Origin of the sequence: Zwartia panacis, from assembly GCF_030410395.1 — a bacterium.
In the GTDB taxonomy this organism is placed as follows: domain Bacteria; phylum Pseudomonadota; class Gammaproteobacteria; order Burkholderiales; family Burkholderiaceae_B; genus Zwartia; species Zwartia panacis.
On the sequence record NZ_JAUHHF010000005.1, the window covers coordinates 113,612 to 170,373 of the forward strand.

Genomic DNA, 56,762 nt, shown 5'->3' on the forward strand with positions numbered 1-56,762 from the left:
CGCCTGAACAAGCCAGAAATGCGCTTGCGCCGATGATCTGGGTGATTGATCCTTTGGGTAATCTTATTTTGCAATATCCCTCTATCGCAGATCCAGAGATGTTCCGCAAGGATATACGCAAGCTCCTTCAGAATTCCAGGATTGGCTAAATGTCTCAGGAAACCCCCTCCAAAAAACGTTATCGGAAACTCGTCTTTCTGACTTGGTTTCTGACGCTTGATCTCATTATGTTTGGCGCATTTGTCAGGCTGACAGACTCTGGGCTGGGTTGTCCGGACTGGCCTGGTTGCTATGGTAGCGTCACACCTATTGGAGCACTTGACTCTATTCGTCAGGCTGTGCAGGTCATGCCTGATGGACCTGTCACTTTGCCGAAAGCCTGGATCGAAATGATCCACCGTTATGTTGGTGCTCTGTTGGGCTTTTTGATTATTTTAATTACCTGGATGTCCTGGCGTTGCCGCAACAAATTCGAATATTCCCCAAGATTAGCTGTAGTGACATTGCTTGCAGTGTGTTTGCAGGGTGCGTTCGGAGCCTGGACGGTCACGATGAAGTTGATGCCTCTCATTGTGACGGCGCATTTGCTGGGCGGAATGTCGCTTTTGGCTTTGATGACATGGCTTGCGGCGCGCGAGAGACACTATCCATCTGTCAGAGCCGAGACGCTGCGATACACCCCATGGGTTGCTGTAGGCCTCGCGCTATTGTTCATGCAGATTGGGTTGGGCGGATGGGTGAGTACTAACTATGCAGCGCTGGCGTGCATGGATTTTCCAACATGCAATGGGAGCTGGTTGCCGCCCATGGACTTAAAAAATGGATTTTCACTGGTGCGTGGGCTTGGAGAAATGCCCGGGGGTGAAATGATTTCCCAAACTGCGCTGACAGGGATTCACTGGGTTCACCGAAATTTTGCTTTTGTGATCTTTGCCTTCATGGGGTTTTTGAGCGTGCGGCTAATGAAGGATCCGGGCTTAAGAGGTCCCGCGCATTTGGTATTGGCCTTGCTGGTTGCTCAGCTTTTTACTGGCTTAACCACCATCTTCTTCCAGTGGCCCTTGCTGATTGCTGTTTTGCATAACGGCGGCGCGGCAGGTCTTGTTTTGGCGACGGTCACGTTGCTTTTCCGCCTTGGACATACAGCCAGAACGTCCGCCACCTCTCAGCTTTAGCTGATCGGATCGGCGGACAGTCCCGCCGCTTGGGGACGCTTGCCATTACAATGGCGTACGTTTCATTTAAATAGTGACCATGTCTAGCTTGACTGCCACATCTCCGAACCTGTTGCGTCAGTACCTTGTGCTGACAAAACCGCGCGTGACCCAACTGGCGGTCTTTTGCGCCGTGATCGGCATGTTTCTGGCTACACCAACGTTGCCCGACATGCAAAAGGTGGTCGCCGGTACGATCGGTATTTGGTTGTTGGCCGCCGCAGCATTTGCAGTGAATTGCCTGATCGAGCAGCGTATCGACGCGCGCATGTTGCGAACCGCGCGCCGGGCGACTGCCGCGGGCACTATTTCCTCCGCGCAAGTATTGATATTTTCCGGCGTGCTGGGTGGCCTGGGGATGTTTATCCTCTACCGCTGGGTCAATCCCCTGACAATGTGGCTGACGTTCGCGACATTTGTGGGTTATGCGGTGATCTATACCGTGATTCTCAAGCCACGCACGCCGCAGAATATCGTGATCGGTGGCCTGTCGGGAGCGATGCCTCCAGCCCTGGGCTGGGCTGCCGTGGCAGACGCAGTACCCGCCGAGGCGTGGTTGCTGGTGTTGATCATTTTCATCTGGACCCCACCTCATTTCTGGGCGCTGGCGTTGTACCGGACGAGAGATTACGAAAACTCGGGCTTGCCGATGCTGCCTGTCACGCATGGTCAGCAGTTTACGCGTCTGCACATACTGCTCTATAGCATTGCGCTGATGGCCACAACCGCGTTGCCTTACGTGATCGGTATGAGTGGCTGGCTGTACTTGTTGTGCGCCATGGTGCTCGGCGCCATGTTTGTCTGGTACGCATGGAAACTGTATCGTCAATATAGTGATGAGTTGTCTCGCAAGCTTTTCCGCTTTTCCATTTTGTACCTTTCACTTTTGTTCGCTGCCTTGTTGGCCGATCACTGGCTGATCGTGGTGGCACGCTAGATGAGAGTCGCTATTTTTTCCTTGTGTTTGTGGTTGCTTGCGGCCTGTGGCGATGGCGGCTCCGTCACGTTCAAGGGTAGCGATATTTCAGGTACCAAGCTTGGTCAAAACTGGAGCTTGGTCGGAATGGACGGAAAAACCTATACCCCGGCAAGTTTTCAAGGCAAGGTGACACTTGTTTTTTTTGGTTTTACCCAATGTCCTGATGTGTGTCCGACCGCCTTGGCTGAGCTCACACAAGTGATGAAATTACTCGGTGATCGCGCGGCGCAAGTTCAGGTGCTGATGATTTCGGTCGATCCCGAGCGTGATACGCCAGAGGTGTTACGCGCGTATATTTCAGGATTTAATCCTAAATTTCTGGGGTTGACAGGTACGCCCGAGCAGATCAAAGCTGCAGCTGGCTCATTTAAAGCGTATTACGCCAAAGTTCCCGCCGCAAAAGGCGCGTATTCGATGGATCACAGCTCTTCTTTTTACTTGCTGGATAAAAAAGGCGAGGCGCGCGTGATGCTTAACAGCACAATTGGGGCAGCAGCTGTTGCCCAAGACATTGAGGCGCTATTGCGCTAAGGCCCTTATTTTTGCTGTGCCGCCAAAGTGGCCTCGCGCCATGTGCGCAGTGCTGTCTGTGCACGATCGGATAACTGAGAGATCTCGAGCTGAGACCGTCGTTCGATAATCATCAATGCGTAAGGCGTCGCCAAGCTCGAGGCTTCGGGACATAAACGTAGCTCCTCCCCAATGGAAGGACTGCGCTGGCGCCAAAAATTAATGGCGGCTTCAATTTCGGGGAGAGTAATAGAACTTTGCATCCCGCTATTGTCCCAGAATATCGACTGGACTTCCAAAGAAAGCCGCACTTTAATGGGTCTTGGCGCGCGTCGCCCAGAGTGGCAGGATACGAGTAATATGTAAGGGTTCACCCCATGGAAGACGCATGATGACAACGAATCCAAACAATCCCTTTGTGCTGCCCGGGCTCGGTCAGAGCGGAGAAATGGCGTCCAATCCTTTGTTTGCGAGTCTTGAAATGATGCGTCAGACCTTTGGCGCGCTTTCTGGTGCGAACGGTATGGCCAAGGGGTTGTCCATGCAACCCACCCTTGATCCAGCCGAGCTCGAAAAGAAAATCAGTGAGCTTAAGTCGGTGGAAAGTTGGCTCAAACTCAATCTGTCCATGCTGAGCAGCACAATTCAGGGTATGGAGGTTCAGCTTGCGACGATTACAACGTTGCAGCAGTTTATGGCTGCGAACACAGGCTCAGCTCAGTCCGAATCCAAGCCTAAAAAGGCGAATGTTTCCTCCAAGACAGATCCGGGCGCGACTGATCCACCAAGCTCAGATGCTGCGCAGGCTTGGTGGAACATGCTGACGCAGCAATTTGGTCAAATCGCTGCGGCGACTTCTGCGAGTTTGAACAAAGATCATGGGAAGGAGCCCGTGTCTGCGCAAACCCGGACGTCTGCAAAAAAATCTACCGCTCGTTCAGCTCCGAAAAAATAAGAAGCATTATTCAATCTATCGTTCAATCAAAACCGCTATTTAAAAACCGCTTTCGATTCAAAAATAAAATATGCTAAACATCGTGATACTTGCGGCCGGTCAAGGCAAGCGCATGCAGTCCAGTCTTCCCAAGGTTCTTCATCCAATTGCCGGTCGTGCCATGTTGTCGCATGTGCTGGACGCGGCAGAGTCACTCGGCGCACAAGGCATTGTGGTGGTGGTCGGTCACGGTGCTGAGCAAGTTCAGAAAGCGTATGCCAAGCACCCAGGTTTGCAGTTTGCCTTGCAGCAACCTCAGCTTGGTACGGGTCACGCTGTATTGCAAGCTGTCCCTCTATTACAAGAAGATGGTCATGAGGATGTGACCATCGTTCTTTATGGCGATGTTCCACTGGTGCAGCCTGAAACGCTCAGAGCGCTGCTGGCGGCGCGCGGACAAGGCTTGGCTGTGTTGACTGAGATTTTGGCGGACCCGACAGGCTATGGACGGATTGTGCGCGATGCTAGAGGTCAAGTATGTGCGATTGTCGAGCACAAAGATGCGGATGCCACACAGAAAGAGATTAAAGAGGTCAACACAGGCATTGTCGCGGCGCCCACGCGCATGTTGAAAGCATGGCTCTCTCGCTTGACGAACAACAACGCACAAGGCGAGTATTACCTCACGGATATTATTGGCATGGCGGTCGCTGACGGATTAACGGTCAGTGTGGCGCATCCTGTTGCGGCCTTTGAAACGCTTGGTGTCAACAGCCGTGCTCAGCAAGCGCAGCTCGAGCGACTTTGGCAGAACGAACTTGCCCGACGGCAGCTCGAGGCTGGCGTGACGCTGGCTGATCCTGCGCGGTTTGATGTGCGAGGAACGTTGACGTGCGGTCAGGACGTTTTTATCGATGTCGGATGTGTCTTCGAGGGCAGTGTGACTTTGGGTGATGGGGTCCGCATTGGTCCTCACTGTGTGCTGAGAAATGTTGTGCTCGGCGCGCGTACCCGTATCGAGGCATACAGTCATTTAGAGCAGGCTCAAGTAGGCGCCGATGCGCAGATCGGACCTTATGCGCGCTTGCGTCCCGGCGCAGTGCTGTCGGATCAAACGCACGTGGGTAATTTTGTAGAAATCAAGAATTCAGTGATGGGCAAAGACAGCAAAGCGAATCACCTCGCTTATGTCGGGGATGCGGATGTGGGTGAGCGCGTCAATATTGGTGCGGGAACGATTACCTGTAATTACGATGGAGCGAACAAGCATCGCACCATCATCGAGGACGATGCTTTTATCGGATCAGACACGCAGCTGGTGGCGCCAGTGCGCGTGGGCAAGGGCGCGACGCTCGGTGCGGGTACTACCCTCACGCGTGATGCACCTGCCAATCAGTTGACTGTCACACGTGCCAAGCAGACGTCGATTGATGGCTGGAAGCGCCCGGTTAAAAAAGAAAAAGCATGAGCGAAAAAGAAGTAAATCAACCAAAAGAAGTAATCGAAGGTTTACCGCCTGGGCGGCGGGGCATGGCGGCCTTGGCCTTGGCGTTGGGGCTGATGCTGGCGGTGCTGGACGCCACCATGATCAATGTGGGTTTGCCTTCAATCGCTGAAAGTCTCAATGAGTCCGCTTCGACGGTCGTTTGGGTTGTCAACGCCTACAGTCTGACTGTAGCGATGACTTTGCTCCCAATGGCCGCGATTGGCGAGCGCATTGGGTTCAAGCGGTTATTTCGTTACGGGTTGATCACTTTCGTTTTGGCAGCGCTGGCAAGTGCGCTGGCACCTAATTTGCCCGCGCTTCTTGTCAGCCGAATTTTTCAAGGTTTAGGCGGGTCGGCGATCATGTGCTTGTTTGGCGCACTGGTGCGTCATATTTATCCGCCCAGTTTGATCGGACGCGGTATCGGATTAAACGCATTGACAGTCGCAGTGTCTTCGGTGATGGGACCTTCGATTGGTTCGTTTATTCTTTCCGTCGCGACATGGCACTGGATTTTCTTTTTTAGCGTGCCAATGGGTTTGCTGACTCTGTTGGGTGTGCGATATCTGCCCGATGTAGCACCTTTGAAGTCCCGCTTCGATTGGCAGGCAGCAATGCTGAGCATGTCAACGATCGGCTTGTTTATTATCGGTATTGATTATTTGATGGGCGCAACCTGGCATGGCATTGCACTGATTGCAATCGCCGGTTTGATCGGCGTAGCGCTTGTCCGTCGGTCAAACAAGCAATCCGCGCCACTTGTTCCGGTCGATTTGTTTCGTATCCCAGCGATGCGTTATGCACTGGCAGCCTCGGCAAGCACTTTTGCGGGCCAGATGGCTACGCTGGTGTCACTTCCATTTTATTTGCAGATCACACTTGAGCGTTCACAGCTTTCGGTGGGTTTCTTGATGGCGGGCTGGCCTGCTGGCGCAGCTGTGATTGCTTTGATTGCAGGCCGTTTGTCAGATCGTTTTTCCGTGGCTTTACTGTGTGCGCTGGGAGCAGGGACGATGGCGCTTGGTTTATTGTGTGTCGTCTTGATGCCAAAATCGATTGCCGATGTTTGGTTGTTTATCGCGATGCTGGTTTCAGGTGTGGGGTTTGGTTTTTTTCAGACGCCCAATAACCGTGTCCTGATTGGATCGGCACCACGTCATCGCGCTGGCGCCTTAGGTGGACTACAGGCGACAACGCGGGTATTCAGTCAAACCTTTGGTGCTGCAGTTGTTTCGCTTGTGTTTGGGCTCGGGCTGAATTCCGGACCGATGCTGGGACTTTTTGTCGCGATCTTTTTTTCCACGATCGCATTGGTGGTGAATATTGTTCGCCATCGCCTGGTACCCAATAGCAAGCTTGGTTGATGAGTGGGTGTTTATCCTGGACAAGCGATCGCTAGCCCAGATGACTCAGCACAATATGTGTATCGAACTTACTTCGGTACACTGAAAAGAATGTACGAACATTTCGCACATTCGCTTCGGCCGTGAGTGCGCGATGCACTAGCGCATGATAGGCAGGCATGTCTGGCACTTGAGCAATCAACACGAAGTCCGGTCCGGTCGACACGCGATAGCATTGAAGAATAGCCGACTCTTCTTGCACCGCCTCTTCAAATGTTTGCAGTTTTTCAGCGGATTGAATATCGAGGGTGACTTCGATGATCGCTGTGAGTGTCGTCCCGACTTTTGAGGCGTCGATGATGGCAACTTCTTTGGCAATGACGCCTAATTTTTTGAGTCTGCGTACGCGACGCAGACATGTCGGAGGTGAGGCGTGCACCCGTTCTGCAAGGGCATGGTTCGTGAGACTCGAGTCACGTTGAAGCTGTTCGAGAATGCGTCGATCGAGGTCGTCCAGGGTATCGAGTGTCATTGATAGTAGATCAGTCCTAATTTATGTCTCAAATATTGAAATAATATTTCATTAAAAACAATCATAAATCAATTATTTCATTCGTAATCAATTTATGAAATAATATTTCTTTCCCAAATGGGCACAATTAGACATTCTTAGGAGAAAGTCTATGTGCGGCATCGTTGGCGCCGTCGCTTCGCGCGACATCACCCCCATTTTGGTTGAAGGCCTCAAGCGTCTCGAATACCGCGGGTACGACTCCTGTGGCGTAGCGGTGTATGACAATGGTGGTCTGCGCCGAGCTCGCAGCACAGAGCGTGTCGCTGAATTGGCCTCTGACATCGAGAGTAACCATATTGCTGGTTTCACCGGTATCGCGCACACGCGATGGGCCACGCACGGTGCCCCTGTCACGCGTAATGCGCACCCACACTTTTCCGCAGTCGGAAAAGAAGCCGCGAGCATTGCCCTCGTACATAACGGGATTATTGAAAATCACGAAGAGTTGCGTGCGGAGCTCCAAGCAGCGGGTTATGTTTTTGAAAGCCAGACGGATACCGAAGTGATCGCGCATTTGGTGCGTCATCTCTATGCGGGTGATTTACTCGAGGCAGTACAACAGACAGTAAGACGGCTGCATGGTGCCTATGCGATCGCAGTGTTTTGTCGTGATGAGCCGCATCGCATTGTCGCAGCACGTCAAGGCTCGCCTTTGGTAATCGGACGTGGCAAAGGTGAAAACTTTTTGGCTTCAGATGCCCTGGCGCTCGCGGGCACGACGGATCAAATCATTTATCTTGAAGACGGTGACGTAGCAGACTTGCAATTGGGCAATGTCTGGATCATGGATCAATCAGGCAAGTCGGTTGAGCGCAAGGTCAACACTGTGCATGTGCATACGGGTGCAGCCGAGCTTGGTCCCTATCGCCACTACATGCAAAAGGAAATATTCGAGCAGCCTCGCGCCGTTGCGGATACGCTCGAGGATGTTGAGTCCATTACGCCAGAAATGTTTGGTGATCAGGCCTATAAAGTTTTCAAAGATATTGATCGTGTCTTGATACTTGCCTGCGGCACCAGTTATTACGCAGGCTCGACCGCTAAATACTGGATCGAGTCGGTTGCGAAAATCCCTGTCTCGGTAGAGATCGCAAGTGAATATCGCTATCGGGATAGTGTGCCCCATCCTAAAACGCTGGTCGTGACGATTTCGCAGTCGGGAGAGACCGCGGATACGCTAGCAGCGCTAAAGCACGCCCGCAGCCTTGGGATGGAACAGACGCTGACAATCTGCAATGTGTCGACGAGTGCGATGGTGCGTGAATGCAAGCTTGCGTACATTACACGCGCGGGTGTTGAAATTGGTGTGGCTTCCACCAAAGCATTTACGACCCAGCTTACCGCATTGTTCATGCTGACTCTGGCATTGGCGCAAGTGCACGGGCAGCTGACCGAGGAGCAGGAATCTCAGCACATCAAAGCGTTGAGACATTTGCCGGTTGCGATTGGCGCCGTACTTGCGCTCGAGCCGCAAATCATGGCGTGGGCAGATCGCTTTGCCACCAAAGAGAACGCGCTTTTTCTCGGGCGCGGGATGCACTATCCGATCGCACTCGAAGGTGCACTCAAACTTAAAGAAATTAGCTACATCCATGCTGAGGCCTATCCTGCTGGAGAGCTCAAGCATGGTCCCTTGGCACTTGTCACGGATCAGATGCCCGTTGTCACGATCGCGCCTAACGATGCCTTGCTTGAAAAACTCAAATCAAATATCCAGGAAGTTCGTGCGCGTGGGGGTGAGCTTTATGTGTTTGCCGATGCGGATACCAAGCTTGTCAGCAGCGAAGGTTTGTATGTGATCCGCATGCCCGAGCATTATGGGTTGTTGTCGCCGATACTGCATACGGTGCCACTACAGTTGCTGGCCTATCACACGGCATGCTCGCGAGGAACGGATGTGGACAAGCCGCGGAACTTGGCTAAGAGTGTGACGGTGGAGTAGTTTCGTTAGGGGGTAATAATTCAGAAGGTTTTCTCGTCCGTTTCAGACTGACGCTAAGGACGAGAGGCTTGATGATTGGGGCGTATTCTGGTTATCAGGTCGAGCTTTCAGACAAGATTATTACCCTTCGCGATGAGCAGAAATTTACATATAAACAGATTGCAGACCAACTGATTGCTGAAGGGTATCGCTCACCAAGAGGGTTCGATTTAGGAGCAGAAAGTGTCTTTTCTATTTATAAGAAGCGCAAGATTCGAGATGTACGTCTTAATGCAATGTCAGACCCGATTCTCTCTGGTGTAGAAGTGATTAGGCTTAGAGATAAATGAGGCAGATGAGTCATAAAAACCGACGGAACTTATAAAACTTATGGCGTACCTTCTAGACACAAATATTTTTAATCAATTGGTGGATAATCGAATTTCAATCGATGAACTCCCACAAGATGATTCATTGCTTGCTACATATCTTCAAATTGAAGAGATAAACAAAACAAATAATCAAAATCGTAAAGACGAACTTCTTAAAAAGTTTCACGAAGTGAACCCCAAAAGAGTACCAGTAGAAACAGCATTGTTTGATGCTACCCCTTGGAATGAGGGTAAGTATGGGGGCGATAGTGAACTATATAAAGAACTTCTGATAGAACTTGACGCAATGAATAACAAAAAAGCGAATAACTATGCGGATGTTTTGATAGCAGAAGTTATCATTCAAAATGGACACACACTTATTACAGCAGATCAAGACTTAGCTGATCTAGTGGAAAATAGAAACGGAAAATTGATACGTTTTCCTGCTTAGACGTTATGGAAACATATACAAAATTAGAAGTTGCTGTAAGGGCTCTTCTTCAAGCAAAAGAGCGATACCTTCAAGCCGATTATGTATCAGCAACCATACTTGCTGGTGCTGGACAAAAAATAGTAAGAGATATTTGCAAAAGCCGGGGAATCGAGCCGACAATTAAAACACTCAGCAATCAAAGTGGATTCACTGTGCAAGAAATTCATAACTTGGTTGTGGATTCATATAACAAGATGAAACACGCTGACACTGATCCTGATGGGTTCGTGAATGTGTCAGAAGAAGAGCCTCGAGCACTAATGACTCTAGCTGCAACAGATTTAATGCGTTTAAAAGAAATTAAGTCGAAAGAAATTGCAGATTTCACCGATTTTGTCAGGATGATTAAAGGCCAACCACAACAGTCATAATCTTTGCGTTTGTAGACTGCGAATACGAAAACTGCTTGTTTGGAGATTTGCGTATCGCCTCTAACTATTTTTCCTTGTTGATTGAGCGTGTTTAAAATTCTCTGAATTGTTAAAGTACTCATTAAAAAATGCTTTCAGCAATGACAAATCACTCCAGATTTGTTATGGCCGAGCCGTTTAGATAATCCGTCGAATTGATTACAAAGTCTCAAGTAGTTTTAAAGCAACTGTTTGATTTCCGGTAAGTTACTCAGATACTACGAAAATGCACAATAAGACATTGGGCAGCTCGAACAATAGCTAAATTAACCCTTTACCACTTAGAAAAATCAAATGGCAGTTGTACACAAGAAATTCTCCTTCACGCTAGAAGGTCTGCCTGAGATTGGCGAATATTTTGGGTATGAAGACTATCGGCTCGCACAACCCGAAAGAGGGCTGTTTTATGTTGGCATCGGCGATCGAAGAAGGGTCAAATTGCCCGAGCGTCATCACAACCGTGGGCATTCGAATATTGCCAATGTTCACGGAGTATTGAGGAAGGTGGTCAAAGTATTTGACTCAGTTGATGAGATGAATGCTTGGGAAATTTCCCGAATAAAGCAGGTCCGCAATGCAGGATTAACCTTGGTTAATAAGGCTGACGGAGGTGAGGGAACCAGAGGCTTGATGCCTTGCAGAAATTTATTAACGGGCGAAACCCAAGTTTTCCGTATTGATGAAATACCCGAAGGATGGGCTCATTCCTCTACGGGGATGGTTCCTTGTAGAAACATATTGACAGGTGAATCAACCAATTTCGCTAAAGGCGCAATTCCTGAGGGTTGGGAAACTGTTGGCAAACGTCTTGTTTTAACTAGACATATCAGCACTGGTGAAATGAAACGCTTCTTCCCTGAGAGTGTTCCCGAGGGATGGACTGCTGCTAACACAGGTAGAGCAACTTTTAAGAATCCCTTAACGGGCGAGACTGCTATGTTCGACACAGCACAAGTTCCAGAGGGATGGGTACACATTTTTACTGGAATGGTTTCGTGTCGAAATATGGAGACAGGTGAAAACGCTGCGTTTCCTGTAGATGCGATACCAAAGGGCTGGTCAGGTGTAACCAAAGGCTGGATGGCGATGAAGAATCCTGTCACTGGTGAAACTGGTTCATTTCTCAAAGGAACAGCACCTGCAGGTTGGGTTGGAGTGAACTCAGGTAATAAAAAGAAAAACTCCAACTTTGAAAAGGTCGAACAAATTGCAATTGCTAATCCTAATGCAACCAGAGCAGAACTTGTGGAGCTTTGTGTTGCGGCAGGAATCAACAAAAGCACCAGTAATGTCTATTGCAACAAACTAGGGTTGGGTAAAGAAGATCCTACATTTGCAATTAATCTTGAATTGTTAAAAAACTATGTCAAACTTCATAAGCGAATTCCAGGCAGAAACTTTGATTTCGAGGGAGTTCGACTGGGTCTCTGGTGCGACGGTTTAAGGAAAAAATTCGCCCGAGGAACTTTGTCAGAAATTCGTCAAGCAGAGCTAGAGAAGATTAACTGTTGGCGTTGGTGAAATTAAAGCGTCACGACCACAGTCACTACTTTAGAGTTCGCAGCCTGCGAATACGCAAACTGCTTATTAGGCGATTTACGAATCGCTTCCAGCAGTTTTTCCTTGCTAATTGAAGTGCCAGCCTTTTCCGTGAGTTTGATCGCTTCTTGACTCATCTCATTTTCCCTTTCGTTTATTTGCTAAAGCCTGCATCAGAACAAGTCTGACCGAGCACGTTTAAAGTTCTCTGAATTGTTGAAGTGCTCATTGAAAAACCGCTTTAAGCAGTAACGAATCACCTCGGATCGGTTGTAGCCGAGTCGTTCACATAACGAATCAAATTTAGTGATGAATTCTTGGTTTGTTCTGATACACAGAATCTGATTACGGCGTAGCTTGGTGTTCACGTAAAACTCCTTTTTTAGTAGTTTTACTATTTAGTCAATTTTTTACTTTGGTATTACCAAGGTCTTAAACCGTCAATTCAGAAAGCGACTTTTCCTTTCTTATGTAATTCATCCAATCATCAGCTTCCGACCTGATCAGTGGTTCGATCAGAAAGCTTGAGACGGTATCTAGGCTGTATAGATCCTTCTTCAGACGAACATCGAGCTCTTGCAGGTCGTAATTGAAAATTCTAGGAGCTAGTTCGGTCTTAACAAATAAAACTCCGTGGATGTGATGTGGAGCGTTACTTTTAGGCACTGGTTTAAAAAAGCTACCTTGTTCATACTCATATTGAAAGAAAGGATCCATTGGTAATACTAGGTTCCATTTAGAACTGGATCGACTGAGTCTTTTCTTAATTTTGTTTAGAACTCGATTTTCGAACTGATATTCGACTGCTCTTTTCATCCCGTCTGAGGTTTCCAGTGGAACTAGGTTCTTAAAGGTAATTGTTATTGCAAAAGGAACACATTCATCACTTTCAAGTATCCAGTCGAGTATCTGAGTGGACTGGTTTATAGGATTAGACAGGGACTTTTGGAGGATCTCGGTTCCATACCGTCTATTGAATTCTGTAGGTTCTAGGTCGTTAATAGACTTGATCATTTGTTTTCGCTTTATTCTGGGTGTGAAAGGATTATCGACTCGATGCCGACAAGGTGGGTAGGGTGGATGCAAACAGGGCAGCCTCTACGGAAGCGATACGGGCTTAACTGGCGGCGTATTCGGTTCGTATAACTATTTAGTAAAAAAAAGACCGCTCAGAGGCGGTCAGGATGAAATATTTACAAATTTATTTACTTTCAGTATCAATTGAGAAGTCATTTGCTGCGATGTAATAGGTTAGGCATTTGGACTTGCCAACAAAGCGAACTACTGTCGCTTTTGCAATTTCAACAGAATAATCATCTTCAAGAAATTTAAGATTGTCGATGAAAATTCTAAGATTAAATTTACGATCACTTTGAGCTAAAGTTATCGTTAAACATTCGTCATCAATTTTTTTAGAATTTTGTACCCGAGCGACAATAAGCTCACCGTTGCCTTCAATTGTTAGGTTTTGAACGCTAAGTGCATTTGAAGATTTAGGCTTCATCAGATTTGCGTATTTCATTATGTCTTTGATCACGATCCAGCTTAAGTCAAACCTGATCCCAGAAGGATCAAATTTAATATCCTTAGTAATTGATGTCAGTTTGTTTTCATCAGCTAAAGCAAATACAGCCTCGGATTGATGATTGGAAATTTTTATCGAATTGTCGTTAAAAAATATTTCTGAATCATTTAAAAATGAAAGGCAAGACATAATTTTGCTTAATTCATATGTGGCCGCCTTTACGGGTATTACTTCTGAGATATTTGCTTCAACAGCGACCGATTTATTTTGAGAATAGCTGCTTACTTTTGTACCTTCGCGGAAAATGAACTGGTTATTGATTGCGGAGAAATTGTTCAAAATTTCAACGGTTTCTTTCGATAATTTCATTTAATGTTCCTTAGTTAATTTCAAATTGAAGGGTCTTAATCATCCGTCTAACATCTGGAAATGTGTTTTCTAAGATTTGATCCAGAAGCTTGACGCTTGGGGGCGGGTGACCTTCGAGTAAAGCGATTTGACTTAGATGTGCCTTGAGCTGAGTAGACAATTCATCGGATTGCTCAAGGTTAAAATTCACAGGTAAAAACCGAGACCTAACTGCATTAGTTAGCTTATTTGGATCGTTAGCCGTTAAAACAAAATCGTTATGTAACGCTAACTCTTCCGACACCGCTCTAATAGCTGCTTGGGCGTCTGAAGTTAAGTTGTCGGCTTCATCCAGCAAAAGTAAACGGCGACCACCAGTAACGACACCCGAAGCAAACTCACTTTCGAGCCAACGGATGGTATCGATTGAATTATTTGTAGAACAATTAATGAAGACCGTGTTTTCAGGATTAATTAATTTGGCTACGGTGGTTTTCCCACATCCTGCATTTCCATAGAAAAGAAGAGATAGCCCCCCCTTCTTATTCACAATCCCTTGAAGTTTTCCCCTTAAGTCGTTTGACAGCAATACATCGTCAAGTTTTTTTGGTCGATATTTCAGACCCCAGTCAAGGTGTTCCATATCTCACCTCAAGCCGCTTTACGGATTAAAGGTTGAAGCGCTGACTTTAGTTTGGGAGCGACGGTTACCTTGACCTTAAGGTCTTTAAGAGTTTTGATGATCATTTGAATTTGTGATTTCAACTGCACATCAGTGGCGTCTTCTAATTCACACGTAAACGAGTAACCGACAGGAGTTCCATTTGGAACCTCTTCAGTTGTGGTGGATGTGGATACCGCTTCATCCTTGCCTGCGTTTTCTGAATGAGTGCCGTTAATAGACTTAATGACAGACCCTAAAACATTCTGGTGAATAACTCCTTCGGCGATGTATTTCTTAAGCTCCGCGCTGGTCAACCGAGAAATCTCATAGAGAGTTGTCCAGTTGTTTGGTAGGTTTTGAGCCTGAGACTTCAGCTCTGTATACCCCTTGCCAATTTGAGACAGTTTTTTGATTGAGCTTGATGTAGATTTGAAGCCGATTTTTGTACAGAAAATTTCAAATTCAGCTTTATTACCCTTGAGTTTGCTTTTAGTCTCAAAAACGACACGACCCATTTCCAGGATGTTTTCAGCAGTTTTCCGAGCGTAGCCTTTGAACTCAGTCGCTGATTCCTGAATAAAATTGATTCCGTTATTTGATAATTTAGTGTTAACAGATGAGTTACTCATTTTTATATTCCTTTAGATAAATTTAAGTACATTTAATGAAAGATTTAGAAGATTTTTTACTTCCTGAATCGATATAAACAGTTTAAAGAAAAGCTGATTTTTGCAACACTTTCAAAATAAATTGAGTATTTAATCTGTTAACATTTTTGAATGAAAAAAACACACCAACGTCACTTTCCTTACCAACATCCAACATTTGGAACCGAAAAGCGTCCGAAACAACCTTGGTATTGGGAGGACACGATTTACTTCTTATGGTGGAGCTACTTAAAGCGGAACGATGAGTACCTACAAACCTGTGAAGCATCGGGGGCGACAGGCTTAAAAAGTCTCTACGCGGACTTTGGCGATGTTCGAGGGGGGAGTTTTAAGGAATGGTGGTCTTACGAGAGTCGTGGAATGAGACTGTTTGCTGAACCATTGGTCGCTAATACCCTTCAAGTCGTTTCCAAGGAAGAGATAGGCGACTTTGAAGGCGATCTACTTTTCTTGAGCGTTCCCCTTAACTTACCAAAAAAATTTCTTCTTGAGCGATTTAGAAAGGTTTTGGCAGAGCATCACAAAGGAGAAGTGGGGAGGCAGTACGCCAAAAAAAGTAAGGCGAAATATCAATTCAAGGGACAGCCAAATATTAGAGGGATGAGAATAGCCTTAGACGTTTACGATTACATCAAGGCTAATCCGAACAAAAAGCTATGGGAAGTGGGAAAGACCTTGCCCCAATTCCAAATGGAATTAAATGAGTGCGAAAAAAAGGGAATTGTCCCTTCCTATGATTTGAAGAGAACGATTGAAGCTACTGTAAGTCGTTACAAGCGCAAAGCTACCCAAACCATAAAGAATGTATCTCTAGGACTCTTCCCTTAACGGACTGGAGCGACTTGTTCGATCACCCAAGTAAACCTTGCCGCTGCTTCATTGAAATCAGTAAACTCCTCGCCCCCTGTGGCTACTCCGATTTTTTCGTCATCTAATAAGTAGGCTCGAAGTTCACTAAGTGGTTTGAAGTCAGTAAGGATAGATGCTGGACCAAGCACCTGATAACGAATACCGGCAGTGTCCTCTTCGCTCAAAAGAATACCTACTAATGCAAACGTATCGCCATTAAGTCGATATGAAATGTATTGATCAAAAACTACACGCCCAGCTTTTTGCGCCCCACCAGTCTTAGATTTACCCTTCGAATCGAGTAATTTATGAGGAGTAAATCTTTTATGTCCAACAGACAAAGCACGTGCTTTTTCAACACTGAAATCAAAACGTAAAGACAGCAGATTTGCCAATTCCGCTAATCGGCGCGACACATCTGCTTCCTTCACTTTTGATCGACTGCTACGAACTACTCGAACAAACCCATCTGGCAGATGTAAAGCGGGTTTACGTTTTGGCTTACGAGATTCAAGTTCAAGCTCGCACATAGACGCAACTTCTTGGTTGCCTCTAACAGCGGCATTCGCAGCGAGGTTCTTAAGTTCTTCGGCCGTTAGTTTGGAAATTCGTTCAGAAGTCCAGATCATATAAAAGTCTCTCCGAAACTCTCGGACAAATTGCTAACCACGGACTTATATCGCTCAGCAACTGTTTGAGAATTTTAAAATTAGTAGTTGACCGCGTCCTTGTCCAGACCGTTTGATTATTGATAACCCGAACGTCTTGCCGCGATAACAATCGCCGCGTCGTTAGCTAATTTCGCTTCTGACAACAATTTCTGTATTTGTTCAGCAGACATACCTTTAGTTGCGATTGGACTGGACTTCTGAACTGCTCTCCTTCGAGCAAGCTCAACTTTATCCCAAATTTCACCAATGTTGACCTTAAGAATTTTGCAAGCGTCATCAAGGGCTAGTTGTGGTAATGGTTGCGACTTTATAGAGATTGTCACTTTAGGGGTGAGTGGAGCTACTTCTTTTGGATCGTCCAAGACTTTAGGGTCAGCACCTAGAAGGTCTGGTTGCATTGTATGTGGCAATGAAGTGTGAGGTAGCTCTATGGAAGGCTTCGCTGTGCTAGTAGTAACAGTCGTAACTTTAGGGTCTAGAATATTCTTCTGACTCGATTCGACTTTATTAATTCGCTCTCGCAATGCCAAAGATCTTGGAACTTGCCTAAAACTAAGTTCGTGTTTGAGACGGGAGAGGATTGTTAAATCCTCTCCTTGCTTCTGAAAAATCTCTTCTAAGTCTGCGATACCAAGTCGCGCCATTGGTCGGTCTGTAGTCATTAGACATCCTCTCTCTCTTCAACCACTTCAACCTCAAAGGGATCAACCTCTTTGTACTCAACCCAAACAGTGCTATCAACGGTTTCAGATCCAATAGGTTCGATTCCTAATTTTTCTAAGGTTTGCAGAAGGTCTGAAATCACTTCTTCGCGTCGACGCACGAAACTGGAAGCAAAGCACCTCCAAAAAGTCCAGCCGGCACGTTCTAACACTCGTTGACGCGCCATATCGTCGCTCCATTGACCCGGACCGTGGAATCGATCGCCATCGCATTCAATGGCTAGACGCCGCCCTTCGTTACCTTCTACAACAAAGTCTATGAAATAACCTCCACTTGGGACCTGTGGAGTAACCCGATATCCGCGTTTTACTAGTTCATCAAAAACCTCTAACTCGAAGCCTGACTCACATTTTTCTCTAAGGCTTTCCACCTTTTTAACGTCTTGTCGGAATGGCTGCTTGAAATGCTGAATAACACGACTTGTAAGAGAGTCATCCTTTGATTCGTTTTCAGTAACAGAGCGGAACAAATACATTCGATCACGAGCACGCGAGAGGGCCACGTTAAAACGTTGGTGCATATCAGCTCTGTTCGCAGCTCCCCGATCACCCGGACCAATCACCATCGATACCATCATTACATCTCGCTCCCGTCCCTGAAATACAGGAGGTGGCCCGACACTGATCTTTCGGGCAACAATTTCCGAGGGTGAAATTTCTTCGGAAATTAGCTTATGGATATGGCTTGCCTGTTCGGTGCCCATTAGCGTGACGACACCGATTGTTCGACCATCAAATTGGGGATCTGAAATTAGTTTTGAAATCTCTTCGACGATGGCTTTAGCTTCTGCTTTATTGATGTCGTTTCGTCGATTACCACCTTTTACGAACACATCGACCAAAGGAGGGTCAAGACGTTCGTTCGCTTTGGGAACTCGAAGCGGACGAATATCCCCCTCGTAGAACTCACGATTTGAAAACTCGATGATGGCTGGAACACTTCGGAAATGTTCTTTAAGCATCACCGAATTTCCGGCGAACACTACGCGTGCTAAATCATAAATTGACTTGTCAGGAGTCATTTCAGAACCGTGCGGTTGCTCCCCTAAGAAGCGGCTAACCAGCTCTTTAACTCTTTCTTCTGCTGCCCCAACTGCTGACGGGGAAACCTGTTTATGGTCTCCAACGATAAGCAATTTCTTTCCTCTCAGCAAAGCTGGTAATGCCATAATATCGGACTGCGAAGCTTCGTCAACTATTACGAGATCAAATAAACCAACCTCTGCTGGAATTGTTTCAGAAACACGCCATTGCGGAAGCACCCAGCACGGGACGGCCTTGTAAGCACGGACCATTGCTTCCCGAGCATTCTTTCTATGACGGACGGCACGAACACCTGTACCAGAACCCATCGCCTGTACGGCATTTAAGTAGGCTTGCAATGCTTGTCGAACGCTGTCTGGCGAGTTGTTAAAGACACCAAGCCAAGTTTTTTCCGCAACAAGCTCTTGGTATGTTTTCGCTAGAGTGGCAGTTAGTTGTCTTCGCTCTTCAATCAAATCACGAATTTTGTGATGGCTGTCGAGTCGATCTAAGAACCCCACGGCTAAACGCCAATCCCACGCTTCACGCCAAGTAAATGGCACAACACTGTCGATCTCGCTATCAACTACCAGTGCTCTAGTTCGGCTCGCCCACTTGGGGGCACCAGAGTGTTCAATTTTGTTGGCCACTTCTACGATGGTGGAAATATGAATCCAAAGGCTTTGTAGTTTTTCTAGCTCTGCCAATTTGGCTAGCCAAGTTGCTTGCAAGGTATCTTCGTTCGAATTCAGCTGACCTATTTGGTACGTCAAGAAATCCCGAAGCTCGCTTACGATGTTGCCGGAATGCCCGTCTAGTTTTTTCAGAATCTCCTCTAGTCGACGCATTGCATATCCGAGGCGCCCCTTATCAAGATGAGACTGCAAGCTCTCGCTTATATTTTTGATGGCGCTTACATCGTTCGCTTTCAGTTGCGTAGAAACGTTCTTACCAAACACCTCACCGACTTTATTTGCCAGATGAGCATCAAATTCGAACTGAAGCTGATCTGCGTCTTTAATCGCTGTGATTGAAGTCACTAAGCCTCTAAAGGCTTGTTCTGGTGCTTCATTAATGGCCTCAAAGTCAAACTCTCCATACAATGATGTCCATCGAGCCAAAGCCTTTCTTGCTTTTAATCTCCATTCGACTAACTCCCGTACGTTCAGCCAATCTTCAACCGCTTTGGGTTTGATTCCAGCGACTGTAACCAAACTCACGAGTCCTCGCGGAACGGCACTACCTATTGGCAATTTAAATGCGCTCTTACCAGCAACTAAGCGCTTGAGCGCCTCATTGAATTCCTCATTGAGTTCGGAGTTCTCTGGTAGCTGAACAGCTTTTGAAACTAGTGCTGCTCTTTCTGTTTCCAACTCAAGTAATAAATCGCAAACCAGCCTCAGCGTAACGATCAACGGATCGGTAGTTTCCTTATTTGCCATCCGGCCTCTGAAGGAGGTGATCCAAGGTAAGTTAACTGCAGACAATCGATCCGCAACTTGTTGCCGGTTTTCTAAAAACTCTGAAAGCTGATTTGCCTTGGTAAATGTCTCTGATGTTGCATCAATCAGAGGGAGTACGGAACCCTTCTCGACAGCAGCCTCAATCTTTTTCGCTCTAACAAGGTCTCGGTGCAGCGCCAGCAGATCAACCCACGCAGGAAAATCATTTGCTTTGGGTATGCTGCAGCCTACGTAGCTAAGATTGCTACCCACCGCCTTTCGGGACTGTCTTAACGCTGCGACCTCTTCGTCAGTAGCTGATATTTCTGAATTTTCAGGAAGCTCATCATCAAACCATTGATGAGAGTCAGCTTGTTCAAGAACCTCTCTCGCCATCTCTTCGGGGCTAACGGACTTTCCTCTAAATTCATACGTTCGCATTTGACGTTGCGCGTAATCCTCAACGGTCTTATCTACGTTTGAAATCTTTGCGTGCAGTTGATCTATTAACGACTCCCCAGCAATGATAGCTTTTTCAGATTGAGTAGGATTTAATTGCGACACCCGAGCAGCAATTGTTTGAATTGAGTGTTCAAACTGCTTTTTACCGTCTCGCTCGTCAGAGAGAAGTGATACACAAAGCGGGCGAATTCTTTCTGGAAGTTTTTCCTGAACAACTGCCAATGCAGATTCACCTTTTGCAGTAACCAACACTCGTTTGCCTTGAGCGAGGTAATGGCAAATGACGTTTGCAATCGTGTGTGTCTTACCCGTTCCTGGAGGTCCTTGAACGACTACACCGTCGTTACTCTCTAGCTTACGGATTATTGAGACTTGCTCTTCGTTATAGGGCATCGGAAAAAAAAGTTCACGCGCTCCGCTTGGATTGTTGCTGGTAGATAATCCCCGAAAAGGTATTTCTGGTTGTCTGCGTACAGTATCGTCACCCGAGGTTACAAAGCTTTGAATAACCCCCGGAAGTGTTTCGATAGTTTCAAGTTTTTGCCTAAGACGTCTGACATCTTCAAGTAGGATATCTCCTGATCGTTTTCGTCCAAAAATCACCCACCCGTTTGTTACAAGCATCTTATTGGAGGGGGTAGGTAGTGAAGCCCATCCTTCAGAGGTCACATAACTACCAGTCGGGTCAAGGTGACCGACCGCGGCGCGTAAGGTCGGCTCAAACGTACTTTCCTCGAACGGAGTAATCCGATTTGTCCCCGTTGCTTGAACGTTCTTCCAAAATGTTTCAAGCTGACTGATGCCGGAAATTTCCAGTTCGGCATAACAGTCAATTTCCAATTTGGCTTCAACATCCCTAGGACGGATTTCCAAATCAAGCGTAATTTCATTAAGCGTTACGTTGCACGTCTGTAAAAGCAACGGGTGTTTGATTGGGGTCGGATAGCCCTCTTTTTTCCAAACTGCATAGCCGATGCCCCAAACCAGCTCCAAAGGAGTCTCTGCACCTTCTGAAGAAATTGCCTGTTGAAGCGCAAACAACTTGTTATAGAAGGAAATAGATTTACGGCGAGGACGCTCCGTTTGCGACCAAGGCTTCCAAAGGAACTCCACATACCAATCAAACTGGGCTTTTACCTCTTGGTTGTTACTCAATAGCTCGCGACGTGTTTCACCGCTTCCTTGGGTTATCGTGATCTCTTGTTTAATCTCTGGGGGCTTTTCCGGAGATTTTGATATCGTCACCCAAGGCTTAAGCAGATCATCTAATTCGGGCGGCGCAACTTCTTGTAATCGAGGCATTTTCAGCCAAACGTCATCTCCACCTAGCTGAAGATTAAATTGCAGTTCAGGCAGATTGAGCAGGTCGTGACGGTGAGCAACAAAATAATCATCCGGCAAGCTAAAAGTCGGCTTTCGCTTTAGTTTTTCTATTTGTTCGATGTAGTTCAGCAGGCTAATAACCTTGGCAGCAGACTCAATCACGACAGCTCACTTTGTTGATTTCGATTTACTTGCTCATATGAATAGTAAATCACGTTACAGCGAGCCGAACAAACGTAAAGGTCGCCTCGAAGCGATTCTTACGAAATCAGACTTAACTCATTGATTTCATTTACTTTAATTCATAAGAAAAATATAATATCCATATAAATCAATGAGTTAGAGGTTTTTTATGGCAGCTTATGGTTATGTTCGAGTAAGTACTCTTCAGCAGGCGAACGAAGGCGAGAGTTTGGAAACACAGCTTCGTCAGATCAAATCGTATTCAGAGCTTAAGGGATACAGCCTTTCTCAAGAGAATCTCATCACCGAAAGAGGGGTGAGTGGTAGCCTTGAATTTGAAAAGCGACCCGAGGGCGCCAAGCTATTCGACAGCCTTCAGACAGGCGATATTCTTATTTTTTCTAAACTTGATCGAGCTTTCCGCAATACAAGAAATGCATTGAACACCCTTCACGAATTAAAAGAACGAGGTGTATCTGTCCACTTCATCGACCTTGGGGGCGATGTAACTAACGACGGCATTGGTTCAGTGATCTTTACGATTCTTTCGGCGTTTGCAACTTTTGAGCGTGAGCGTATAGCAACCCGAATTCGTGAAGTGAAACAAGTTCAGAAATCAGAAGGGAAGTTTCTTGGAGGCTTTACTCGTTTTGGTTACTCTGTAGATGATGAGAAACTAGTACCAAATCCAGAGCAACAGGCAATTATTAAAGAAATGCGGGTTATGAGGCGACGAGGGATGAGCTTACGCCGAATTGCAAAATGGCTTGATAGGTCGTACGGCGTTGAAATGTCACATTCAACTGTTTCAACTTTTGTATAAAAAGGTTCCAAATGGAACTGAGGCACAGGATAAAAAACCGTGGGTGTTTTAATAACTAAGCCAAGCAACCCTGATAAAACCCTTCATATCTACACAAGGGTTTCAACAGTTGCTCAAGCTGACCAAGGAACCTCACTTACTACTCAACACCAGTTAGGTGTGAAAAGAGCAAAGGCTCTTAAGTTTGAACCAAAGCATTGGAATGAGGGTGGTAAAAGCTCGCACCACGAGGATATGGCTGATCGTCCTAAGTTGTTAGCCCTATTCGAAGCGGTTAAGCGTGGAGAGGTTAAGCACCTTTGGGTTTACGACCAGTCTAGGCTTTCAAGAAATGACCAAGTAGCTTCGATCTTCCGTTACGAGTGTAATAAGCAGGGCGTAACACTCTATACAAAGGATGGTCAGTTCGACTTATCTAATCCCCAAGATAAATTTTTAAAACTGATATTGGATGGTATCGGAGAGTTTGAAAACTCAGTTAGATCTGAAAAAACACGGCTAGGTAAGGTTAATAGAGCTCGTCAAGGTTTTTGGTATGGAGGACCGCCCCCATTCGGGTACCAAATTATTGAAAAGAAGCTCGCACTAAACAAAGCTGAATCGGTGTGGGTAAAAAAGATATTCACGTTAACGCAAAAGGGAGAAACTACATTAGGAATTAAAAAATTACTTGATTCGAACGGGGTACTTCCGAGACGCAAGAAGGGAACGTGGTCTATAGGATCAGTACAGTCTCTCATCAAAAACACTCACTACAAAGGCGAGTACCACTATCACGATAAGAAGAGTGATGAAAAGATTGTTCTCAGTTGCCCAGCGATAGTTGACGTGACAACTTGGAAAGCAGTTCAGCAACTTAAAACTAGGGACACGAGTCGAGTGTCGCAACAAAATAGAACGAAGCAGTTTTACTTGTTGAGGGACATAATGGTTTGCGGGCATTGTGGAAGACATATGTCTGCCAGACGAAAGGTAAGTAAAAACGAACAGCTTTACTATTGCCCAAACAAAGAAAGAGATTGGGTAAATAACGGGGGCTCAGCCACTCCGTGGAAACGGGGTGAGGGATGTGGAATGACACGTTCACTAAACATACCTGAAACTGATCAGCTCGTCTGGGATGCGGTCATTGAGGCACACAGAAATTCGAGTCTGCTCAAGGAAGAAGTGAAGTGGAAGATACTTGAGGAGAGTGGGGCTCCTCTATCTAAAAACGAAACTGACTTGAAAGCGTTAGAGCGTCAGCTTAAACAAATTCAAAAGAGCTTACATTCGGCTAAAGAATCTCAGGCCAGTTTGTTAGTGGGTAAGTCATCGGGGGCGATCAAGGCTGATATCTACGCGATGGCTCTTCAACAGTCCAATGATGAAATCCATAATCTTGAAGTAAAGCTAGCTAACATTCAGCTACAGCTTCGGGGCGAGAACGAGTCAAAAAAATGGGTGAGTTGGCTCAAAATATTTGGTAAGAGTTTGGATGAAAAAAAGCTGCTTCCAGATGAGCAAAAAAAGCTGTATTTAATGGGTCTTTTGGAGCAAATAAAGGTTAGATATGACCTTAAGAAGAACGAACACGAACTCACTTTGCAGTTTCGGTTGCCAATTATCGGAGATGGTCTAATTTGGACCAATCCTGACAACATTAAAGATGGTTATAAGATCAAACGAGGTAAAAAAGCTACTAAAGTGACTGTCAAAAAAAAAGATGCTCGATGGTCAAATTTAAAGACCAAAATGACCCCCGAACGGAACCAGTCCGTTACGGTGGAGTGAACGAAGAAAGTTATTGAAAGAATTATTTTTAATAATTCCATAGTATGTGGATGAGATTGATCTAAACACCACATACTTATGGAATGATGATGAAAATAAAAACCCTCAGTGGAGCCTTGCTTTCTCTAGTACTTCTTGCCTCTTCGGTGGGAAACAGCGTGGCCTGTACAGTTTTGGCAATCAGAGACGCCAATGGGAACGTTTACCAAGCTCGCAGTAATGAGTTTGTCGGACAGCAGCCTGATGCACTCACTTACTACCCGCCTGGCACCAGAATCGAATCTGTTACACCGGATGGCAAACAAGGCAAAACATTTAATACAAAGTATGCAATTTTTGGTGCGACCCTTAAGGGGATGACGCCCAATGCAAAGCAAGAAACAATTCATGAGGCCGTTAATGATCAGGGCATGTCTCTGACGACTAACGCATTTATGGGCAATACAAGTCCCAATATTACTCAGCCACCTGAAAAAGTATTGTCAGTGATGGATTTTGGAACATGGGCGCTAGGAAGTTTTCAAAATGTTGAAGAGGTTAAGAAAGCTTTAAAAAATAAAGAGGTCGATCTTTGGTTACCTAAAATCGCCTCGATGGGAGATTTTATTGCGCCTCTTCATTTTGCACTGTATGACAAAAAGGGCGGCAGTATTGTGATCGAATTTGATAATGGAATACACATCTACGATAACCCTTCTTATGTGATGACGAATGACCCGCCGCTGCCATGGCATCTTCAAAATTTAAATGACTATGCTGATCTGACTAACATTGATAAAAACAAGCAACAATTCAATGGTTTTGAGGCAAAAGCCGGATCTGGTGGTATTGCATTGAGGGGATTGCCTTCTAACCAGCTGTCATCAGGAAGGTTTGTGAAAGCAGCGTTCTATTCAAACTTCGCTCGCAAAGCTAAAACGCCCGAGCAAGCGATATTTACGCTCGGTCATGTGATGAATAACTTTGACAGACCACTGGATATCTCGGTGGATGAGCCAGTCAAGGGAACGTTCTCTACAGTTTTTTCAATGACTGCTGGCGTTGGATCTGAGTCAACTTTCTTCACGGTTTTGAATGACTTGTCACAGAACCATTTTTATATCCGTACGATCAACAGTTTGAATTTTTCCAAATTTGATATCAAAAAAATGAGTGGCCTGAAAGAAATTACTGTCGTCAAGTTTCAGACAATTAATGATTACAAGAGTCTGGATGCGACGGGCTTATTTTTGAAAAAATCATAGCTATTAGATGTCTTGCGAAGCATTCGACTATTAATGGATGGTGGAGTAATCTTGCTCCATCATGATTTCTAGATATTTTCTATCGCTGATTATTTTGCTCTGCGCATTCACTGCGCAGAGCAATGATTTAGTCTCTGAGCGCGGCTGGGTGGAGGATCCCTCCGGTCTGATGACGGTTTCAGAGGTCAAGCAGGCAAAGGAATCTGCGTTAACGACCAAACTATTTTCGAAGGGCTATAGTTCGTCTGCCTTTTGGATTCGCTTGCGGATTGATCCAGCTCGCCTGGATGATCCTGCCATTCAAAATCTGGTTGTGCGTATACGACCACCGTATCAGGATCAGATATGGATCTACGATCCTCTCGCTGCAACAGATAAAGTCCGAGTAACAGGTGATTATTATGATTGGGCGGATGATGAATACCGCTCATTAAATTTGAATTTTGTCATTCCAGTTGGAACTGAGCCTCGAGACATCTGGTTCAGAATCAAAGCGAGTGTGAGTACTTTGACCTTCATCGAGGTGATGACGCCAGACCAGGTACGAGCAGCCGATCGCAAGCAAGAAATCATCACAATGCTTTATTTGTCAGCACTCTTTGTGTGCTTTGGGTGGGCGATACTGACACGCATCAATAGAAAGGATAAGTTGTTATCGTTTTATTTAATTCGAGAGTTTGTCGTGATTCTCTATGCGCTCGCGATACTGGGGTATTTGCGCATTTTTGGATCGGGCTGGCTTACGCCAAGCTGGATTGATCAGTCAACTAATCTCATCGCCTTTATTTTTATTACAACGCTCATTTGGTTTGATTGGCAGTTGATAAGAGAGTTCAAGCCAAATAAATGGATCGCTCTCTTGCACGGAGGGTTAGTTTTCTTTCTTCCGATCGCAGTGATACTGATGATCATGGGAAAAACAAGAGAGGCGGCGCAGTTAAGCTCGCTTGTGGTCATGGCATACATGCTTCTTACGGTGCTAAGTGTTTTGTCCACACAGGCTTGGAAACAAGCACGCCTGGTTCCCCTTGAGGAGAAGCCGATATGCTCCAAAAGTTTTCTCGTATTCATTTATTTGATTGCGATTTCGGTTGCTCTATTACATCGCCTACCAATTATGGGTTCCTCATCAGGTAGCGACTTATTCTTCTATTTCAATCTAGTCTATCCCCTGTTGACCAGTATTACGCTGATGATATTCGTTCAAAAACGTTTGTATCGTTTGTCCAAAAATCAGCAGGAGAGACAACGCCGCTTGGAACTCGCTGAAATAGAAGTGAATAAAGAGCGCGCTCAACGCAAAGAGCAATCTAATTTCCTGAAAATGCTCGCGCACGAAATGAAGACACCGCTTTCTGTTGTCCGGATGGCAGTGGGGGGTAAAGGTCTGCCGGCTAAAACGCATGAGGTGGTTGAGCGCGCGGTGACTGACATGGACGGGATTATCGAGAGGCTTTTACAGGTTGAGCGCCTTGAGGATGGTCGCATAGACATCAAGCATCAAAATATCGATTTACAAGAAATGGTGAATAGTTTATGTGTGTCATTACCTGAGGGAGAGCGCATTCATACACATATCAATGGTGAATTGATTCTTCACTCAGACCTGCAGCTTGTGCGCGTGATCATCTCTAATTTGCTCGAAAATGCGTTGAAATATAGTCCGCAAGACAGTCCTGTAGAAATTGATGTGAACGAGCATGCCGGACAAATATCCATCACAGTTGAAAACAAAGTCGGCATGACCGGCTTTCCAGATCCTGAGCGGGTGTTCAACAAATATTACCGCTCACCATTGGCACATCAAAAGACCGGCTCAGGTCTGGGTCTGTACTTGGTGAAATCACTTGTCACCCTGCTGGGTGGGAGTGTCCAATACACACATGCCAACGATAGCGTACGCTTTATAGCCTACATCCCTACCAGGGGCTGAAGTTTTAAGAAAGTTTAAGAAAGTTTTCTCTGTAACGTTTGACTACAGTTCATTCATTATTCAATGAATGAATTCAAAGGTGGCATAGAAAATGAAAAATATGATCGGCTTTCTAACGGCGATTTCTCTAACCTTTGCTTCGGTCGGTCAGGCTGTCGCCTGTACGTCGATTTTGATCACGGATACGGAAGGACGAGCCTATCATGGGAGAACCCTGGAATACAGCGCCTTGTTGCCAATGGATATGACGTATTTGCCAGCGGGTATGCGAGTGATTTCACTGACTCCCTCCGGGAATCAAGGTGTGACCTTTGATACCAAGTATCCGATTCTGGGAATGAGCGCGAAAGTCGTGACAGCATCCAAACAAGTGACAGTTGCAGAGGGAATCAATGACCAGGGGCTTAGCTTTTCTGCGAACTGGCTGAATGGGACACGATCCCCTGCCGTCGGTAAGGATCACTCAAAGGTGATGTCGGTCAGTGATTTGGGTATCTGGATTTTGGGAAATTTCAGAAATGCGCAAGATGTGAAAGAAGCCATCAAAAGCGGCAAACTCGAGTTTTGGGTACCAGAGAAGAATACGATCGCCCCTGATACACCGCTACCATTACATTATTCAATTAATGATAAAAAAGGTGGCTCAATCGTTGTTGAGTTCTTAGATGGAAAAACCCAGGTCTATGACAATCCAGTTGGGGTCATGACAAACGGTCCTGCTTTTCCCTGGCACCTGGAAAATTTGAACAACTACACTTTTAACAACGTCAATAAAAATACAGGGCAGCTGGGCAAACTTAAGCTGCAGACGCAAGACTCGGGTATTGCATTAACGAGTTTGCCTTCAGCCGAAACGACACAAGGAAGATTCGTCAAGGCCGCCTTCTATGCCAATTACGTGCGCAAAGCAAAAGAACCCAATGAGGCCATTACGACGCTTGCTCATATTATGAATAATTTCGATCGTCCCTATGATTTGACAGTGGACATGGCTGGAGGCATGGGCGATGGGGTGACGCGCAATAACTCGAGTGAAGTCACGGTATGGACGACTTTACAAGATTTATCGCGCAACCTGCTGTACTTTAGAAGCATCAATGCGATGAACTGGTCTGTCATTGATATGAATAAGCTCAAAGATGTGAAGCAAATTAAATCCATCTCGACCTTCGATGTGGATCAAGCAGGTGCGGATGCTTTCAAATTGTTCTATGCAAACTAATTCCCTTTTACAGACTGACAGATCAATATGAAAGTCGTTGTGGTCGAGGATCATCTGGATTTGCGCCAACTGTTTGTGGATGCACTTGTTCACGAAGGCATGGATGCGATCGCAGTTTCCTGTGCGGAAGAGTTAGACGAGTGCATGTCAGAGGGCATGATCCACTTACTGATTCTGGATGTGAACCTTCCTGGCGAGTCTGGTTTTGATATCGCCAAAAGAGTTCGCGCTGCTGATCCAAAAATCAACATCATCATGCTTTCAGCGAGGACAGGAGAGCTTGATCGTATCCAGGGGTATGAATGTGGTGCAGACTTTTATCTCTGCAAGCCAGTTTCGCCCGCTGAGCTTGCTGCTGCTGTGCGTGCTGTCAAGAGGCGTGTGCAGGATGAAATATCAAGAGGCATTGATCTTGCGCTGAGTGTGACAGGCATGCGCTTAACTTCTGAAAAAGGCGTGGCGAACATCAGTAAAGTCGACGTCGCCTTACTCAAAGCATTAGCCATGGCGCCTGATAAGCGGCTGCCTTATTGGCGGCTGTATGAAGTCACAGAACGAAATTCAAATGAACAGGCTAAAAGCCAACTGGAACTTCAGGTCTTCAGATTACGTAAAAAGTTGGTGGAAATTGGGATATCAGAAAATTTAATTAGATCGATGCGATCTGAGGGGTATCAATTGACACAAGCGATTCGCATCGATCCTTAGGTGCGGGTTGCTCAGCCTATATCAAACTGTATTGAAATCAGCCGAAAGGAGAGGGAAATGAAATTAAAAATAGTTTCGAAAATTTTACTGTCGACATGTCTTGCATTATCAACGGTTGCAAATACCTTCGCTTGCACTGTGCTGAGTATCAGAGATGCGAAGGGTAATGTTTACCAAGGCCGCACCAATGAATTTGCTGGGCAACAACCAGACTCGCTGATGTACTACCCAGCCGGCACACGCATTGAGTCAATGACTCCCGAGGGCAAGCCCGGCAAAACCTTTAATACCAAGTATGGCATCTTGAGCGTCACGCTTGTGGGCTTGGTCGCGAATGCCAAACAGGGGACCCTGCACGAGGCGGTGAATGATCAAGGCCTGACCATCACAACGAATGCGCTGATTGAAAATAATCCACCTGTCGCGACAGGACCGGCCGATAAGATTTTATCCGCACTGGATGTGGGCACTTGGGCATTAGGTAACTTCCAGAATGTCCAGCAGGTTAAACAGGCTTTGCAAAACAAAGAAGTTGAAGTTTGGTTGCCTCGGGTGCCCAGTATGGCGAATTTGTACGCACCATTGCATTTCGCGCTGTACGACAAGGCAGGAGGTTCGATTGTGATTGAATTTACCGACGGAAAAACCTCGGTATACGATAATCCTGTCGCTGTCATGACGAACGATCCTCCGTTTCCATGGCACCTCAAGAATATGAATAACTATGCCTATCTGACTAATATTGATAAGAACACAGGTCAGTTCAATAATCTGAAAGTCGCTTCGACGGACAGTGGTGGAAATATGGCATCGCTACCATCGGTTGAAACTTCAGTGGGACGCTTCGTCAAGGCAGCCTTTTATTCAAATTTTGTACATAAGGCTGAAACGCCCGATCAAGCGATCAAGACACTGTCGCATGTGATGAATAATTTTGATCGACCCAAAGATGTCTCGGCTGATTTGCCAGGAACCGCGAGCAAGGCCGAGGCGTTTGCCGCCAATAAAATATCTTCTGAGTCTACTTACTTTACAACGATGAATGACTTGAACCGTGGGTATTTCTATCTGCGTACGATTAATGGCATTAACTTTTCAAGATTCGATGTTAAAAAGCTTGCTGTGCTGAAACAAACCAAAGAAGTGAAGTTCAGCACAATCGATGCTTTTGGAAATCTTGATGCGACCGAATTGTTTTTAAAATAAGAAAATCACCGAGGGTACGAGAGGAGAGATGAATCGCGTTAAATTTCGTTGCGGATACATCATTCTCTCGATACTCCTCGGTACCCACGGCGTTGGGATTGCTCAAGAAAAAAGCAGCAAGATGAGCGAAGAGGCACGTGCCGGGCAGAGGATGCAAAACAAACTCTACCCTCAGATGCAACTTCCCTTTTCCTATAACTACAACCAAAAAATCGGAAACGACAACGCCTCACAACAAAGTCAATTCGCATTGCAGCCAATCATCCCTGTCTCTCTGGGTTCAAACCTGCAATTACTGTTGAATCCGATGTTGACCTTCAACCGCAACATCCACTATCCACAGGCGGTCAATCAGTTTCAGCCAGTACAGCTCGCAACTTTTTTTGCACCGAAATTCGCGGGAGATTGGTATGCTGGGATCGGCCCTTATTATCAGGCACCGGCTTCAAGTGCGGTGAATGGTTCCAGGCAAACGGGAGTTGGTTTTTCAGCGGGTGCTTTCTATACCCCCGACAATTGGGTAGTCGGCGTAGCGATGTACAACTCATGGGGAGTGGGAAGTGATTTGTCTGGAGGCTCTGCGAGTATCTTGAATGCTCAGCCGACGGTTTCATATACCACCAATGATGGCTGGACGTTCAATTTATCAAGTCAGATTAACTATGACTATCGGGCTCGAAATACGACCAATCAACTGACGCTGAGCGCAGGGCAGACTGTCAAGATCCTGGGCATGCATTGGCAGTACCAAATTGGCCCAACCTATATGGTCTCCGCCATTCCCTCAAGTTCGAAGGGATGGGGTGCCTATTTGAATGTATCGACCAGTATTGCTGATTGAAGTCATGCATAAACTTTGACCCGAGCACATAAATCTACGAAAATCGCGTTGCTTAGGTTCATACACAGGCTTCAGGGAAGAGATCATTTATGCCAAGCGCAGAAGACATCAAACGCATTCATGCTGAAGAAATGCTTCGGCAAGAGATTCGAGAAGAAATAGAAGCTTCAAAAAAATCAGAGACCCGCAAAGGATCAGGATCGGAGCTTTCTCAAAAACTCATGGATTTTTTGAACAGCTCAGTGGGCATGTGGTTGCTTTCTTCTGTGGTGTTGACGACCGGCGCGGCATTGATCCAGCAGTTTCAGCACGATTACCAGATTCGTGAACAAAATCATAAACAGCTGGTGACGCACCTCTTTGAGATACAAAACCGTCTAGACAATATGGAGTACATCCTGCGCCGGGCTCAAACAGTGGGCGAAGCGAAAGAAGGACTCAAGGGTCTATTCAAAAGTATCTTTCCCCTGACTCCCGAGCTTGAAAACCGCAGCCTTGTCTCGCTTTATTTCGCTGTATACAGCCTGATACCGGGAGATCGTCAGGTCAAGGCTAAGGACGCCATTGAGTTTGTTCGGGAAATGGAGCAGTCTGAGTTCACGTTTCAGTCGCGCCCTGATACTGAAAAATTGAATGACGAAGACCGAGAGCAATTACGCAAGCTCATACAGGCCTGCAAGGCTGTTCATGACAGTATTGCGATTCAGAGAGCTAAATAATTGATGAGCACACCAGATCTCAATCTATTTTCAGAGCAGGTATTCAGAGATGCCGCGTTCGGTTTGGGTCTTCTGGCAATCGTGCTGGTTCTCAATACGATTCTTTTTATCAGAATTTTTTTATGGTTCTTGAAGGGTAGCGCAAAGCTCGTCAAGCCGCGTGCTTTGGATTTGATCATTCTCTTTGTTTCATCAGTCTTGCTGATGTCTCTTGTACAGATCGGTTCAATCATGATCTGGACTGTTGCTTTATATGCAACGGGCCTGATCGCAGACATACGTCTCGCGATGCTTTTTTCGGGTAGCAGCTATACGACTCTGGGTATATTTTCAGATGTGCTCCCACAGGGCTGGAAATCCGTCGCTTTTTATATCGCGTTCTCAGGTTTATTTTCTTTTGCGATTGCGACTTCATCCATGATGTCGATGCTGACAATTGTGACAAAACGGCTTTACAAGTCTACTCCACGTCCCTAGTTTCAAGAAGGTTTGGTACAGACAGAGTGATATGTCATATGTCGCTGAGCAGATTGCATCTCTGCATCAAAATGTCATTTTGTACACTTGATGTCAAGGTTCTCAATATTTTAGAGAATCTTCACTCATTCTCGGTGGTGTGAGTATCTGGAATGGAAATTTCTGCACCGAGTCCACCGAGGGCTGAGGTATATAAAATGAGCTTTCCCCCGTAGACAGAACAAAGCTCCGTGACGATGGATAATCCCAGACCACTTCCAGGCGTGCGCTCATCTGCACGTACGCCTCTTTGTCTAATTTTGTTGAGTTGAGCAATAGGCACCCCTTTGCCATCGTCTTCAACTGCAATATGCAGTTTTTGGTGATGCCTGAAAATTTTGATTTGAACTTTTGATTTTGCCCATTTGCTTGCATTGTCCAACAGGTTTCCCAGAATTTCCTGAAGGGTATTAGCATCCGCAGGAAAATAAAGTGTTCGATCGTTTTGTTCAATCGAGTAGGACAGATTTTTATCCGCGTAGATTTTTTTCATGACCCGTATGAGTTGATCTACAACGGGCTCGATGATTGTTTGGGAATGGGATTTTACGGATACTGCTTCTGAGCGAGCACGTAATAATTGCTCGTCCACATGACTTTTGAGGAGTGCGATTTGCTCTGTCATGAGCATGGCGAGACCTGACTGAGAGGAGTGACTTTTAAGTTCTGTCTCTGCGGCATTGGACAAAACTGTCAGAGGTGTCTTCATTGCATGAGCGAAATCACCGGCTCGATTTTGAGCCCGGACGAGCATGGCTTCATTTTGGCTCAGGACTTGATTAAGCTCCTGAACCAGGGGTCGGATCTCAACAGGGAAATCGCCCTCTAAACGCTTTGTGTGTCCAGCCCCAAGCTTGATGAGTGCTTGTTGCAAGTTGCGCAGAGGTGAGAGTGCCAGAAATACTTGGGCAACGGCAGCAATGATTAGTGTGAGTAAAAGAATACCTAAAAAGAGCACTAGCAATTTAACCCAGTCCTCGATTGCATGATCCAGACTATTTGTTTCAGAGGCCACGCTGATACGCCAAAGATCATCGGGTGCCTCCGAAATTTTGACGACTTGTTCGAGCAAGCGTACGTTTTCTCCTTTTGGGCCTATCACTTCGCGGATGGATTGTTTTCCATCGCGGGTGACCTTCGGAGAAAAATCCAGTTTTGCATCCCAAAGTGAGCGTGAGCGAAGGATATCGCGTTGTGCCTCGTCACTGATTTGCCAATACAGGCCTGAGAGCGGCTGCATGAAGCGGGCGTCTGCAGGCTGAGTGCGAAGGAGCGGTTTGCCCTCGTCGGATACATTCAAGTTGGCGACAAGTTGAGTGAGATGGGTGCGTAGTTCTTGATCAAACTGCTGGGTCGCATGATTTTTAAAGAGAATCGCGAGCGCGGTACCCGTGATAAATAGCGCAATAGAAATCCACAGTAAGGTGCCAATTAATAAGCGCGTGCGTAGTGACTGACTCGCGCGTGTCCATAGTGATTCTGTTTGATTCATGCGCATCTTCACGCCGGTGTGACCAGCCGATAGCCCCCACCACGGACTGTCTCGATGTAGTCCTTGGGCAGTTTCTTTCGGAGGCGCCCAATAAAAACTTCGATCGTATTAGAGTCTCTGTCAAAGTCTTGCGCGTAAATATGTTCGGTGAGTTCTGCTTTGCTGACTAATTCATTTTGATGATGCATTAAATATGAAAGGACTTTGAATTCATGACTCGTCAAGTTGAGGACAAGACCATCGATCGCAACCTTTCCTGTTTTGGTGTTGAGTTCGATGACGCCACAATGCAAGATAGATGTCGAGTGTCCCGCGGCGCGTCTGATAATCGCACGCAAGCGTGCAAGTAACTCTTCCATCCGGAAGGGTTTGGCAAGGTAGTCATCCGCGCCTGCATCAATGCCGATCACCTTCTCGCTCCAATTGTCTCGCGCGGTCAAAATAATCACCGGTGTGGTGATGCCAGCTTCGCGCCAATTTTTCAGGATGCTGATGCCATCCATTTGTGGCAGACCGAGATCAAGGATGATTGCGTCATATGGCTCGGTTAATCCCAAAAATAAAGCTTGCCTGCCATCAGTTGCGATATCGACAACATAACTTTCTTCTTTGAGCGAAGACGCGAGTTGATCGCTGATGTTGGGCTCATCCTCGACAATTAGTATGCGCATCAATCGTTGTCCGGGATCAATCTATTTAATTTTCTTGGAAATAACAGCTGCATTTTTTGCGTCGACTTTCAGTTTTTGACGATAACCGTCTTTCTGAAGCAATTTGATTTCATAAATCCATTGGCCGTGTTCTCGTTCAAGTTCAACTTCAACAATCTGACCGGAAAAATCCTTTTCGAGTTTGAGAAGGATGGCGCTGAGGGGAAGTATCTCCCCAGACTCTAGCGCAGCGCGAGCCTGGTCGTGGTCGCCAGAGCTGGCAATTGCTGGCGCGCTTGTGCCCGCATTGATCCCGAACGCCAGGGCAAGCGCGAGTACAAGGTTCCGTAATAAAGATATGTGTCTGACTTTCATGAATGAATCGGAACACTCAAGACAATATTTGATTAAAAAGCATCCGTTCATTATCACCTGATCAATATGAACACAAGCTGAACAAACTGTTCAGAGTCTGTACAGGATGAGATAGGCAATATAGCGACATCTTCACTAAAAATGTATATACCGCCATGAAAAAGACGTCTTCGAAACAGCTTTTATTACAAACCATCACAGTTTTATCAGCTGGGGTCATGTGCTTTCATGCGAGCGCCGCAGACACTTCGCCTCAAGCGCAGCTCGAAAAATGGGCCGTGACTGCGGGTCAGCCCGGTAATGCCACGAAAGGTGAGAAGCTTTTTAATCAAAAGCATGGGGATGTATGGTCATGCGCTTCTTGTCATAACAGCCCTCCCACGACTACTGGAAAGCATGCCTCCACATCCAAGCCCATCAAACCACTCGCACCTGCTTTTAACGCGGAGGCTTTTACAGATACAGCCAAGGTTGATAAGTGGTTTAAAAGAAACTGCCGCGATGTGATGAAGCGAGAATGCACTCCAACCGAAAAAGCCGATGTGCTCGCTTACTTGCTGAGCCTTAAATGATAATGAGGATCAGGGTCATGCAAATCGGTCAGTTTTTAATCTATTTTTTGGGTCTGACGTTTGGATCAGTCACGCTGAACCCCGTGATGGCGGGGAGTGAAAATCTATTCCCTGCAAAGATCTCACCCCAGTACCAACAAGAATGTGCGGCATGTCATCTGGCGTATCCTCCTGCGCTTTTGCCGCGTCAATCCTGGATCAGACTGATGAACAATCTCGAGCATCATTTTGGTTCGGATGCATCGATCGACATTGAGGCGGTCAAAGAAGTCAGCGTCTGGCTCAACGACAACGCGGGTACATTTAAACGTGTGCGTGCACAGCCCAAGGACGACAGAATTACCGAGTCAGATTGGTTTGTTCGAAAACATCGAAAAATTGATGAGGCTGTTTGGTTGCGTGATGCGATCAAAAGCCGCGCGAACTGCGCGGCCTGTCACACGCAGGCTGAGCGTGGAAATTATGACGACGATCATGTCGTGATTCCCAAATAATGGAGTTTTAAATGAGAAAAGTGGTTGATTTAGCGACACGCACCTATCACTGGCTTTTCGCTGCCAGCTTCCTTGGCGCCTATCTTTCAGCTGATAGCGAAAAATTCAGGCTTTTGCACGTGACGCTTGGCTACACGATGATCGGCTTGCTAGGTTTTCGATTGGTCTGGGGGATGTTCGGTCCCCGTCATATGCGCCTGAGCGCGATGTTTAGAAAGCTTAAAGGCTTAAAGCCCTTGCGTGAGGCATTTCGGTCAGGCCAGTTGTTGCAAGCTTCGCATCTTAAACAGAGTGCCAATTTACTCATGTCGTGGGTCATTGTGGCATTGCTGATCTCGGTGATTCCGTTGACGCTGAGCGGGTACGCGGTCTATCACGAACTGGCGGGAAAGTGGCTGGAGGAAATCCACGAGTTTTTTGGAGAATTGATGTTATGGATGGTAGTCATCCACTTGATCATGATTGCAGTCGTGAGCCTGCTTAGACGCACGAATTTAGCTCAATCGATGATCACAGGATCAGTTTCGGGGACAGGACCTGATTTAATCAAATCTGAATATTCAGTCGTGTCGGTCGTTATTTTGATGAGTGTCTTGGCCTGGATCATTGGTTACATGTTTTTTATAAGCTGACGGTTTATGATCGGGCTCTCCCTTTCATCATATCTATCGACCATGAGCACAGACGATCAAAGGCTTGAAGAGGCTCAGGCCTTATTCAAGGCGGGTAAATTCGAGGAAGCAAAATTAATCTTTGCGGAGCTGGTCGAGCGTCACCCCATGCATGGGGTTGCATGGCAGGGCTTGGGATATGTTGCGGGAAAGCAGAGGCAATACGAGCGAGCTGTCCAGTACCTGGCGCAAGCTCAGCAATATCTGCCACCTTCTCTTGAGATATATGTCCAGCTGACTTATTTATCTAAGCTTGCTCGACTCAACGAGCAGGCGCTTTCTTGGGTTGAGCAAGGGTTACGACTAGCCCCCAGGGATTATGAGGCCTTATCTTACAAAACAGGGATCTTGATTGAGCTGGGCCGATACGAGGAGGCGGTCGCGCACATCAGACAGGTGCTTGAAATATATCCCAACGATGCACAGCTGTATTTTCAGTTCGGTCAAATCAGTGGTGTGATGGGGCGTCTGCAAGATGAAGAGGATGCTTACCGACGGGCTCTTCAGATCAAGCCCGATGCATTGCAGGTGCGCGTGAATCTGGGTGTGGCGCTCCGAGATCAGTTTAAATTTGACGAAGCGTTAAGTCAGTTTAATCATGTTCTCAAAGTGGATCCCAATCATGCAGGTGCGCGAACGAACCGGGCACAATTGAATTTATTACTGGGAAATTTACCTCAAGGATGGAAGGATTATGAATGGCGGTGGTTAGATGGCGTTGCGTCACATGGCATAGAGGGGCCTCGCTGGCAGCCACCTAAATCTGTTAAAGCAGCTCAGCCATGTAAATTGCTGATCCATGCCGAGCAAGGTTTTGGAGACACCATACAGTTTTCCAGATACGTTGCGGCCTTGAATACGCTGTTTCCCAAAACTGAGATCATATTTCGAGTTCAACACGAGCTTGTCAGTTTTTTAAGACCTAATTTCCCTCAAATCAATGTGCAGTCTGCGCAAGATCCTATGGTCGAGTTCGATGCACATTTACCTCTGCTAAGCGCTCCTTTCGCGCTGGAAAAATACCTTCAGGCGATTCCTGCTCTTGTGACCCCATTTTCAGTGTCCGAGGAAAAATTCAGAGAGTGGGGTGCGCGTCTGGGAGTTAAAAATAGATGCAGAGTTGGTCTTGTGTGGAGTGGCCGCCCCACACACCTGAATGACAAAAATAGATCCGTGACGCTGACTCACATGCTTTCACTCTTGAGTGAACGCCACGATTTTTACTCCTTGCAGAAAGAGATTCGTCCCCAAGATCAACAGGTATTGAGCGGCGAGAGCAGGCTGCAATCTTTCGGCGCCGATCTTCACGATTTCTCTGATACCGCCGCCTTATGCCAACACATGGATTTAGTCATCAGTGTGGATACCAGTGTGGCGCACTTGGCCGCTTCGCTGGGTCGGCCGACTTGGGTGATGTTGCCGCATTTACCTGACTGGCGGTGGCAGTTGAATCGGTCGGATACGGACTGGTATGACACTGTGCGGCTATTCAGACAAGCCTCGCCTGGAAAGTGGGCCGAAGTGATTGAGCAGGTTAAGGATGCGTTGACTCAGAAGCTTTCTTGATCTTATAAAGTATGAATCGTGATTTCACTGGAATAAAAATGACAAGTTCAATGTCACCTTTGCGGGTCAGCGGTTTGACTGCGCAAAATACAGGCGCTCATGCCGTCGTGAGTGCGTTAAAGCGGCATGGCGTCGACACGATATTCGGGCAAAGCTTGCCTAGCATGGTGCACCTTGTGGCTGAAAAGCAAGGAATCCGACAAATCGCGTACAGAACTGAAAACGCGGGTGGCTACATGGCCGATGCCTATGCGCGCGTGAGTGGAAAAATCGGCGTGGTCACTGCACAAAATGGCCCTGCCGCGGCACTCCTGGTTCCGCCACTAGCGGAGGCTTTGAAGGCCTCTGTCCCCTTACTGGCACTTGTCCAAGACGTCAGCGCAGAGCATACGGATCGGAACGCTTTTCAGGACCTCGATCACATCGGCATGTTCACGGCGGTCACCAAGTGGGTCCGTCGCGTGACCGACGTCTCACGGATCGAGGATTACATCGATCAGGCGATCACAGCCGCGTGCACTGGAAGACCTGGGCCCGTCGTGCTGATGCTGCCCGCGGATATTTTGCTTCAACCATATGGCGCTTCGAAAAGAAAATACACACTGGGTCATTACCCGCTTGATCGTGTCACAGCTTCTTCTGAATGTATTGCGCAAGCGGCCGAACTGCTGGCCCAGGCAAAAAATCCGCTCATCATTGCTGGCGGCGGTGTGCATTTGTCGCATGCGCACGAGGAGCTCTCGGCACTCCAGGACCTTTGCCACCTTCCTGTTGCGACGACTGTGATGGGTAAAGGGAGTGTCGATGAAACCCATCCACTCTCGCTTGGTGTGATGACTTATTTCCTGGGACCGAATGGTTCCGGTCGACATCAGCGCCCATTGTTGGAAAGTGCAGATGTTGTTTTGCTGATCGGCACGCGAACGAATCAAAACGGGACGGACTCATGGAAGTTGTATCCAAAAGGTGCGACTTTTATCCACCTCGATATTGATGGCAACGAAGTGGGGCGAAACTACGAAGCGATGAGGCTGGTAGGCGACGCGAAGCTGACACTGTCGGCACTGACACACGCGATCGTGGCACTGAATAGCTCGATCAGAAAAGAAGCGCGGACAGCCGTGGAGAAAAAAATCGCTGCCGGACGCGCGGCATTCTTTAAAGAATCCGAAGAGGTCAGAAAGTCGGATGCCATGCCGATCAGACCTGAGCGCATCATGCAGGAGATTCAGTCTCAGCTGACAGACAATTCGATCGTCGTGGCGGATGCGAGTTACTCTTCGATATGGATCGCAAACTTTCTGGTTTCTCTCAAAGCGGGTATGCGTTTTATCACTCCCCGGGGGCTGGCAGGCTTAGGCTGGGGATTTCCAATGGCGCTTGGCGTCAAAGTCGCCCAACCTCAGAAAGAAGTATTTTGCGTGGTGGGCGATGGTGGGTTTGGCCACGTGTGGTCAGAACTCGAAACGGCTGCACGGATGGGCATCAAAGTCACTCTGATTCTGATTAATAACGGAATATTGGGCTATCAGAAACATGCTGAGAATGTGAAATTTGGGGATCACACGTCAGCTGTACATTTCAAGCCAGTTGATCACGCTGCAATCGCGAGAAATAGTGGATGCGATGGTATCCGCGTGACGGATCCAAAAGAACTTGCTGCTGCGATCGCCCAGGCAAAGAAAAATACTGGAACCACGTTGATCGAAGTCATTTGCGATGAAAACGCATTTCCACCGATTACTTTCTACACTCCTGATGCGGCGGTGATTCAATGAGTCAAAAACGGATCGCGGTTGTGACGGGTGCTCGCCAAGGGATTGGTTTAGAAACCTCGAAAGCTTTATTACAAGACAACCACTTTGTGGTGATGGTGGATCGTGAACCCTTTGACGCGGTCGCACTGCTTGGCAGCCTTCATCAAGCAAATGTTATGTCGCAGGTCTTGGATGTGACAGACTATGAAGGTGTGGCGAGACTGCATCAAACGATCCGTGACAAAATAGGCCAAGTTTCAGTTCTCGTGAACAACGCGGGAATTTCGCCTAAGCAACCCGATGGACGTTCTAGCGGGATCTTGCAACTCGATCCCAAAGAATGGGCCAAGGTGATTGAGGTCAACCTCACCTCAGTGATGCGTATGTGCCAAATCTTCATACCGGATATGCAGGCACTGCGATACGGGAGGATTGTCAATATCTCATCATTGGCCGGCCGTTCGAAGTCAGTCGTGGCAGGTCCGAGTTATATGGCGTCTAAAGCCGGTGTGCTCGGGTTGACGCGTGCCATTGCATCAGAGATGGGTCCTTTTGGCATCACGGCGAACTGTGTCGCGCCTGGGCGGATTTTGACAGAGATGGCCATGCAGGCCGGAGAAGAAGTGAACCGCAGGTATGCTGAACAAATTCCAGTCAAACGGATTGGTACCCCTGAAGAGGTCGGCAAAGCCGTTGCATTTTTATGCGCTGAAAGTAGTGGATTTATTAATGGTGCGACCATCGACGTGAATGGTGGCTTTTTCATGTCGTAAACGATGAAATGATCGTGATATCTAAAATAACGGAGCAAACATGATTCAGAAATTAAAGTTAGGTTTAAGTGCTTTGGCGTTGATGGCAAGTGCTGGGGTCGTTAGTGCGCAAAACTTTCCCCAGCGTGAGGTCACGCTGATTGTCAATTTCGGCGCGGGTGGGGCCACTGACGTCGCATCACGCGCGTTGGCGCAAGGGATGGAGGCGCCACTTGGAAAACCTGTCATTGTTCAAAACAAACCAGGCGCACTCGGAACATTAACGCCAGCCTACATCGCCAAACAGAAACCCGATGGTTATCAAGTTGGCGTTGTGACGTATTCGACTGTAGCCATCATGCCCCACTTGATGGATCTCACCTACACCATTCATGATTTTGAGTTTGTCGCGGGCTTCGGCCGCTTTCGTTATGGCGTGGCCGTACGCGCCGATTCACCCTACAAATCGTTGACAGATCTTGTTGCCGCTTCCAAAGCAGGTAAAGGCGTATTTTTTGGGGCACCATCCGCACCGAACAATCTCGCCATGTTTGAATTAGGTCGGGTAACGGGTGGAAAGTTTGAGCAAATCAGCTACAAATCAGGCACAGAGACAGTGACAGCGTTGTTGGGTGGACAGGTCGAAGTGATCGTTCAAAATCCCTCGGATATATTGCCTCACATCACAAGTGGAAAGCTGCGCATGCTGGCCTCTGCAAGTCCAATGCGCTGGACTGAGCTCCCCGACGTACCGACGATGAAAGAACAAGGCTTTGAAGTCGAGATCGACTCATGGATGGGGCTGGCCGTACCGAAAGGCACACCCAAACCCATCGTGGATAAGCTTCAGTCTGCAACGCTTGATTCAGTTAAAAATCCAGAGGTTGCAAAACGACTCACGAGTCTCGGTGTGGATCCCTCGCCATTGACCGGTAAGCAGTATGAAGAAGTCTTACAGACCGGCTTCGTGCAGATGGGTAAGGCGATTAAGGCTGCGAATCTGCCACGGATTAATTAAAGGATCATTTTTTAAGCGCAACTCACAATCAGATTATTCATCTCAAGCTCAGCCATCTCGGTCATCTTGAGTAGATTGTCTGCGAGGTCAGAGAGCTCTGAGACATCAAGCGCTGTGCCTTTTTCCATGTTGACCATATTGGTATAAAGCTGCACGAGTTCTTCGAGGATGTCCAGACTCTCGCCTACTTCTTCGTCAAGCTCCAGCGACTCCTGGTCTTGAAAGAAACCTGTCAGAAAAGCATCGAGCTCTTCGCCGCGCAATTGAGCGTGTGCGATGAGTTCGTTCAAAGATGTCGCTTTTTCCAGCGATGTCAGCATGAATGGCATCACGGCATCTTCTGACGCATGCTCCGCAAGCAACCCCCAAAAATCTTCCAGAAAAGTTTTGGTGACCTCGTCCAGTTTTTCTTGCGAGGGGAGTTCTGGGAACTCGCCGTCCCATAAGGCATTCAATTCAAAGAGCGGGTCGACCACATAAGGGCTTGCGATCGCCCCCATGAAAGCTGCCCGCACCTCATGGAACTGATAAGGACACTGATACTCGCTCAGCAGTGACTGAACGTGTTGATGGATCGCGACTGCTGAGCTTTGCATCATGTATGTCCTAGTAGCCCACGGCCTCGCCATCACGGCGGTGATCGGACCCGGCGACATAAGCGTATGGTGCCTGATCGCCTTCGCCTGCGAGACGCGAAATGAGCTGTGCACTGCCAAAGTCGAGACTGTCGGGTGCCGCCACGATAGGCTTGTGTCCCATGGCGCGCAACGCATCGACAACCGCAGGACTGACAGCGGCCTCGAGTGTCAACTCCCCCGCATCGTTGATGCGCCAGCGAGGTGCGTCGGAGCAGGCTTGCGGGTTGTAGCCCTCGGAGATATGACGCAGCACCATTTGCATATGGCCTTGCGCCTGCATATTGCCGCCCATCACGCCAAACGCCATCGAGGGTTTGCCGTCGCGCGTGATGAACGCGGGGATGATCGTGTGCATCGGGCGCTTGCCGCCACCGACCAGGTTTGGATGTCCGGGCGTGGTGACAAAGCCCCAGCCACGGTTTTGCAAGGCGATCCCCGTTTTTGGAACGACCACGCCAGAGCCAAAGCCTTTGAAGTTGGATTGGATGTAGGAGACCATGCGACCCTCGGCATCAGAGGTGCACAGATAGATGGTACCGCCTGAGGGTGGTTGACCAGGTCCGTATGTGCCTGCTTTTTTGGGGTCGATCAGTTTGGCGCGTTCTTTTGCGTAGGACTTGCTGAGCAAATCGCGAGCGGTGACTTTCATGAAGTCAGGATCGGCAACGTGTTCAAACAAGTCAGCGAAAGCCGCACGCATACACTCGATCTCGAGATGCATGCGTTCTGCTGAGCCAGGCTTGGTTTGTTGGTAAGGCAGGTGTTCGATGAGGTTGAGTGCAAGCAATGCAGTCAGACCCTGGCCATTAGGTGGAATCTCATGAATGTCATAGCCTTGATAGTTGGTGGAGACTGTACCCACCCAGTCACAGCGATGCGCAGCCAGATCGGCCTCATCCAGAACTGCGCCGTTTGCGCGTGCGAAGTCGGCGATCATTTTTGCCAGACGACCGCGATAGAAAGACTCGCCCTTGGTGCGCGCGATGTCCTCAAGTGTGTCGGCTTGGTCCGCGAATTTCCAGATCTCACCAGCGGCTGGAGTGCGACCGTCTTTCATGAAGGCTTCTTTGAAACCTGGCTGGACGTGCAATTCTGCGGCCTGATCTTTCCACTGACGTGCGATCACGGGGCTGACCGGAAAGCCTTCACGTGCGTGACGGATCGCGTCTTTGAACAAATCCTCAAAAGGCAGGTTGCCAAACTTTTTGGACAATTCAACCCATTGCGACACCACGCCGGGGACAGTGACAGATTCCCAACCACGATGTGGCATGGCGGACATGCCTTTGAAGCGCTCGGGCGTCCAGGCTGCAGGTGCGCGGCCTGAGGCATTCAGGCCATGCAGTTCTTTGCCGTCCCAAACGATGGCGAAACCGTCGCCGCCAATTCCGTTCATGGTGGGTTCGACGACGGTCAGCGTGATCGCAGCGGCGAGTGCGGCATCGATCGCATTGCCGCCACGGGCAAACGCAGCGGCTCCGGCTTGCGAGGCGAGGGGCTGGGAAGTGGAGACGAGATTACGTGCGAGGACGGGTTGACGACCTGATTGGAAGGGCAGTTGCCATTTCATGAGACGAAATATTCCAAAAAAAGAGAGATAGAGAAAATTATAAAGGGGCGCTCGAGGCGCCCCTTTATTCGCGACCGCTAAATTTAGGCGGTTTCGTGCAATGCTTTTCTGACTGTCGAGAAGATCTCTTCGATCTGACCTTCGCTGACGATCAGTGGTGGCGAGAAGGTCATGATGTCGCCTGTGAAGCGTGCCAAGACACCTTTTTCCAGGCACTTGAGAAATACGTCGTAAGCCCGCGCGCCAGGTGCGCCGTCACGTGACTCCAGCTCAACCGCGCCCATCAGGCCAAGGTTACGGATGTCTTTAACGAAAGGCTCGCCACGCAGAGCGTGGATTTCCTTTTCGAACTTTGGAGCAAGACTCAAGGAGCGATCGAACAGTTTTTCCTTGCGGTAGATTTCCTGTGTCGCCAAACATGCCGCAGCGGCAGCAGGGTGGGCAGAGTAGGTGTAGCCGTGGAAAAACTCAATCGCCGTGCCGGGACCGGCATTGACGATGGCGTCATGGACATGACGGCTGGCTGCGACGCCGGACATCGGGATCGCAGCGTTGTTCATTGCCTTGGCCATCGTGATGATGTCTGGTGTCACACCGAGCAGTTCACTGGCGGTGGCTTTGCCCAAACGACCGAAGCCTGTGATGACCTCGTCGAAAATCAACAGAATGCCGTGCTTGGTGCAAATCTCGCGCAAGCGCTGCAGGTAACCCTGTGGCGGTACCAGCACGCCAGTCGAACCTGCGACGGGCTCAACGATCACAGCCGCGATGGTTGAGGGATCATGCAGTGCGCAGAGACGCTCGAGGTCGTCGGCAAGGTGCGCGCCCCAGGCAGGCTGACCTTTGCTAAAGGCCATTTCAGCCAAATTGTGCGTGTGCGAAATATGATCGACGCCAGGAATCAGCGCGCCAGAGTAGGCCTTGCGGTTCGCCAAAATGCCACCCACAGAGATGCCACCAAAACCGACGCCGCTATAGCCGCGCTCGCGACCGATTAGACGGGTGCGTTGTCCGTCGCCTCGCGCGCGGTGGTAGGCCAGTGCGATTTTCAGTGCGGTATCGACAGCTTCGGAACCTGAGTTTGCAAAGAAGATGCGATCTAGGCCGGCTGGCATGACGGCCGCGATGGCCTTGGCCGCTTCGAAGGCGACAGGATGCGCCATCTGGAACGGAGGTGCGTAATCGAGTTCCATCATTTGCTTGTGAACGGCCTCGATAATTTCTTCACGACCGTGTCCTGCGTTGACACACCACAAACCGGAACTCGCATCGAGGACTTTTTTGTCATCGATGGTGGTGAAGTACATGCCCTTGGCACTCTTCAAAATACGGGGGGCTGCCTTGAACTGCTTATTTGCAGTGAAGGGCATCCAGAAATTTTCCATATCCACTTCTTTGGACAGGCTGACTTTTTCGGTGAGGGCGTTCATGGAATTCTCCAGTTTGCGAGCGAATGCACCACTGTAACGGCTCTGTAGAAATAATTGCCAGTACAGTTGAGGGGATTTATGGCAAACTGTATTGAATTTAGGACGTAGAAGCTCAAAACTGTACTGGTTTGCATCTGGACAACGACCATGATCAATACTTTTGCACTCCATCTGGATCGTCAGTCCTCGCGCACGCTCGTCGAGCAAGTCGTTGAAGCGGTCAATCTGGCGATTGACCGACGGACTTTGCGCGTGGGAGATGCCTTGCCTTCCGTACGCGGGCTGGCTGCTGCACATGGGTTAAGTGCCTTTACTGTGGCGGAAGCCTATCAACGTTTGGTCACCTCTGGGCGTGTCAGTGCGCGTCGAGGTTCTGCGTACCGGGTTGCCGATACTCGCGCCGCATCGCCCAGTCTTTCCCCGGTTTGGTCGGCCCCCAGTCTCAATGCGGCATGGCTATTGTCCGATGTGTTCGCGGATCACTCTGTTCCGACCAAAGCCGGTTGTGGCTGGATTCCCGGGGAATGGATCAATGAAAGCGGTTTGCAGCATGCTTTACGCGCACTCAGTCGGGTACCGGGTCCGCGCTTTGGTGGGTATGGCCATCCCTATGGAATGGCCTCTTTGCGCGAACAAATCGCGACCTCCTTGAGACGGTTTTCGGTCCCGGCCGAAGCTTCAAACATTTTATTGACCCAAGGTGCTACGCAGGCGCTTGATCTTGTGGTGCGAACCTTGTTGCGTCCGGGAGATTCGGTCATTGTCGAAGACCCGTGTTATTGCAATCTTTTACAGATTTTGCAGTTGGCAGGCCTGAAGGTGATTGGTATCGCGCGCACAGCCGAAGGACACGATTTTGAGCAGCTCGTACGGGTTTTTAAAGAATCCAGACCTAAAGCGATTTTCATCAACACCGTATTGCAAAACCCTTCTGGATCCTCTTTGACCATGTCCCATGCCGAGCGTTTATTGGAAATGGTGACACGCGAGGGCTTGTGGATCATCGAGGACGATATCTATCGAGAGCTCGCACCCTCTGAGGCGCCTTGTCTGGCTGCGATGGAAGGCTTGAGCAAGGTGATTTACATTTCCGGCTTTTCTAAAACGATTACACCGACTTTGCGTGTGGGGTATGTCGCGGCACACGCTGAGGTGCTGGCCGATCTGGCGCGCACTAAGATGGCAGTGGGTTTGACGTCCTCGCAGGTCACCGAGCGGATCGTTTCAAACGTGTTGAGTGAAGGCCACTATGCACGCCATATTGAATTTTTGAAAGAAAAGTTGCGCGTCGCGCATGTCCATGTTGTCGAGAAGATGCAGACTTTGAAGATGGAGATTTTTGATCAGCCTGGCGCGGGGTTGTTTCTTTGGGCCAAACTCCCAATCAACGCCGAGCAAAGCGCGAAAGTCGCAACGCGTGCGCTTGAAAAAGGGATATGGTTAGCGCCAGGATCTTATTTTCATCCAGGTGATCGGCGGTCAAGCTGGTTCCGCTTCAATGTCGCGACATCCGATAATGAAGTGCTCTGGGATTTTGTGCGTACCCTCGAGCGTACGTAAACTAAGTAGTCTAGCGATCAACCGCCAGGTAAAGCGTTTCCTTGATTTCCTCCATGACAACGTAGCTGCGGGACTCGGCCGAGCCAGGCAGTCGCTTGAGGATCTCGCCCAGCAACTGTCGGTATTTGTTCATTTCAGGTAGCCGGGCTTTGATCAAGTAATCAAAATCTCCAGAGACCAGGTGACATTCCATGACTTCCGGGACGTAACTGAGCTCTTTTTTTACTTTTTCAAAAACATCGTCGGACTTGGCTGAAAGCTTGATCTCGAGGAAAACGAGTAGATTTTTACCTAAAGCCGTTGGATTGACACGGGCGTAATAGCCCATGATGACACCTTCGCGCTCGAGCCGACGCACGCGTTCGGAGCAGGGTGTGGCGGACAAATTGACGCGTTCAGCGAGATCGGTCATCGAAATGCGACCGTCACGTTGCAGGACATCCAGAATCTTGAGGTCAATACGATCAAGTTCGCGCATAGTGCCTCCTAAGTAGAGCCATTTTAGTGTTTTCCGCTGTAAAACTGTCAGAATTAAGTGTTACGTCTTATTTACTTATTATTCAAGAGATCAAGCCCATGTTTTTTAAAAACGCTCCTGAGTTCACCACAGCCGAAGTTTTTACTGAGATGCCCGCTCACTTAAGACGCACGGGTGTGCGCTCCGAGTGGGCCGATGTCAATCGCGGCGGGGTCGCAATGGATTCATTTCTGGAGGGGCCAGTATTTGATCCGGCAGGCAATCTCTACGTTACAGATATTATTTTCGGCCGGGTTTTTCGAATTGATCCCAAGGGAGCTTGGACACAGATTGTCGAATACGATGGCGAACCCAACGGGATGAAGTTCTTGTCGCCCACCGAACTTCTCATCACCGACTATAAAAATGGGTTGATGAGACTGAATGTCCAAACCGGGCAGATCATGCCCTACCTGATACGCCGCAATACAGAGGGTTTCAAAGGTCTCAATGACCTCACTTTTGATTCCCGCGGCAATCTGTACTTTACTGACCAGGGGCAGACGGGGCTGCATGATCCCACCGGACGCGTGTATCGTCTGCGCGCATCAGGACAGCTGGATCTCTTGCTGGGAAATGTACCCAGCCCTAATGGTCTGGTCTTGTCGCCGGATGAGCGTGTCCTGTACGTGGGTGTCACGCGAGGTAACTGCGTATGGCGAGTGCCGCTCATGCCAGACGGTGGCGTAGCCAAGGTTGGGCAGTTTTTCACGTCTTATGGTCCAAGTGGTCCGGATGGGTTGGCGATGGATGAAGCAGGTAATCTGGTGATTGCAAATCCTGGCCTAGGATACGTCTGGCTGATTAACCCCAGAGGCGAGCCGATCGCGGTCTGGTCTAGTCCAAAATCCTCAGCCGTGACGAATATCGCTTTCGGTGGTCCGGATCGACAAAGTTTGTTTTGCACCGAATCCGAATCCGGCTCGATTTTGACAATGCGTATGCCATATCCCGGAGCAGCGGTACATCAACCCGGATAGCTTGATACTTTATGGATTTGTTTGACGAAAGCATGCGAGGTTTTCGATGGTCTTGTGAGAAAATAGGAGAACGTTTTTTTTCTTTATTTTTAGCCGCTGGCTGCACATGAACATTGAAATTTTTATTCGTCGGTCCCTGGGTGTTTTCGCGGTCGCAACCGCCACATTGTTAGGCGCTGTCAGCACGGCGTCCGCGCAGAAAGCACCGCCTATCCTGGTGTTGAATTCCCTCAATGCCGATGTCAGCGTGATCGACCCTGCGACATGGACTGAAATCAAACGCGTCCCTGTTGGCAAAGAGCCGCATCATCTATACCTGACCCCGGATGAAAAATCGGTCATGGTGGCGAATGCCGAGGGTGATTCAATCACCTTTCTAGATCCAAAGACTGCGCAGGTTCAGCGCACACTCACAGGGATTGTTGATCCCTACCATTTGCGGTTTTCGCCGGATATGAAATGGTTTGTGACGGCTGCAAATCGTCTAAACCATGTTGACATCTACACATGGGAAAACAAGTCGGGTGAATTCAAGCTCAATCTGGTCAAACGCATCCCTGCCGGAAAGACACCCAGCCACATCGCGATCGACAGCAAAAGCAAAATTGCCTACATCACATTACAGGATAGCCATGAGCTCACCGCGATTGAGCTGGCTACGCAAAAGCGTCTCTGGACAATCAAGGTTGGAAAAACACCTGCTGATTTATATTTGACACCTGACGATAAAACGCTCTTGATTGGCCTGACGGGTGCCGCCGAGGTCGAGGCCTACGACGTTTCCAACGGCAAGGCTGTACTTAAGACCAAGATTCCTACGGGCAAGGGCGCTCACGCGTTTCGCTCGCAGGGAGACAAACAGCATGTTTTCGTCAGCAATCGGACTGCCAACACCATCAGCCGAATCGATTGGAAGACGCTGAAAGTTGTGGATACCTATCGCACACCAGCCGGTCCGGATTGTATGGAAATGATGGCAGACGGGAAAACTTTGCTAGTGACAACGCGCTGGGCTGGCAAGCTATCCGTGATCGATCTGGAGAAAAAAGCTGTCGTCAGGCAAATTCCGGTCGGAAAGTCACCTCACGGGGTGTGGACCTTGAACCATGCGAGTCGTGATTAGGCGCGTTCGGTTTGTTTTTTGTGCTCAGCTGATGTGCGCGTTGATGTTGACCGCATCAGCCCAGCCCGAAACTGAGCAGGGTAATGTGTTTGAGCCGGAGACCGTGACGTCCCTGACTGAGGTCTCTTCCTTGCCTTCAGGCCCTGTTCAGCCCGCTCAGTCCACTCAGCCCGTTCAGCCCGTTCAGCCCGCTCAGCCCACTCAGCTCACAGCACCCCCTCTGCCAACTCAATTTCCCGAGTTGGTACAGCCCGCTCGGCAGGCCATGTGCGCCAAGCCCGTGTACTTGACCTTCGATACGGGGCACATGGAGATCGCACCTTTCGTGGAGGAAGTGCTGACGCGCCAAGATGTTCGCGCGACCTTTTTTTTGGCCAATGAACGCACGCGTACCGGTGGGGGGAGTTTGGACGATACCTGGGCGCCCTGGTGGAAAAAGCTCAGTGATCAAGGCCATGTTTTCGCTTCGCACACCTATGATCATGTTTACTGGCGGGCCGATTTGCCGGATGGTCGCTTTCGGGTTCGGGCAAGTGCCGGACCGCTTGAGGGTAAATCGCAGATTTGGTCTGCAGAAGATTATTGCCGCGAGTTAAAAAGACCGGTCGAACGTTTTCACCAAATGACGGGTAAACAAATGCTGCCGTTGTTTCGTGCTGCGGGAGGGCGGACATCGCCCGCGTTGCTCAAGGCGGCTGCCGAGTGCGGATTTACCCATGTTGGCTGGTCGCCTGCGGGGTTTTTAGGTGACGAGTTGTCGAGTGAACAGTATCCTAATCAAATGCTCCTTGAACAAGCCTTGCGCAATATCCGCAGTGGCGATATTTTGCTGGCACATCTTGGTATTTGGTCTCGCAAAGACCCCTGGGCGCCTGCGGTACTCGAGCCGCTGATCCAGGGTCTGAAGCAAAAGGGGTTTTGTTTTGCCACAATCGATACGCATCCTGCCTTTCGCACGGCTGCACGGCTACCTGAGTTGAAGCAATGATGATGAATACCGCAATCGAGTTATTTGATTCCGCACAGCAGTGGTTATTTGAGACGCTTGTCCAGCCCATGCTTTTTAATCTTGGACTCAGTGGCTTTATCGAAGATGCCTACGATGGAACGATGTGGTTACTGATTGGCGTGCTGCAGATTACGTTGATTGTTGTGGTGTTCGGCACCTTGCAGCGTCTGCGTCCCGTAGAACCTCTGGTAGACCGTCATCAGGTACGCATTGATATTTTGTACACGCTGATTCATCGACTTGGGCTTTTCAGAGTGGCATTGTTTTTTTCCATTCAGCCCATTTGGGATGCCTTGTCGGGGCAGGCGAGCGTGTCAGGTTTCACGACTTTCCACGTTGATCAGTTGTGGCCGGGTGTCACCGATATCGCCTGGGTCAGTTTCATCATATACCTGTTGATATTCGACGCGGTCGATTATTTTTACCATCGTGCGCAGCACCGGTTTGCCTGGTTCTGGAGTCTGCATGCCGTCCACCATAGCCAGCGGCAAATGACGATGTGGAGCGATAACCGCAATCATCTGCTGGACAGCGTATTGCGCAGTATTGTTTTTGTATTGGTGTCCAAGCTGATTGGTGTGCCACCCGGGCAGTTCATTTTGATCGTCGTGTTGAGCCAATTGGTTGAGAGTTATTCACACGCCAATATCCGGATGTCTTTCGGGAAAATCGGTGAGCGTTTGCTCGTGAGTCCAAAGTTTCATCGTTATCACCATTCGATCGAGTACGACGAGTCAACTGCCGGGCCTGCGCATGGACATAACTTTGCCGTACTGTTTCCGATCTGGGATATTTTGTTTGGCACGGCGCGCTACAACACAGGTTATGCCAAGACTGGTATTCATGACCAGGAGCCCGCGGGGGGGAGTAGAGATTACGGCCGCAGTTTCCTTGCCCAGCAGTGGCTGGGCTTGCGGCGAATGTTTGGATCAAAGACCGCAGGTTTTGAAAGTAGTCAGAAATAAGTCCTTAAGAACTTACCGGGAACTGGACGAAAAAAGCTCGCTGCATGGTTGAACAACGCAGCGAGCTTTTTTTATGCGAGAGTAATTTAGTCAGAGCCGAGCGATAGCTTGTTAGGCATACGCTTTTCAATGGATGACTTAAGCAGAGCCGCACAGCGGTAAAAGCCGTGCGCGAACTTGCCATAAGGCATGGTCAGGAACAGGGCCATCACAACACCCAGGTGGATAGCCAGGAGCAAGGCCATCGCACCGGTATCGCGCCAGATCAGGAGCGCTAAACCTGTCAAACTGGTCAAAAACAGCAATGCGATAAAGCCGCGATCCATGGGTTTTTGTGCTGCGTCACCATGCAAGGGAGAACGTTTCAGGTTCAGGGTCAGCAGGCCGATTGGGCCGATGAGCAGTCCGATACCGCCCACAGTTCCCAAAATGACGGGCAGGCTGGTGTAGTCGTAGGGTGCTTGCCAACCGAACACGTAGTGATAAATGGTCGCCACAGAGGTCGAGGCAAAACACAGCATGAAGCCGTAAAACGTCAGATGATGATAGCGACGGCGACGCAAGGTAAAGCGATCATCTTCATCGTTACAGCCTTCGCCATGACCACCGTCAAGATACTTGAGCTTGAGTGCATAGTGCGCGGCCTCACCGACTGCGACCCCACTGGCTTGACCGGGTGTGATTTCTCGCCAGAACCTGACGACGCCTATTAAGAGCGCAAGTATTGAAAAACCGAAGACGGATCCGAACAGTACCACCAAGGTATTGTGGGGAAATACGGCGTAGAAGTTGCCTGCCAAGGGTTCATGCCAAAGCGAACCCTGTGACAGTAAGGCGAGCACAAGGAAAAGCGCCAAGCCGAATGCCATCGCCAAAGCGACTGTCAGGCCGTTGCGCTTGTACAAGGAGCCCAGTGCGGCTGGCCAAGCAAAATCTGTATAGGTCTCCAGGCGAACTTTGGCCATCGCTTGAGGAATATTGACCATGAATTCGTGTGGCGGGGCGTACTGACAGGCGTGCAAGCAGGCGCCACAGTTATGACAGAGGTTGGCTAGATAGTTCAGATCTGCTTTATTGTCGAATTGCAGGCGACGTGTCATCGCCGGAAACACGGCACAGAAGCCTTCGCAGTAACGACAGGCATTACAAATTTGCATCTGGCGCGCGACTTCCGCTTCGTTTTCAGTGATGCCTTTCTTGTGCCAGGTCACGGAGTGCTCAGAAGCGCCCGCAAGATTCTGTGCTTCGCGGGTGAGTGATTCAAGCTGCTGCATGCTTTACTGCTCCTTCTTTCATCTTTTTCGCTGCCAGGGCCGCCTGGGTGCCGGCGATCCGACCAAAAGCTGTGCCAATCGACATTCCGACACCTGCTGTGTAACCTTTGCCGAGCACATTACCTGCGTTGATTTCGCCTGCGGCAAACATGTTTGGGCTCGCTTTTCCGTTGAAAAACACGCTGGCTTTTTCGTCGGTCGTGAGTCCAAAATAAGTAAAGGTCACGCCAGGTCTCACGGCGTAGCCATAAAACGGTCCGGTATCGATGGGACGCGCCCAGTGTGTTTTTTCAGGTGTGATGCCTTCGGTATGGCAGTCGTCCTGAATCGTGTGATCAAACGTACCGACCCGGCATGCGGCGTTAAAGCTGTTGACCGTTTCCATGAAGGTGTCGACATCGAGTTCAAGTTTGCGCGCGAGTTCGGGTAGCGTGTCGGCTTTGACGCCATCAAAGACGGGCGGCATGAAGCGACCAACAGATTTGGCGTCAATGATGGAGTAGGCGATTTGTCCGGGTTGCATGGCAACCAGACGTCCCCAGAGCGCATAACGCTTGGGCCAGAAGTCTTCGCCTTCGTCGTAAAAGCGTTTTGCTTCGCGATTGACCACGATTCCGAGAGATACGCAGTCGATGCGCGTACAGATGCCGCCATCATAGAGGGGTGAACGGGCATCAATCGCGACGCAGTGGGCCTGGGTGGGATCGCCCATGGTATCAGCGCCTTCGCGCATCATGACCTTGAGGACGACGCCCATGTTGTAACGCGTGCCGCGAATCAAAAAGTTGTCTGCTGGCCATTCGCCACGCTCGTTCTGACCCCATGCTTCGCGTAGCCAGGCGCGGTCGGATTCAAAGCCGCCACATCCCAATACGACAGCATGACCTTCGTAGCGTTTGTCACCCACACGTGCAGCGATGAACGTGCCGTCTTTAATTTCGAGATCATCGACTGGGGAGTCATACAAAATGTCGATGCCGAGGTTTTCTGCGCTGCGATAATAGGCGTTCACGAGTGCTTTGCCGCCACCCATGAAGAAAGCATTGGTGCGCGCGACGTGCAGAGTGCCTGAGAGCGAGGGCTGGAAACGAACGCCATGCTTTTCCATCCAGGGGCGACAGGTTGAGGACTCGCGGATGACCATGCGGGCGAGTTTTTCGTTTGTAATGCCACCGGTAACCTTCAGCAAATCTTGCCAATATTCTTCTTCAGGATATGCATCGACTAGGACATCTTGCGGTGCATCGTGCATACAACGCAGGTTTCGGGTGTGCTGGGAGTTCCCGCCGCGCCACTCTTTAGGAGATGCTTCTAGGATCAATACGCTCGCGCCAGCTTCTCGTGCCATCAATGCGCTGCACAGGGCGGCGTTGCCACCCCCGACTACGACTACGTCCCACATGTTCTTGCCTCGCGGTGTTTTTTTGTTCGCGTTGAGATTGGATAAAAACGTGCCACATTGTAGGGGAATGTGGGAGGGTCGTGCGGGTAGAGATTTGGGTTTTGGGGTATTTGAGACGTCCGCGATACGGTGCCGCCCGCAGGGTGGGGGCGCGGCGGACGGGTGGGCGTTGCCCACTACCCTCGCAGCACGCTTGCTGGCTGATCGGCTCCGAACTCGGCCCTGGCGGGCCTCAGACAGGCGGAGCCGATTTTTCGCCAGCCGCTCGTACTGCTCGGCCTGTCCTTGACGCGACCCACCCTACGGGCGGCACCGTATCGCCGGGCTCAGAAATGCTCAGGGTGTGGCGAGGCACTTCAGGACGAGCCTCAAAATATCCAGACAGGCGCAGAATCGACTCCGCCTGTCTGAGGCCCGCCAGGGCCGAGTTCGGAGTCGATGCGCTTGCCTGGATATTTTGGGGGAAGTGGGCGAAGCCCACCCGTCCACAGTGACTTGCCACACCCTGAGCATTTCTGAGCCCAAACTCAGACGGATAAATACCTACGGACAACTTCGCTATCCATTTCAGACCGGTCTCCAGACACCACGACCTCCCCCCTGGATAGGACGACAAAGCGGTCAGCCAGTTCGCGTGCAAAGTCGAAATATTGCTCGCATAACAGAATCGCGATATCCCCTCGGTCGCGCAGCAAGTTGATCACGCGACCGATGTCTTTAATGATGGAAGGCTGAATACCCTCAGTGGGTTCATCAAAGATAATGAGCTTAGGGTCAGCAACAAGCGCCCGAGCGATGGCGAGTTGCTGTTGTTGCCCGCCGGAAAGGTCTCCGCCGCGCCGTTTCAGCATCGTCCGAAGTACCGGAAATAAATCAAACACCTCTTCCTTGATGTCGTGTGCCTGACGACTGGGCTTGGTTGCCATGCCCATTAAGATGTTTTCCTCGACAGTCAGCCGCGCAAAAATTTCGCGTCCTTGAGGAACATAGGCGATGCCGAGCTTAGCTCTGGCGTGAGGCGGGAGTTGGCTAATGTCCTGACCTAAAAAAGAAATCGAACCAGAGGCTATTTGCTGTACACCCATGAGACATTTTAAGAACGTTGTTTTGCCCACACCGTTACGGCCCAGCAACGCCATGCACTCGCCTTGTTTGATGCTGAGGGATATACCCCTCAAGGTGTGACTGCTGCCATAAAACTGATTGATTTCGTGAACGTCCAACATGATGCTATCGCCCTAGATACACTTCAATCACTCGCGGATCCTCTTGCACTTGTTGCATCGTGCCCTCAGCGAGCACAGAGCCTTCGCACAGAACAGTGACTTTGCCGCCTTGCGCGATTTGTGTGACAAAGTCCATGTCGTGTTCGACCACGACCAGAGAATGTTTACCCCGTAATTCGTTTAATAGTTCACCCGTTCGCTCTGTCTCTGCGTCAGTCATGCCGGCCACTGGCTCGTCTAGCAAGAGTAACAAGGGCTCCTGCATGAGTAGCATGCCAATCTCAAGCCATTGCTTTTGTCCGTGCGACAGCAATCCGGCAGGACGGCGATGCTCGGAAGTGAGACGAAGCATTTCAAGGGTCGAGGCGATTTTGTCTCGCTCCGCACTCTTGAGCCGGGCAAACAAAGTCGATTGAACGCCTTTATTGGCTTTCATCGCGAGCTCTAGATTTTCGAATACTGTGTGATGTTCAAACACCGTGGGGCGTTGAAATTTTCTTCCGATGCCTGCGTCGGCGATTTGTGCCTCGCTGAGCGTCGAAAGATCGTAATTTTGACCAAAAAATGCAGAACCGGAAGTCGCGCGTGTTTTACCGGTAATGACATCCATCATGGTTGTTTTGCCCGCACCGTTTGGACCAATAATGCAGCGCAACTCTCCAACCCCAATATCGAGTGATAAATTGTTGAGCGCTTTAAAACCATCAAAGACAACACTGATCGATTCAAGATACAGAATCGCCCCATGAGTGGTGTCCACACCCTCGTGTTTTGGACGGCCATAGGAAACCTCCCCGCCTGCGCTCCCCTCCAGCAGAGTATCTTCGTGATTAATGACCGCTGATTGAGATGTCATCACTTCGCTACCTTGATGCGCTGTCCCAATTGCTTTGCTAGTCCAACAATCCCTTGTGGTAGAAACAGCGTGACCAGAACAAAAATGAGACCAAGCGCATAGAGCCAGAACTCAGGAAATACGCTGGTGAACCAAGTTTTCAAGCCATTGATCGTACCTGCGCCGATGATCGGGCCAATGAGGGTACCCCGACCACCTGTTGCGACCCAAATGACCATCTCGA

Annotated in this window: 57 protein-coding genes (2 of these 57 running past the window's edge); 36 read left to right on the forward strand and 21 right to left on the reverse strand. The window is 48.6% G+C overall.

Annotated elements, in window-relative coordinates; translation table 11 throughout:
* The 4 genes from QWY30_RS09065 to QWY30_RS09080 all read left to right on the forward strand — a co-directional run.
* Positions 1-149 carry the 3' end of an SCO family protein gene (locus QWY30_RS09065; protein WP_290240466.1) on the forward strand. The gene continues 430 nt to the left of window position 1, outside the view, so only the last 149 of its 579 coding nucleotides appear in the window; its start codon lies off the left edge, out of view; it ends in the stop codon at positions 147-149.
* Positions 150-1,175: a COX15/CtaA family protein gene (locus QWY30_RS09070; protein WP_290240291.1), complete on the forward strand. Its 1,026-nt coding sequence runs from the start codon at positions 150-152 to the stop codon at positions 1,173-1,175. It begins immediately after the preceding gene.
* Positions 1,176-1,254: 79 nt separating this feature from the next.
* Complete coding sequence (cyoE, locus tag QWY30_RS09075; protein ID WP_290240292.1) at positions 1,255-2,151, forward strand: heme o synthase; 897 nt, start codon at positions 1,255-1,257, stop codon at positions 2,149-2,151.
* Positions 2,152-2,724: an SCO family protein gene (locus QWY30_RS09080; RefSeq protein WP_290240293.1), complete on the forward strand. Its 573-nt coding sequence runs from the start codon at positions 2,152-2,154 to the stop codon at positions 2,722-2,724.
* A 5-nt stretch (positions 2,725-2,729) separates the two neighbouring features.
* Here the strand turns inward: QWY30_RS09080 and QWY30_RS09085 are convergent, their stop codons facing one another.
* Positions 2,730-2,966: a DUF3717 domain-containing protein gene (locus tag QWY30_RS09085; RefSeq protein ID WP_290240294.1), complete on the reverse strand. Its 237-nt coding sequence runs from the start codon at positions 2,964-2,966 to the stop codon at positions 2,730-2,732.
* Positions 2,967-3,091: 125 nt separating this feature from the next.
* On the opposite strand from QWY30_RS09085, the gene QWY30_RS09090 reads away from it, so the two are divergent.
* The 3 genes from QWY30_RS09090 to QWY30_RS09100 all read left to right on the forward strand — a co-directional run bounded on the left by QWY30_RS09090 (position 3,092) and on the right by QWY30_RS09100 (position 6,487).
* On the forward strand, positions 3,092-3,658 hold the full coding sequence (locus QWY30_RS09090) for a PhaM family polyhydroxyalkanoate granule multifunctional regulatory protein (protein WP_290240295.1): 567 nt from the start codon (positions 3,092-3,094) through the stop codon (positions 3,656-3,658).
* 70 nt (positions 3,659-3,728) lie between these two features.
* Positions 3,729-5,105 carry a bifunctional UDP-N-acetylglucosamine diphosphorylase/glucosamine-1-phosphate N-acetyltransferase GlmU gene (glmU, locus tag QWY30_RS09095; RefSeq protein WP_290240296.1) on the forward strand — a complete coding sequence of 459 codons (1,377 nt, stop codon included), beginning with the start codon at positions 3,729-3,731 and terminating at the stop codon, positions 5,103-5,105.
* A complete protein-coding gene (locus QWY30_RS09100) occupies positions 5,102-6,487 on the forward strand; it encodes an MFS transporter (protein ID WP_290240297.1) in 1,386 nt (461 codons plus the stop codon). Before glmU ends, QWY30_RS09100 begins: the two co-directional genes overlap by 4 nt.
* Before the next feature lie 31 nt (positions 6,488-6,518).
* Here the strand turns inward: QWY30_RS09100 and QWY30_RS09105 are convergent, their stop codons facing one another.
* Complete coding sequence (locus QWY30_RS09105; protein WP_290240298.1) at positions 6,519-6,998, reverse strand: Lrp/AsnC family transcriptional regulator; 480 nt, start codon at positions 6,996-6,998, stop codon at positions 6,519-6,521.
* Between the two features lie 151 nt (positions 6,999-7,149).
* Here QWY30_RS09105 and glmS point away from each other — a divergent pair, with 151 nt between their 5' ends.
* From glmS to QWY30_RS09130, 5 genes are all read left to right on the forward strand, one after another.
* Positions 7,150-8,982, forward strand: coding sequence for a glutamine--fructose-6-phosphate transaminase (isomerizing) (gene glmS / locus QWY30_RS09110; protein WP_290240299.1), 1,833 nt, complete (start codon positions 7,150-7,152; stop codon positions 8,980-8,982).
* Between the two features lie 71 nt (positions 8,983-9,053).
* Entirely contained in the window at positions 9,054-9,311 is a 258-nt protein-coding gene (locus QWY30_RS09115; protein ID WP_290240300.1) for a hypothetical protein, read from the forward strand.
* A 40-nt stretch (positions 9,312-9,351) separates the two neighbouring features.
* Complete coding sequence (locus QWY30_RS09120) at positions 9,352-9,786, forward strand: hypothetical protein (RefSeq protein WP_290240301.1); 435 nt, start codon at positions 9,352-9,354, stop codon at positions 9,784-9,786.
* Between the two features lie 5 nt (positions 9,787-9,791).
* Positions 9,792-10,199 (forward strand): hypothetical protein, encoded by a 408-nt coding sequence (locus tag QWY30_RS09125; protein ID WP_290240302.1) that lies wholly within the window; start codon positions 9,792-9,794, stop codon positions 10,197-10,199.
* Between the two features lie 333 nt (positions 10,200-10,532).
* Entirely contained in the window at positions 10,533-11,759 is a 1,227-nt protein-coding gene (locus tag QWY30_RS09130; protein ID WP_290240304.1) for a helicase associated domain-containing protein, read from the forward strand.
* A 2-nt stretch (positions 11,760-11,761) separates the two neighbouring features.
* On the opposite strand, the gene QWY30_RS09135 is transcribed toward QWY30_RS09130, so the two are convergent.
* The 4 genes from QWY30_RS09135 to QWY30_RS09150 form a co-directional block, all read right to left on the reverse strand.
* The gene (locus QWY30_RS09135; protein WP_290240306.1) at positions 11,762-11,914 is read right to left on the reverse strand and encodes a hypothetical protein; all 153 of its coding nucleotides are present in this window, start codon (positions 11,912-11,914) and stop codon (positions 11,762-11,764) included.
* Positions 11,915-12,978: 1,064 nt separating this feature from the next.
* Entirely contained in the window at positions 12,979-13,671 is a 693-nt protein-coding gene (locus QWY30_RS09140) for a hypothetical protein (protein WP_290240308.1), read from the reverse strand.
* A gap of 10 nt (positions 13,672-13,681) precedes the next feature.
* Positions 13,682-14,293, reverse strand: a complete 612-nt coding sequence (locus QWY30_RS09145; protein ID WP_290240310.1) for a DNA polymerase III delta subunit-related protein — start codon at positions 14,291-14,293, stop codon at positions 13,682-13,684.
* Positions 14,294-14,301: 8 nt separating this feature from the next.
* On the reverse strand, positions 14,302-14,943 hold the full coding sequence (locus QWY30_RS09150) for a hypothetical protein (protein ID WP_290240312.1): 642 nt from the start codon (positions 14,941-14,943) through the stop codon (positions 14,302-14,304).
* Positions 14,944-15,093: 150 nt separating this feature from the next.
* Here QWY30_RS09150 and QWY30_RS09155 point away from each other — a divergent pair, with 150 nt between their 5' ends.
* Complete coding sequence (locus QWY30_RS09155; protein ID WP_290240314.1) at positions 15,094-15,810, forward strand: HMG-box domain-containing protein; 717 nt, start codon at positions 15,094-15,096, stop codon at positions 15,808-15,810.
* Here QWY30_RS09155 and QWY30_RS09160 read toward each other — a convergent pair.
* From QWY30_RS09160 to QWY30_RS09170, 3 genes are all read right to left on the reverse strand, one after another.
* Positions 15,807-16,460 carry a hypothetical protein gene (locus tag QWY30_RS09160; protein ID WP_290240316.1) on the reverse strand — a complete coding sequence of 218 codons (654 nt, stop codon included), beginning with the start codon at positions 16,458-16,460 and terminating at the stop codon, positions 15,807-15,809. The two genes, QWY30_RS09155 and QWY30_RS09160, sit on opposite strands and share 4 nt — an antisense overlap.
* A 116-nt stretch (positions 16,461-16,576) precedes the next feature.
* Positions 16,577-17,164: a hypothetical protein gene (locus tag QWY30_RS09165; protein ID WP_290240318.1), complete on the reverse strand. Its 588-nt coding sequence runs from the start codon at positions 17,162-17,164 to the stop codon at positions 16,577-16,579.
* The gene (locus QWY30_RS09170; protein WP_290240319.1) at positions 17,164-21,636 is read right to left on the reverse strand and encodes a PDDEXK-like endonuclease domain-containing protein; all 4,473 of its coding nucleotides are present in this window, start codon (positions 21,634-21,636) and stop codon (positions 17,164-17,166) included. Before QWY30_RS09170 ends, QWY30_RS09165 begins: the two co-directional genes overlap by 1 nt.
* A gap of 190 nt (positions 21,637-21,826) precedes the next feature.
* On the opposite strand from QWY30_RS09170, the gene QWY30_RS09175 reads away from it, so the two are divergent.
* The 10 genes from QWY30_RS09175 (at position 21,827) to QWY30_RS09220 (ending at position 32,603) form a co-directional block, all read left to right on the forward strand.
* A complete protein-coding gene (locus QWY30_RS09175) occupies positions 21,827-22,480 on the forward strand; it encodes a recombinase family protein (protein WP_290240321.1) in 654 nt (217 codons plus the stop codon).
* A 39-nt stretch (positions 22,481-22,519) separates the two neighbouring features.
* The gene (locus QWY30_RS09180) at positions 22,520-24,253 is read left to right on the forward strand and encodes a recombinase family protein (protein ID WP_290240324.1); all 1,734 of its coding nucleotides are present in this window, start codon (positions 22,520-22,522) and stop codon (positions 24,251-24,253) included.
* Positions 24,254-24,342: 89 nt separating this feature from the next.
* Positions 24,343-25,497, forward strand: coding sequence for a linear amide C-N hydrolase (locus QWY30_RS09185; protein WP_290240326.1), 1,155 nt, complete (start codon positions 24,343-24,345; stop codon positions 25,495-25,497).
* A 61-nt stretch (positions 25,498-25,558) separates the two neighbouring features.
* Positions 25,559-27,430, forward strand: coding sequence for a sensor histidine kinase (locus QWY30_RS09190; protein WP_290240328.1), 1,872 nt, complete (start codon positions 25,559-25,561; stop codon positions 27,428-27,430).
* Between the two features lie 91 nt (positions 27,431-27,521).
* Positions 27,522-28,652 (forward strand): linear amide C-N hydrolase, encoded by a 1,131-nt coding sequence (locus QWY30_RS09195; protein ID WP_290240329.1) that lies wholly within the window; start codon positions 27,522-27,524, stop codon positions 28,650-28,652.
* A 27-nt stretch (positions 28,653-28,679) separates the two neighbouring features.
* Positions 28,680-29,360 carry a response regulator transcription factor gene (locus QWY30_RS09200; protein ID WP_290240331.1) on the forward strand — a complete coding sequence of 227 codons (681 nt, stop codon included), beginning with the start codon at positions 28,680-28,682 and terminating at the stop codon, positions 29,358-29,360.
* Positions 29,361-29,417: 57 nt separating this feature from the next.
* Positions 29,418-30,566, forward strand: coding sequence for a linear amide C-N hydrolase (locus tag QWY30_RS09205; RefSeq protein ID WP_290240333.1), 1,149 nt, complete (start codon positions 29,418-29,420; stop codon positions 30,564-30,566).
* Positions 30,567-30,594: 28 nt separating this feature from the next.
* Positions 30,595-31,407 carry a hypothetical protein gene (locus tag QWY30_RS09210; RefSeq protein ID WP_290240335.1) on the forward strand — a complete coding sequence of 271 codons (813 nt, stop codon included), beginning with the start codon at positions 30,595-30,597 and terminating at the stop codon, positions 31,405-31,407.
* A gap of 89 nt (positions 31,408-31,496) precedes the next feature.
* Positions 31,497-32,126, forward strand: a complete 630-nt coding sequence (locus QWY30_RS09215; protein WP_290240337.1) for a hypothetical protein — start codon at positions 31,497-31,499, stop codon at positions 32,124-32,126.
* 3 nt (positions 32,127-32,129) lie between these two features.
* Positions 32,130-32,603, forward strand: a complete 474-nt coding sequence (locus QWY30_RS09220) for a hypothetical protein (protein WP_290240339.1) — start codon at positions 32,130-32,132, stop codon at positions 32,601-32,603.
* 121 nt (positions 32,604-32,724) lie between these two features.
* Here the strand turns inward: QWY30_RS09220 and QWY30_RS09225 are convergent, their stop codons facing one another.
* Genes QWY30_RS09225 through QWY30_RS09235 form a run of 3 tightly spaced genes read right to left on the reverse strand, consistent with a single transcriptional unit; the run spans position 32,725 to position 35,159 of the window.
* Complete coding sequence (locus tag QWY30_RS09225; RefSeq protein ID WP_290240341.1) at positions 32,725-34,134, reverse strand: sensor histidine kinase; 1,410 nt, start codon at positions 34,132-34,134, stop codon at positions 32,725-32,727.
* An 8-nt stretch (positions 34,135-34,142) separates the two neighbouring features.
* Complete coding sequence (locus QWY30_RS09230) at positions 34,143-34,805, reverse strand: response regulator transcription factor (protein ID WP_290240343.1); 663 nt, start codon at positions 34,803-34,805, stop codon at positions 34,143-34,145.
* Between the two features lie 21 nt (positions 34,806-34,826).
* On the reverse strand, positions 34,827-35,159 hold the full coding sequence (locus tag QWY30_RS09235; RefSeq protein WP_290240345.1) for a PepSY domain-containing protein: 333 nt from the start codon (positions 35,157-35,159) through the stop codon (positions 34,827-34,829).
* A gap of 155 nt (positions 35,160-35,314) precedes the next feature.
* On the opposite strand from QWY30_RS09235, the gene QWY30_RS09240 reads away from it, so the two are divergent.
* The 7 genes from QWY30_RS09240 to QWY30_RS09270 are packed head-to-tail and all read left to right on the forward strand — an operon-like array spanning position 35,315 to position 41,989.
* Complete coding sequence (locus QWY30_RS09240) at positions 35,315-35,731, forward strand: DUF1924 domain-containing protein (RefSeq protein ID WP_290240347.1); 417 nt, start codon at positions 35,315-35,317, stop codon at positions 35,729-35,731.
* Between the two features lie 17 nt (positions 35,732-35,748).
* Positions 35,749-36,225 carry a diheme cytochrome c gene (locus QWY30_RS09245; protein WP_290240349.1) on the forward strand — a complete coding sequence of 159 codons (477 nt, stop codon included), beginning with the start codon at positions 35,749-35,751 and terminating at the stop codon, positions 36,223-36,225.
* 11 nt (positions 36,226-36,236) lie between these two features.
* Positions 36,237-36,857 (forward strand): cytochrome b/b6 domain-containing protein, encoded by a 621-nt coding sequence (locus tag QWY30_RS09250; protein ID WP_290240351.1) that lies wholly within the window; start codon positions 36,237-36,239, stop codon positions 36,855-36,857.
* Positions 36,858-36,899: 42 nt separating this feature from the next.
* Positions 36,900-38,462, forward strand: a complete 1,563-nt coding sequence (locus tag QWY30_RS09255; RefSeq protein ID WP_290240353.1) for a tetratricopeptide repeat protein — start codon at positions 36,900-36,902, stop codon at positions 38,460-38,462.
* Positions 38,463-38,500: 38 nt separating this feature from the next.
* Positions 38,501-40,240 carry an acetolactate synthase catalytic subunit gene (locus QWY30_RS09260; protein ID WP_290240355.1) on the forward strand — a complete coding sequence of 580 codons (1,740 nt, stop codon included), beginning with the start codon at positions 38,501-38,503 and terminating at the stop codon, positions 40,238-40,240.
* Positions 40,237-40,992 (forward strand): 3-oxoacyl-ACP reductase, encoded by a 756-nt coding sequence (locus QWY30_RS09265; protein WP_290240357.1) that lies wholly within the window; start codon positions 40,237-40,239, stop codon positions 40,990-40,992. Before QWY30_RS09260 ends, QWY30_RS09265 begins: the two co-directional genes overlap by 4 nt.
* Positions 40,993-41,032: 40 nt before the next feature.
* A complete protein-coding gene (locus QWY30_RS09270) occupies positions 41,033-41,989 on the forward strand; it encodes a Bug family tripartite tricarboxylate transporter substrate binding protein (protein WP_435433381.1) in 957 nt (318 codons plus the stop codon).
* An 11-nt stretch (positions 41,990-42,000) separates the two neighbouring features.
* Here QWY30_RS09270 and QWY30_RS09275 read toward each other — a convergent pair whose 3' ends face one another.
* The 3 genes from QWY30_RS09275 to aptA all read right to left on the reverse strand — a co-directional run bounded on the left by QWY30_RS09275 (position 42,001) and on the right by aptA (position 45,627).
* Positions 42,001-42,588 carry a hypothetical protein gene (locus QWY30_RS09275; RefSeq protein WP_290240359.1) on the reverse strand — a complete coding sequence of 196 codons (588 nt, stop codon included), beginning with the start codon at positions 42,586-42,588 and terminating at the stop codon, positions 42,001-42,003.
* 7 nt (positions 42,589-42,595) lie between these two features.
* A complete protein-coding gene (locus tag QWY30_RS09280; RefSeq protein ID WP_290240361.1) occupies positions 42,596-44,197 on the reverse strand; it encodes a gamma-glutamyltransferase family protein in 1,602 nt (533 codons plus the stop codon).
* A gap of 83 nt (positions 44,198-44,280) precedes the next feature.
* Positions 44,281-45,627 (reverse strand): omega-aminotransferase AptA, encoded by a 1,347-nt coding sequence (aptA, locus tag QWY30_RS09285; RefSeq protein ID WP_290240364.1) that lies wholly within the window; start codon positions 45,625-45,627, stop codon positions 44,281-44,283.
* 147 nt (positions 45,628-45,774) lie between these two features.
* Here aptA and QWY30_RS09290 point away from each other — a divergent pair, with 147 nt between their 5' ends.
* On the forward strand, positions 45,775-47,187 hold the full coding sequence (locus tag QWY30_RS09290) for an aminotransferase-like domain-containing protein (RefSeq protein WP_290240367.1): 1,413 nt from the start codon (positions 45,775-45,777) through the stop codon (positions 47,185-47,187).
* A 10-nt stretch (positions 47,188-47,197) separates the two neighbouring features.
* Here the strand turns inward: QWY30_RS09290 and QWY30_RS09295 are convergent, their stop codons facing one another.
* On the reverse strand, positions 47,198-47,665 hold the full coding sequence (locus QWY30_RS09295; protein ID WP_290240368.1) for an Lrp/AsnC ligand binding domain-containing protein: 468 nt from the start codon (positions 47,663-47,665) through the stop codon (positions 47,198-47,200).
* Positions 47,666-47,763: 98 nt separating this feature from the next.
* Here QWY30_RS09295 and QWY30_RS09300 point away from each other — a divergent pair, with 98 nt between their 5' ends.
* The 4 genes from QWY30_RS09300 (at position 47,764) to QWY30_RS09315 (ending at position 51,781) form a co-directional block, all read left to right on the forward strand.
* Positions 47,764-48,684 carry an SMP-30/gluconolactonase/LRE family protein gene (locus QWY30_RS09300; protein ID WP_290240370.1) on the forward strand — a complete coding sequence of 307 codons (921 nt, stop codon included), beginning with the start codon at positions 47,764-47,766 and terminating at the stop codon, positions 48,682-48,684.
* Between the two features lie 106 nt (positions 48,685-48,790).
* Positions 48,791-49,807 (forward strand): YVTN family beta-propeller repeat protein, encoded by a 1,017-nt coding sequence (locus QWY30_RS09305; protein ID WP_290240371.1) that lies wholly within the window; start codon positions 48,791-48,793, stop codon positions 49,805-49,807.
* A gap of 220 nt (positions 49,808-50,027) precedes the next feature.
* Complete coding sequence (locus tag QWY30_RS09310; RefSeq protein WP_435433385.1) at positions 50,028-50,795, forward strand: polysaccharide deacetylase family protein; 768 nt, start codon at positions 50,028-50,030, stop codon at positions 50,793-50,795.
* Positions 50,796-50,797: 2 nt separating this feature from the next.
* Entirely contained in the window at positions 50,798-51,781 is a 984-nt protein-coding gene (locus QWY30_RS09315) for a sterol desaturase family protein (protein ID WP_290240471.1), read from the forward strand.
* A gap of 86 nt (positions 51,782-51,867) precedes the next feature.
* Here QWY30_RS09315 and tcuB read toward each other — a convergent pair whose 3' ends face one another.
* Together tcuB and tcuA are read right to left on the reverse strand one after the other, a co-directional pair.
* Positions 51,868-53,055: a tricarballylate utilization 4Fe-4S protein TcuB gene (gene tcuB, locus QWY30_RS09320; protein ID WP_290240373.1), complete on the reverse strand. Its 1,188-nt coding sequence runs from the start codon at positions 53,053-53,055 to the stop codon at positions 51,868-51,870.
* Entirely contained in the window at positions 53,042-54,457 is a 1,416-nt protein-coding gene (gene tcuA, locus QWY30_RS09325) for an FAD-dependent tricarballylate dehydrogenase TcuA (protein ID WP_290240375.1), read from the reverse strand. The genes tcuB and tcuA overlap by 14 nt, the downstream gene beginning before the upstream one ends.
* Before the next feature lie 80 nt (positions 54,458-54,537).
* Here tcuA and QWY30_RS09330 point away from each other — a divergent pair, with 80 nt between their 5' ends.
* Complete coding sequence (locus tag QWY30_RS09330; protein WP_290240378.1) at positions 54,538-54,951, forward strand: hypothetical protein; 414 nt, start codon at positions 54,538-54,540, stop codon at positions 54,949-54,951.
* A gap of 33 nt (positions 54,952-54,984) precedes the next feature.
* On the opposite strand, the gene urtE is transcribed toward QWY30_RS09330, so the two are convergent.
* The 3 genes in view from urtE to urtC are tightly spaced (at most 4 nt apart) and all read right to left on the reverse strand, a layout consistent with a single transcriptional unit that may run on beyond the window.
* On the reverse strand, positions 54,985-55,683 hold the full coding sequence (gene urtE / locus QWY30_RS09335) for an urea ABC transporter ATP-binding subunit UrtE (RefSeq protein ID WP_290240380.1): 699 nt from the start codon (positions 55,681-55,683) through the stop codon (positions 54,985-54,987).
* Between the two features lie 4 nt (positions 55,684-55,687).
* Positions 55,688-56,539, reverse strand: a complete 852-nt coding sequence (gene urtD, locus QWY30_RS09340; RefSeq protein ID WP_290240382.1) for an urea ABC transporter ATP-binding protein UrtD — start codon at positions 56,537-56,539, stop codon at positions 55,688-55,690.
* A protein-coding gene (urtC, locus tag QWY30_RS09345; protein WP_290240384.1) for an urea ABC transporter permease subunit UrtC crosses the window boundary here: on the reverse strand, positions 56,539-56,762 show its end. 889 nt of this gene lie beyond the right edge of the window; only the last 224 of its 1,113 coding nucleotides appear in the window; its start codon lies off the right edge, out of view; it ends in the stop codon at positions 56,539-56,541. Before urtC ends, urtD begins: the two co-directional genes overlap by 1 nt.

Coding starts and splice junctions, on each gene's coding strand:
- QWY30_RS09245 (WP_290240349.1), top strand. CDS start 35,749: ATGCAAATCGGTCAGTTTTTAATCTATTTTTTGGGTCTGACGTTTGGA.
- QWY30_RS09185 (WP_290240326.1), top strand. CDS start 24,343: ATGAAAATAAAAACCCTCAGTGGAGCCTTGCTTTCTCTAGTACTTCTT.
- QWY30_RS09220 (WP_290240339.1), top strand. CDS start 32,130: ATGAGCACACCAGATCTCAATCTATTTTCAGAGCAGGTATTCAGAGAT.
- QWY30_RS09140 (WP_290240308.1), bottom strand. CDS start 13,671: ATGAAATTATCGAAAGAAACCGTTGAAATTTTGAACAATTTCTCCGCA.
- QWY30_RS09085 (WP_290240294.1), bottom strand. CDS start 2,966: ATGCAAAGTTCTATTACTCTCCCCGAAATTGAAGCCGCCATTAATTTT.
- QWY30_RS09295 (WP_290240368.1), bottom strand. CDS start 47,665: ATGCGCGAACTTGATCGTATTGACCTCAAGATTCTGGATGTCCTGCAA.
- QWY30_RS09120 (WP_290240301.1), top strand. CDS start 9,352: ATGGCGTACCTTCTAGACACAAATATTTTTAATCAATTGGTGGATAAT.
- QWY30_RS09225 (WP_290240341.1), bottom strand. CDS start 34,134: ATGAATCAAACAGAATCACTATGGACACGCGCGAGTCAGTCACTACGC.
- QWY30_RS09145 (WP_290240310.1), bottom strand. CDS start 14,293: ATGGAACACCTTGACTGGGGTCTGAAATATCGACCAAAAAAACTTGAC.
- tcuA (WP_290240375.1), bottom strand. CDS start 54,457: ATGTGGGACGTAGTCGTAGTCGGGGGTGGCAACGCCGCCCTGTGCAGC.
- QWY30_RS09300 (WP_290240370.1), top strand. CDS start 47,764: ATGTTTTTTAAAAACGCTCCTGAGTTCACCACAGCCGAAGTTTTTACT.
- QWY30_RS09090 (WP_290240295.1), top strand. CDS start 3,092: ATGATGACAACGAATCCAAACAATCCCTTTGTGCTGCCCGGGCTCGGT.
- QWY30_RS09270 (WP_435433381.1), top strand. CDS start 41,033: ATGATTCAGAAATTAAAGTTAGGTTTAAGTGCTTTGGCGTTGATGGCA.
- QWY30_RS09260 (WP_290240355.1), top strand. CDS start 38,501: ATGACAAGTTCAATGTCACCTTTGCGGGTCAGCGGTTTGACTGCGCAA.
- QWY30_RS09265 (WP_290240357.1), top strand. CDS start 40,237: ATGAGTCAAAAACGGATCGCGGTTGTGACGGGTGCTCGCCAAGGGATT.
- urtD (WP_290240382.1), bottom strand. CDS start 56,539: ATGACATCTCAATCAGCGGTCATTAATCACGAAGATACTCTGCTGGAG.
- QWY30_RS09195 (WP_290240329.1), top strand. CDS start 27,522: ATGAAAAATATGATCGGCTTTCTAACGGCGATTTCTCTAACCTTTGCT.
- aptA (WP_290240364.1), bottom strand. CDS start 45,627: ATGAACGCCCTCACCGAAAAAGTCAGCCTGTCCAAAGAAGTGGATATG.
- QWY30_RS09080 (WP_290240293.1), top strand. CDS start 2,152: ATGAGAGTCGCTATTTTTTCCTTGTGTTTGTGGTTGCTTGCGGCCTGT.
- QWY30_RS09150 (WP_290240312.1), bottom strand. CDS start 14,943: ATGAGTAACTCATCTGTTAACACTAAATTATCAAATAACGGAATCAAT.
- QWY30_RS09275 (WP_290240359.1), bottom strand. CDS start 42,588: ATGATGCAAAGCTCAGCAGTCGCGATCCATCAACACGTTCAGTCACTG.
- glmS (WP_290240299.1), top strand. CDS start 7,150: ATGTGCGGCATCGTTGGCGCCGTCGCTTCGCGCGACATCACCCCCATT.
- QWY30_RS09280 (WP_290240361.1), bottom strand. CDS start 44,197: ATGAAATGGCAACTGCCCTTCCAATCAGGTCGTCAACCCGTCCTCGCA.
- QWY30_RS09160 (WP_290240316.1), bottom strand. CDS start 16,460: ATGATCTGGACTTCTGAACGAATTTCCAAACTAACGGCCGAAGAACTT.
- QWY30_RS09125 (WP_290240302.1), top strand. CDS start 9,792: ATGGAAACATATACAAAATTAGAAGTTGCTGTAAGGGCTCTTCTTCAA.
- QWY30_RS09240 (WP_290240347.1), top strand. CDS start 35,315: ATGAAAAAGACGTCTTCGAAACAGCTTTTATTACAAACCATCACAGTT.
- QWY30_RS09250 (WP_290240351.1), top strand. CDS start 36,237: ATGAGAAAAGTGGTTGATTTAGCGACACGCACCTATCACTGGCTTTTC.
- QWY30_RS09155 (WP_290240314.1), top strand. CDS start 15,094: ATGAAAAAAACACACCAACGTCACTTTCCTTACCAACATCCAACATTT.
- QWY30_RS09305 (WP_290240371.1), top strand. CDS start 48,791: ATGAACATTGAAATTTTTATTCGTCGGTCCCTGGGTGTTTTCGCGGTC.
- QWY30_RS09315 (WP_290240471.1), top strand. CDS start 50,798: ATGAATACCGCAATCGAGTTATTTGATTCCGCACAGCAGTGGTTATTT.
- QWY30_RS09235 (WP_290240345.1), bottom strand. CDS start 35,159: ATGAAAGTCAGACACATATCTTTATTACGGAACCTTGTACTCGCGCTT.
- QWY30_RS09210 (WP_290240335.1), top strand. CDS start 30,595: ATGAATCGCGTTAAATTTCGTTGCGGATACATCATTCTCTCGATACTC.
- QWY30_RS09215 (WP_290240337.1), top strand. CDS start 31,497: ATGCCAAGCGCAGAAGACATCAAACGCATTCATGCTGAAGAAATGCTT.
- QWY30_RS09200 (WP_290240331.1), top strand. CDS start 28,680: ATGAAAGTCGTTGTGGTCGAGGATCATCTGGATTTGCGCCAACTGTTT.
- QWY30_RS09190 (WP_290240328.1), top strand. CDS start 25,559: ATGATTTCTAGATATTTTCTATCGCTGATTATTTTGCTCTGCGCATTC.
- QWY30_RS09070 (WP_290240291.1), top strand. CDS start 150: ATGTCTCAGGAAACCCCCTCCAAAAAACGTTATCGGAAACTCGTCTTT.
- cyoE (WP_290240292.1), top strand. CDS start 1,255: ATGTCTAGCTTGACTGCCACATCTCCGAACCTGTTGCGTCAGTACCTT.
- QWY30_RS09205 (WP_290240333.1), top strand. CDS start 29,418: ATGAAATTAAAAATAGTTTCGAAAATTTTACTGTCGACATGTCTTGCA.
- QWY30_RS09255 (WP_290240353.1), top strand. CDS start 36,900: ATGAGCACAGACGATCAAAGGCTTGAAGAGGCTCAGGCCTTATTCAAG.
- glmU (WP_290240296.1), top strand. CDS start 3,729: ATGCTAAACATCGTGATACTTGCGGCCGGTCAAGGCAAGCGCATGCAG.
- QWY30_RS09130 (WP_290240304.1), top strand. CDS start 10,533: ATGGCAGTTGTACACAAGAAATTCTCCTTCACGCTAGAAGGTCTGCCT.
- QWY30_RS09290 (WP_290240367.1), top strand. CDS start 45,775: ATGATCAATACTTTTGCACTCCATCTGGATCGTCAGTCCTCGCGCACG.
- QWY30_RS09100 (WP_290240297.1), top strand. CDS start 5,102: ATGAGCGAAAAAGAAGTAAATCAACCAAAAGAAGTAATCGAAGGTTTA.
- QWY30_RS09135 (WP_290240306.1), bottom strand. CDS start 11,914: ATGAGTCAAGAAGCGATCAAACTCACGGAAAAGGCTGGCACTTCAATT.
- QWY30_RS09230 (WP_290240343.1), bottom strand. CDS start 34,805: ATGCGCATACTAATTGTCGAGGATGAGCCCAACATCAGCGATCAACTC.
- QWY30_RS09115 (WP_290240300.1), top strand. CDS start 9,054: ATGATTGGGGCGTATTCTGGTTATCAGGTCGAGCTTTCAGACAAGATT.
- urtE (WP_290240380.1), bottom strand. CDS start 55,683: ATGTTGGACGTTCACGAAATCAATCAGTTTTATGGCAGCAGTCACACC.
- QWY30_RS09105 (WP_290240298.1), bottom strand. CDS start 6,998: ATGACACTCGATACCCTGGACGACCTCGATCGACGCATTCTCGAACAG.
- QWY30_RS09175 (WP_290240321.1), top strand. CDS start 21,827: ATGGCAGCTTATGGTTATGTTCGAGTAAGTACTCTTCAGCAGGCGAAC.
- tcuB (WP_290240373.1), bottom strand. CDS start 53,055: ATGCAGCAGCTTGAATCACTCACCCGCGAAGCACAGAATCTTGCGGGC.
- QWY30_RS09165 (WP_290240318.1), bottom strand. CDS start 17,164: ATGACTACAGACCGACCAATGGCGCGACTTGGTATCGCAGACTTAGAA.